This is a genomic window from Pseudotabrizicola alkalilacus, assembly GCF_003443995.1.
GTDB lineage: Bacteria > Pseudomonadota > Alphaproteobacteria > Rhodobacterales > Rhodobacteraceae > Pseudotabrizicola > Pseudotabrizicola alkalilacus.
In genome coordinates, this window is sequence record NZ_QWEY01000010.1 from 56,692 (window position 1) to 114,362 (window position 57,671).

General features: G+C 63.7%; 50 protein-coding genes and 1 tRNA gene (2 of these 51 only partly in view). 22 read left to right on the top strand and 29 right to left on the bottom strand.

What is annotated here, in order from left to right:
* From rpsI to D1012_RS16490, 3 genes are all read right to left on the bottom strand, one after another.
* Window positions 1-317: the 5' portion of a 30S ribosomal protein S9 gene (rpsI, locus tag D1012_RS16480; protein WP_118155171.1), read on the bottom strand. It extends 178 nt beyond the left edge of the window; 317 of the gene's 495 nt are visible here — the first part of the coding sequence; its start codon is at window positions 315-317; its stop codon lies beyond the left edge, outside the window.
* 2 nt (window positions 318-319) lie between these two features.
* A complete protein-coding gene (gene rplM / locus D1012_RS16485; RefSeq protein WP_118154820.1) occupies window positions 320-784 on the bottom strand; it encodes a 50S ribosomal protein L13 in 465 nt (154 codons plus the stop codon).
* 151 nt (window positions 785-935) lie between these two features.
* The gene (locus D1012_RS16490) at window positions 936-1,673 is read right to left on the bottom strand and encodes a GNAT family N-acetyltransferase (RefSeq protein WP_118154823.1); all 738 of its coding nucleotides are present in this window, start codon (window positions 1,671-1,673) and stop codon (window positions 936-938) included.
* Window positions 1,674-1,778: 105 nt separating this feature from the next.
* Between D1012_RS16490 and msrB the strand changes: the two genes are divergently transcribed.
* Complete coding sequence (msrB, locus tag D1012_RS16495; protein ID WP_118155174.1) at window positions 1,779-2,174, top strand: peptide-methionine (R)-S-oxide reductase MsrB; 396 nt, start codon at window positions 1,779-1,781, stop codon at window positions 2,172-2,174.
* 61 nt (window positions 2,175-2,235) lie between these two features.
* On the opposite strand, the gene D1012_RS16500 is transcribed toward msrB, so the two are convergent.
* Window positions 2,236-2,733 carry an outer membrane protein assembly factor BamE gene (locus tag D1012_RS16500; RefSeq protein WP_199489539.1) on the bottom strand — a complete coding sequence of 166 codons (498 nt, stop codon included), beginning with the start codon at window positions 2,731-2,733 and terminating at the stop codon, window positions 2,236-2,238.
* A gap of 232 nt (window positions 2,734-2,965) precedes the next feature.
* Here D1012_RS16500 and D1012_RS16505 point away from each other — a divergent pair, with 232 nt between their 5' ends.
* From D1012_RS16505 to D1012_RS16540, 8 genes are all read left to right on the top strand, one after another.
* Window positions 2,966-3,565, top strand: a complete 600-nt coding sequence (locus D1012_RS16505) for a YceD family protein (RefSeq protein ID WP_435530932.1) — start codon at window positions 2,966-2,968, stop codon at window positions 3,563-3,565.
* A gap of 154 nt (window positions 3,566-3,719) precedes the next feature.
* Window positions 3,720-3,926, top strand: coding sequence for a 50S ribosomal protein L32 (rpmF, locus tag D1012_RS16510; protein WP_103333526.1), 207 nt, complete (start codon window positions 3,720-3,722; stop codon window positions 3,924-3,926).
* Window positions 3,927-3,953: 27 nt separating this feature from the next.
* A complete protein-coding gene (plsX, locus tag D1012_RS16515; protein WP_118154829.1) occupies window positions 3,954-5,066 on the top strand; it encodes a phosphate acyltransferase PlsX in 1,113 nt (370 codons plus the stop codon).
* The gene (locus D1012_RS16520) at window positions 5,063-6,034 is read left to right on the top strand and encodes a beta-ketoacyl-ACP synthase III (RefSeq protein WP_118154832.1); all 972 of its coding nucleotides are present in this window, start codon (window positions 5,063-5,065) and stop codon (window positions 6,032-6,034) included. Before plsX ends, D1012_RS16520 begins: the two co-directional genes overlap by 4 nt.
* 93 nt (window positions 6,035-6,127) lie before the next feature.
* A complete protein-coding gene (gene ihfA / locus D1012_RS16525; RefSeq protein WP_118154835.1) occupies window positions 6,128-6,430 on the top strand; it encodes an integration host factor subunit alpha in 303 nt (100 codons plus the stop codon).
* 27 nt (window positions 6,431-6,457) lie between these two features.
* Entirely contained in the window at window positions 6,458-7,507 is a 1,050-nt protein-coding gene (locus D1012_RS23035; protein WP_233517157.1) for a MerR family transcriptional regulator, read from the top strand.
* A 111-nt stretch (window positions 7,508-7,618) separates the two neighbouring features.
* A tRNA-Pro gene (locus D1012_RS16535) sits at window positions 7,619-7,696 on the top strand.
* 70 nt (window positions 7,697-7,766) lie between these two features.
* On the top strand, window positions 7,767-8,843 hold the full coding sequence (locus D1012_RS16540) for a 2'-deoxycytidine 5'-triphosphate deaminase (protein ID WP_118154838.1): 1,077 nt from the start codon (window positions 7,767-7,769) through the stop codon (window positions 8,841-8,843).
* Window positions 8,844-8,976: 133 nt separating this feature from the next.
* Here the strand turns inward: D1012_RS16540 and D1012_RS16545 are convergent, their stop codons facing one another.
* The 8 genes from D1012_RS16545 to D1012_RS16580 all read right to left on the bottom strand — a co-directional run bounded on the left by D1012_RS16545 (window position 8,977) and on the right by D1012_RS16580 (window position 22,164).
* A complete protein-coding gene (locus D1012_RS16545) occupies window positions 8,977-10,602 on the bottom strand; it encodes an alpha-D-glucose phosphate-specific phosphoglucomutase (RefSeq protein WP_118154841.1) in 1,626 nt (541 codons plus the stop codon).
* Complete coding sequence (gene glgX / locus D1012_RS16550; protein WP_267897834.1) at window positions 10,599-12,725, bottom strand: glycogen debranching protein GlgX; 2,127 nt, start codon at window positions 12,723-12,725, stop codon at window positions 10,599-10,601. Before glgX ends, D1012_RS16545 begins: the two co-directional genes overlap by 4 nt.
* Window positions 12,722-14,146: a glycogen synthase GlgA gene (glgA, locus tag D1012_RS16555; RefSeq protein WP_435530933.1), complete on the bottom strand. Its 1,425-nt coding sequence runs from the start codon at window positions 14,144-14,146 to the stop codon at window positions 12,722-12,724. The genes glgX and glgA overlap by 4 nt, the downstream gene beginning before the upstream one ends.
* 89 nt (window positions 14,147-14,235) lie before the next feature.
* Window positions 14,236-15,507 carry a glucose-1-phosphate adenylyltransferase gene (glgC, locus tag D1012_RS16560; protein ID WP_118154847.1) on the bottom strand — a complete coding sequence of 424 codons (1,272 nt, stop codon included), beginning with the start codon at window positions 15,505-15,507 and terminating at the stop codon, window positions 14,236-14,238.
* A 20-nt stretch (window positions 15,508-15,527) separates the two neighbouring features.
* Window positions 15,528-17,708 (bottom strand): 1,4-alpha-glucan branching protein GlgB, encoded by a 2,181-nt coding sequence (gene glgB / locus D1012_RS16565; RefSeq protein WP_118154850.1) that lies wholly within the window; start codon window positions 17,706-17,708, stop codon window positions 15,528-15,530.
* Window positions 17,709-17,751: 43 nt separating this feature from the next.
* Window positions 17,752-20,175: a glycogen/starch/alpha-glucan phosphorylase gene (locus D1012_RS16570; protein WP_435530934.1), complete on the bottom strand. Its 2,424-nt coding sequence runs from the start codon at window positions 20,173-20,175 to the stop codon at window positions 17,752-17,754.
* 261 nt (window positions 20,176-20,436) lie between these two features.
* Window positions 20,437-20,784 carry a DUF5368 domain-containing protein gene (locus D1012_RS16575; protein ID WP_118154853.1) on the bottom strand — a complete coding sequence of 116 codons (348 nt, stop codon included), beginning with the start codon at window positions 20,782-20,784 and terminating at the stop codon, window positions 20,437-20,439.
* 12 nt (window positions 20,785-20,796) lie between these two features.
* Window positions 20,797-22,164 carry an NAD(P)/FAD-dependent oxidoreductase gene (locus D1012_RS16580; RefSeq protein ID WP_118154856.1) on the bottom strand — a complete coding sequence of 456 codons (1,368 nt, stop codon included), beginning with the start codon at window positions 22,162-22,164 and terminating at the stop codon, window positions 20,797-20,799.
* A gap of 208 nt (window positions 22,165-22,372) precedes the next feature.
* On the opposite strand from D1012_RS16580, the gene D1012_RS16585 reads away from it, so the two are divergent.
* Window positions 22,373-22,807 carry an RrF2 family transcriptional regulator gene (locus tag D1012_RS16585; protein WP_118154859.1) on the top strand — a complete coding sequence of 145 codons (435 nt, stop codon included), beginning with the start codon at window positions 22,373-22,375 and terminating at the stop codon, window positions 22,805-22,807.
* 9 nt (window positions 22,808-22,816) lie between these two features.
* On the opposite strand, the gene D1012_RS16590 is transcribed toward D1012_RS16585, so the two are convergent.
* Window positions 22,817-23,791, bottom strand: coding sequence for a DUF808 domain-containing protein (locus D1012_RS16590; RefSeq protein ID WP_118154862.1), 975 nt, complete (start codon window positions 23,789-23,791; stop codon window positions 22,817-22,819).
* A gap of 180 nt (window positions 23,792-23,971) precedes the next feature.
* On the opposite strand from D1012_RS16590, the gene gap (D1012_RS16595) reads away from it, so the two are divergent.
* The 5 genes from gap (D1012_RS16595) (at window position 23,972) to D1012_RS22865 (ending at window position 29,186) form a co-directional block, all read left to right on the top strand.
* The gene (gene gap / locus D1012_RS16595; RefSeq protein ID WP_118154866.1) at window positions 23,972-24,973 is read left to right on the top strand and encodes a type I glyceraldehyde-3-phosphate dehydrogenase; all 1,002 of its coding nucleotides are present in this window, start codon (window positions 23,972-23,974) and stop codon (window positions 24,971-24,973) included.
* Window positions 24,974-25,003: 30 nt separating this feature from the next.
* On the top strand, window positions 25,004-25,147 hold the full coding sequence (locus D1012_RS22860) for a hypothetical protein (protein WP_199489540.1): 144 nt from the start codon (window positions 25,004-25,006) through the stop codon (window positions 25,145-25,147).
* Window positions 25,148-25,236: 89 nt separating this feature from the next.
* Window positions 25,237-26,238, top strand: a complete 1,002-nt coding sequence (gene gap / locus D1012_RS16600) for a type I glyceraldehyde-3-phosphate dehydrogenase (RefSeq protein ID WP_118154869.1) — start codon at window positions 25,237-25,239, stop codon at window positions 26,236-26,238.
* A gap of 92 nt (window positions 26,239-26,330) precedes the next feature.
* Window positions 26,331-28,892: a cation:proton antiporter gene (locus tag D1012_RS16605; RefSeq protein ID WP_118154872.1), complete on the top strand. Its 2,562-nt coding sequence runs from the start codon at window positions 26,331-26,333 to the stop codon at window positions 28,890-28,892.
* A gap of 123 nt (window positions 28,893-29,015) precedes the next feature.
* Entirely contained in the window at window positions 29,016-29,186 is a 171-nt protein-coding gene (locus tag D1012_RS22865; RefSeq protein WP_199489541.1) for a hypothetical protein, read from the top strand.
* A 130-nt stretch (window positions 29,187-29,316) separates the two neighbouring features.
* On the opposite strand, the gene coaD is transcribed toward D1012_RS22865, so the two are convergent.
* From coaD to D1012_RS16620, 3 genes are all read right to left on the bottom strand, one after another.
* A complete protein-coding gene (coaD, locus tag D1012_RS16610; protein ID WP_118154875.1) occupies window positions 29,317-29,817 on the bottom strand; it encodes a pantetheine-phosphate adenylyltransferase in 501 nt (166 codons plus the stop codon).
* A gap of 147 nt (window positions 29,818-29,964) precedes the next feature.
* Window positions 29,965-30,399, bottom strand: coding sequence for a CBS domain-containing protein (locus D1012_RS16615; protein ID WP_118154878.1), 435 nt, complete (start codon window positions 30,397-30,399; stop codon window positions 29,965-29,967).
* 53 nt (window positions 30,400-30,452) lie between these two features.
* Complete coding sequence (locus D1012_RS16620) at window positions 30,453-31,373, bottom strand: LysR family transcriptional regulator (RefSeq protein WP_118155186.1); 921 nt, start codon at window positions 31,371-31,373, stop codon at window positions 30,453-30,455.
* A gap of 106 nt (window positions 31,374-31,479) precedes the next feature.
* Here D1012_RS16620 and D1012_RS16625 point away from each other — a divergent pair, with 106 nt between their 5' ends.
* Both D1012_RS16625 and D1012_RS16630 read left to right on the top strand, forming a co-directional pair.
* Window positions 31,480-32,979, top strand: a complete 1,500-nt coding sequence (locus tag D1012_RS16625; protein WP_118154881.1) for a CoA-acylating methylmalonate-semialdehyde dehydrogenase — start codon at window positions 31,480-31,482, stop codon at window positions 32,977-32,979.
* Between the two features lie 176 nt (window positions 32,980-33,155).
* Window positions 33,156-33,362, top strand: coding sequence for a YgaP family membrane protein (locus tag D1012_RS16630; protein ID WP_118154884.1), 207 nt, complete (start codon window positions 33,156-33,158; stop codon window positions 33,360-33,362).
* Here D1012_RS16630 and D1012_RS16635 read toward each other — a convergent pair whose 3' ends face one another.
* The 8 genes from D1012_RS16635 to D1012_RS16670 all read right to left on the bottom strand — a co-directional run bounded on the left by D1012_RS16635 (window position 33,363) and on the right by D1012_RS16670 (window position 46,514).
* Window positions 33,363-34,352, bottom strand: coding sequence for an Lnb N-terminal periplasmic domain-containing protein (locus tag D1012_RS16635; RefSeq protein WP_118154887.1), 990 nt, complete (start codon window positions 34,350-34,352; stop codon window positions 33,363-33,365).
* Between the two features lie 9 nt (window positions 34,353-34,361).
* Entirely contained in the window at window positions 34,362-37,226 is a 2,865-nt protein-coding gene (gene uvrA / locus D1012_RS16640; protein WP_118154890.1) for an excinuclease ABC subunit UvrA, read from the bottom strand.
* A 94-nt stretch (window positions 37,227-37,320) separates the two neighbouring features.
* The gene (locus tag D1012_RS16645) at window positions 37,321-38,481 is read right to left on the bottom strand and encodes an MFS transporter (protein ID WP_118154893.1); all 1,161 of its coding nucleotides are present in this window, start codon (window positions 38,479-38,481) and stop codon (window positions 37,321-37,323) included.
* Between the two features lie 85 nt (window positions 38,482-38,566).
* Window positions 38,567-39,964, bottom strand: a complete 1,398-nt coding sequence (gene lpdA / locus D1012_RS16650; protein WP_118154896.1) for a dihydrolipoyl dehydrogenase — start codon at window positions 39,962-39,964, stop codon at window positions 38,567-38,569.
* A gap of 75 nt (window positions 39,965-40,039) precedes the next feature.
* Window positions 40,040-40,627, bottom strand: coding sequence for a DUF924 family protein (locus D1012_RS16655; RefSeq protein WP_118154899.1), 588 nt, complete (start codon window positions 40,625-40,627; stop codon window positions 40,040-40,042).
* Between the two features lie 53 nt (window positions 40,628-40,680).
* A complete protein-coding gene (locus D1012_RS16660; RefSeq protein WP_118154902.1) occupies window positions 40,681-41,934 on the bottom strand; it encodes an MFS transporter in 1,254 nt (417 codons plus the stop codon).
* A 147-nt stretch (window positions 41,935-42,081) separates the two neighbouring features.
* Window positions 42,082-43,113 (bottom strand): tRNA preQ1(34) S-adenosylmethionine ribosyltransferase-isomerase QueA, encoded by a 1,032-nt coding sequence (gene queA, locus D1012_RS16665; RefSeq protein ID WP_118154905.1) that lies wholly within the window; start codon window positions 43,111-43,113, stop codon window positions 42,082-42,084.
* A gap of 14 nt (window positions 43,114-43,127) precedes the next feature.
* Complete coding sequence (locus D1012_RS16670; RefSeq protein ID WP_118154908.1) at window positions 43,128-46,514, bottom strand: AsmA-like C-terminal region-containing protein; 3,387 nt, start codon at window positions 46,512-46,514, stop codon at window positions 43,128-43,130.
* Between the two features lie 127 nt (window positions 46,515-46,641).
* Between D1012_RS16670 and bcp the strand changes: the two genes are divergently transcribed.
* The 4 genes from bcp to D1012_RS16690 all read left to right on the top strand — a co-directional run bounded on the left by bcp (window position 46,642) and on the right by D1012_RS16690 (window position 49,978).
* Window positions 46,642-47,115 carry a thioredoxin-dependent thiol peroxidase gene (bcp, locus tag D1012_RS16675; RefSeq protein WP_118154911.1) on the top strand — a complete coding sequence of 158 codons (474 nt, stop codon included), beginning with the start codon at window positions 46,642-46,644 and terminating at the stop codon, window positions 47,113-47,115.
* Entirely contained in the window at window positions 47,115-47,936 is an 822-nt protein-coding gene (locus D1012_RS16680) for a ferritin-like domain-containing protein (RefSeq protein WP_118154914.1), read from the top strand. The genes bcp and D1012_RS16680 overlap by 1 nt, the downstream gene beginning before the upstream one ends.
* A gap of 181 nt (window positions 47,937-48,117) precedes the next feature.
* Window positions 48,118-49,458 (top strand): M23 family metallopeptidase, encoded by a 1,341-nt coding sequence (locus D1012_RS16685; protein ID WP_118154917.1) that lies wholly within the window; start codon window positions 48,118-48,120, stop codon window positions 49,456-49,458.
* Window positions 49,448-49,978, top strand: coding sequence for a bactofilin family protein (locus D1012_RS16690; RefSeq protein WP_118154920.1), 531 nt, complete (start codon window positions 49,448-49,450; stop codon window positions 49,976-49,978). The genes D1012_RS16685 and D1012_RS16690 overlap by 11 nt, the downstream gene beginning before the upstream one ends.
* 166 nt (window positions 49,979-50,144) lie before the next feature.
* On the opposite strand, the gene D1012_RS16695 is transcribed toward D1012_RS16690, so the two are convergent.
* The 5 genes from D1012_RS16695 to D1012_RS16715 form a co-directional block, all read right to left on the bottom strand.
* Complete coding sequence (locus D1012_RS16695; RefSeq protein ID WP_118155189.1) at window positions 50,145-50,888, bottom strand: DUF2189 domain-containing protein; 744 nt, start codon at window positions 50,886-50,888, stop codon at window positions 50,145-50,147.
* Between the two features lie 132 nt (window positions 50,889-51,020).
* Window positions 51,021-52,145, bottom strand: coding sequence for a peptide chain release factor 2 (gene prfB / locus D1012_RS16700; RefSeq protein WP_118154923.1), 1,125 nt, complete (start codon window positions 52,143-52,145; stop codon window positions 51,021-51,023).
* 95 nt (window positions 52,146-52,240) lie between these two features.
* Entirely contained in the window at window positions 52,241-54,796 is a 2,556-nt protein-coding gene (locus D1012_RS16705; protein WP_118154926.1) for a penicillin-binding protein 1A, read from the bottom strand.
* A gap of 141 nt (window positions 54,797-54,937) precedes the next feature.
* Window positions 54,938-56,137 (bottom strand): N-acetylmuramoyl-L-alanine amidase, encoded by a 1,200-nt coding sequence (locus D1012_RS16710; RefSeq protein ID WP_118154928.1) that lies wholly within the window; start codon window positions 56,135-56,137, stop codon window positions 54,938-54,940.
* Window positions 56,138-56,189: 52 nt separating this feature from the next.
* The gene (locus tag D1012_RS16715; RefSeq protein WP_118154931.1) at window positions 56,190-57,353 is read right to left on the bottom strand and encodes a pyridoxal phosphate-dependent aminotransferase; all 1,164 of its coding nucleotides are present in this window, start codon (window positions 57,351-57,353) and stop codon (window positions 56,190-56,192) included.
* A 113-nt stretch (window positions 57,354-57,466) separates the two neighbouring features.
* Between D1012_RS16715 and D1012_RS16720 the strand changes: the two genes are divergently transcribed.
* On the top strand, window positions 57,467-57,671 hold the start of the coding sequence (locus D1012_RS16720; protein ID WP_118154934.1) for a DsbA family protein. Its footprint extends 533 nt past the window's final position; the window shows 205 of its 738 coding nt (coding positions 1-205); the start codon lies at window positions 57,467-57,469; its stop codon lies off the right edge, out of view.

Sequence of the window (57,671 nt, forward strand, 5' to 3'; positions counted from 1 at the left end):
AGACCGCCGCCAACCACGGTGGCCATCACGTCGAACTGGCCTTCCACGTTTGCGATGGTGAAGGGCTGCTTCAGGATCATCTGCAGAACCGGACGGGCGAAATAGGCCGCCATTTCCTTGCCGTTCACAGTGACCTTGCCGGTGCCGGGCTTGACCCAGACGCGGGCAACAGCGTTCTTCCGCTTGCCTGTCGCATAGGACCGACCCAGCGCATCACGCACAGCCACACGCGGTGCAGCAGCAGGGGCCGCCGCAACGTCAGCGGAGGTGCCGGACACGGCCGATTTCAGATCGTCGAGAGATTTGATGTCAGCCATGATCACGCGCTCCGGGTGTTCTTGGGGTTCAGCGCGCCAACGTCGAGGACGGTGGGCTGCTGAGCTTCATGCGGATGTTCCGCACCGGCATAGACGCGCAGGTTGGTCATCTGCTGGCGGCCAAGACGGTTGCGGGTGATCATACGCTCGACGGCCTTGATCACCACACGCTCGGGGTGGTTGCCTTCCAGCACCTGCCGCGCGGTGCGCTGCTTGATGCCGCCCGGATGGCCGGTGTGCCAGTAATAGATCTTGTCGGCACGCTTGTTGCCGGTCATCTGGATCTTGTCTGCATTGATGATGATGACATTGTCACCCATATCCATATGCGGGGTAAACGTCGGCTTGTTCTTGCCGCGCAGGATGTTGGCGACGATCGTGGCAAGGCGGCCCAGAACGATGCCTTCGGCATCGATCAGGATCCACTTTTTCTCGATGTCCGCCGGAGTAGCGGTAAAGGTTTTCATCGGTGGTGTCCCATGGAGGATAGGCAGGGGTTGCCCCCCGGTAACTCGGATGGCGGCTTATCGCGCATCGGGGATGCAGCGTCAAGCGGCAGGATCAATATATAAGTAATCAAAAACAATAGTTTACAAAAGTGGTATTATGGTACCCCAACTATCCGGCTGCAATCAACCGCAGCGCACGGGCGCGCGCCGGGGGGATGGCGGCGATTTCCACACCGGTCAGCACATGCAGGGTGTCCATATCGCGGTCAATGACCGCATGATCGCTGACCCAGCCCCCCATCGACAGATAGGTGCGCAGCAAAGGCGGCATCGGCGCCCCCTGCCCGGCAGCGGCCAGCGGCAGCTCGGCCAGCGCGATACGCTCGGGCGCAAGCGGTGCGGGACGCCACTGGTCCGGCGCAATACGGGGAATCAGCGCGCCAAGTGCCGCCGCATGAACAACCGGATCGGCCCCGGAAAAGCTGGAACAGCCAAACAGCAGCCCCACGCCCATCTCATCCACCATCCGCGTCATCGCAGCCCAGGCCAGCCGCAGAATGTCGGGGTCATGCTGCGCGGGGTCCAGACAGAACCGCCCCAGTTCCAGCATCGGTCCGGGAAAATGCGCCAGCCGTGACAGATCGTAGAATTGCGCGGCATAGGACTGCCCCACGGTCGCGCCGTCGAACAGCTGCACCCGGTAGCACGCCACCAGATCGCCGGTCGCCCGGTCCTGCACCAGCATATGCTGGGCAACGGCGTCAAAGGCATCGGCGTCGCGCCCATCCTGCAGCGCCCTGCCCCGTGCCGCCCGGAAGGCGACGTGCCGCAGCCGTTGCGCGGCATCGACCTCGGCCCCGGTGCGGGCGAGGCGAACCTGATACCGCCCTCGCGACAATGGGTTCATGTCGCCTCCCCTGACACTTGGCACACCTTCCGGCCCACCCTAAATACATTGGTGACCCGGCGCATTTGCGCGCAGGTCAGCCGCACAGAACCACAGGAGATGTTTATGGACAAGGTTGTCAAACCGGATTCCGAATGGCGCGAGATGCTGTCAGACCTTGCCTACAAGGTCACGCGCAAACATGGCACCGAGCGCGCCTTTAGCCATGATGATTTTCCAAAAGAGCCGGGCACGTACCGCTGTGTCTGCTGCGATGCGCCCTTGTTCGATCAGGCGACGAAGTTCGACTCCGGCACCGGCTGGCCCAGCTTTTTCGCGCCGATCAGCAGCGAGTTGGTGGGCGAATCCGAAGACAGCAGCTGGTTCATGCGCCGGACCGAAGTGCATTGTAATCGCTGCGACGCGCATCTGGGCCATGTCTTCAATGACGGCCCGGCCCCGACCGGCCTGCGCTATTGCATGAACGGCGTCGCGCTGACCTTCGAGCCAGAGACTGAGTAACAGACCGCACAAGCCTGGGCCCCCCACCCGCTGGGGGTCCGGTTGCTTGCCCAGAGGTTCTTCAGTTGTTCAGAAGCTGCCCGGCCCCGAGACGACCGAAGTTCGAGAACAGCTGGCGCAGCACGCCCATGCCCTTCACGCTGCTTTCGGTCACACGGCGTGACAGTGGCACGATCTGGCCGCGCTCCAGCCCGAAGCGTTCGACATTCTGCAGCACGCCCCCGTCGGTAAAGGTCAGGGCGACAACCTGACGGTCGATTTCCTTTGGCGCAATCGCGCCGCGCTGTTCCCAGCGGCTTTGCACGTAAAACCAACCGGTATCATTCAGCAGACCCGATGCTGAAGGCCGCCCGACCTTTGGCGCCGCAGTTTCCCGGGTGTCTTTGCCGACTTCCAGCTGGGCCAGATCTTCTTCGGCGGGGACATAGCCGTGATTGCGATAAATCGGGGCGCAGGCGGTCAGGGCTGCGGCAAGGCACAGCACCGCAACGGCCCGCAGCATGCCGCGTGGGGAAAAAGCCGCCGGCTTGCGGGCGCGCTGCGCTGTCGTCGATGCCATCCGTTGTATTCCCTACCCAGCGTCTACTGTGCAACCAGGGCCATCACTGCACCTGCGGCCTTGCCAAGCGGGGTATCGCCGCTTAGGTGCCACAGGATCAAGACCCGTCTCCTGATGCAAAGGCTTACAGAAGGACGCGGGCCGGTTCAAGAATGGAACGCGCGTGGCCTGCGTCTCATCCCGGCCCTGTGCCCTTCGTGCCTTCCCGACGTGATACAAAGGTGATCCCGCCATGAAAAAACCAAGCGCCCCTGTTTCCCCGCCCGAGGTGTCAGTGCCTGCCACCCCACCTGCCATGAGCCAGACGTTCCGCAGCGGTGCCTTGTCGATGCGCAAACCGACGCGGTTTGACCTGCAACCCGACGCGGCGACGCGCAAGGCGATTGCCGACGAGCTGGGCCTGCTGTCGGTGCCGTTCCTGCATTTCAAAGGCGAGATCCGCCCCGCACCCAACCGCGACTTTGTGCTGGAAGCAGAGCTGAAAGCGGTGGTCGCTCAGCCTTGTGTCGTGACGCTGGCCCCGGTGCGCGCCGAGATCACCGAGACGGTACTGCGGCGCTATGTCTCTGACTGGGAAGAGCCCACCGGCGACGAGGCGGAGATGCCCGAAGATGACACGGCCGAACCGATCCCCGAGGTGATTGATGTGGGACTCGTCGCATTGGAGGCGCTGGTGCTGGCGCTGCCGCTGTACCCGCGTGCAGCCGGGGCGGAACTGGGCGAAGTGGCGGCGACCCCACCGGGGGCAGAGCCTTTGCGTGATGCCGATCTGAAGCCCTTTGCTTCGCTCGCGGCCCTGAAGGACAAAATGGAGGGAGGTGCAGAAGGCTGATGCACAATCTGCTGATTGGGGCTTGCACCGCGCCCAGATAAATGTATGTTCCGCGCCTCATTCGGGGTGTGGAAACGCGCCCCCGGCGGCGCTATCCGCTAGAAGAATCGTCAAGTAAAACAGGGGCATGTCCCCACTACCCAAAGGTTGCGACATGGCTGTCCCGCAGAACCGAGTCACCAAATCCAAACGTAACATGCGTCGTGCTCACGATGCGCTGGTTGCTGGAAACCCCGCTGATTGCCCCAACTGTGGTGAGCTGAAACGCCCGCACCACGTGTGCGGCGCTTGTGGCCACTATGACGCCCGCGAAGTCGTGGCGACCACCAAAGACGTCGATCTGGACGAGGACGCGGCGTAAGCCGCGTCTGATCGGCGCACCCTGCCCATGACAAGCGGACTGCTACATCCGGCGACGGACAAGCTTGAAGGCGGGGCTGTTACAGTCATTTCGGTTGACGCCATGGGCGGCGACCGTGGGCCGGCAGCGGTTGTTGCCGGTCTTGGCTTGTCTGCCGCCAAACATGGCGACGTGCGCTTTATCCTGCATGGCGACAGTGCCACGCTGACTCCGCTGGTGGCGGCGCAACCCGGTCTGTCCGACCGGGTCACTGTCATGCATGCCGACCGCGTGGTGACCATGAATGACAAACCCAGCCAGGTGATGCGCCATGGCGAAGGCACGTCGATGTGGTCAACGATTGACGCGGTGAAATCAGGGGCGGCACAGGCCGCCGTATCCTGTGGCAACACCGGTGCCTTGATGGCGGTGTCGATGGTCCGCCTGCGCAAGATTGCCGGAGTAAACCGCCCTGCCATTGCCTGCCTGTGGCCCAGCCGGAACCCCGGCGGGTTCAACGTGATGCTCGACGTCGGTGCGGGGATCGAGGCCGAAGCCGAAGATCTTTTGCAATTCGCCGCCATGGGCGCCTCTTATGCCCGCAACGGTCTGGCGCTGTCGCGTCCGCGCGTCGGCCTGCTGAATGTCGGCACCGAAGAGCACAAGGGCCGGGCCGAGCTGAAAACCGCACATGACCGCATGGTTGAGGCAGCCGAGGCCGGCGGGTTCGAATTTGTCGGCTTTGTCGAAGGCGGCGATATTCCCGGCGACCGCGCAGATGTTATCGTCACCGACGGCTTTACCGGCAATATCGCGCTGAAAACCGGCGAAGGCACCGCCAAACTGATCTCGGATTTCCTGCGCGAGGCGTTCGGGGCCGGGCTGTTGTCGAAATTCGCGGCGCTGCTGGCGCTGAATTCGTTGAAACGCCTGCAAAAGCGCATAGATCCCAGACGGGTCAATGGCGGGGTGTTTCTGGGGCTGAACGGTACGGTGGTCAAATCGCACGGATCGGCGGATGAAACCGGCGTAGCGGCGGCCATCGGGCTGGCGATCCAGCTGGCCCGCAGCGGCTTTGTCGAGCGGCTGGCTGCGCGGGTCGCATCGACCGTCAAGAAAGTGGCAGAGGAACCTGCCGGGGAAGTCGGGGCAAGATCATGACAGTACGCGCCGTTGTTGCGGGCGTGGGCCATTACCTGCCCGCGCGCGTTGTGGCCAACGCTGATCTGGAAGCGCTGGTGGAAACCAGTGATGAATGGATTCGCTCGCGCTCTGGCATCGAACGGCGGCACTTTGCGGCTGAGGGCGAAATGACCTCGCATCTGGCCACCCATGCCGCGCGCGCCGCCCTTGCGGATGCAGGCATGGGTGCCGATGAGATCGATGCGATCATCGTTGCCACCTCGACGCCCGATCTGACCTTTCCCTCGGTCGCCACGATGGTTCAGGCCGAGTTGGGGATGACCCGCGGCTTTGGCTTTGACGTGCAGGCGGTCTGCGCCGGATTCGTCTACGCCCTCACCACCGCGAATGGCATGATCCTGTCGGGTCAGGCAAAGCGGGTGCTGGTGATCGGCGCCGAAACCTTCAGCCGGCTGATGGACTGGAACGACCGCACCACCTGCGTTTTGTTCGGCGACGGCGCGGGCGCGCTGGTGCTGGAGGCGCAGCCCGGCACCGGCGACTCGTCGGACCGGGGAATCCTTGCCAGCGACCTGCATTCGGATGGCCGCTACAAGGATCTGTTGTATGTCGATGGCGGCACCAGCACCGGCACCACCGGCCACCTGCGGATGGCAGGCAAAGAAGTGTTCCGCCATGCCGTTGAAAAGCTTGCAGAAACGGCAAATGCTTGTTTGGAAAAAGCTGGTCTGACCAGTGGTGATGTTGACTGGATCGTGCCCCATCAGGCCAATATCCGCATCATCGAAGGCACCGCCAAAAAGATGCAGCTGTCGATGGATCAGGTGGTGGTCACCGTGCAGGATCATGGCAACACCTCTGCCGCGTCCATCCCGCTTGCCCTGTCGGTCGGCAAGGCGCGTGGCCAGATCAAACAAGGCGATCTGATCGTGACCGAGGCCATCGGCGGCGGTCTGGCTTGGGGATCGGTGGTTCTTCGCTGGTGAGGGCGATTTAACTACGCCCTTCAAGTGTCTGATATTGACTCGCAAATCCGTACGTCGCATCCTCTGTATCAAAAGCCCGGGGGGGATTTGCGAATGAGCGAAAAAACACTGACCCGTATGGACCTGTCGGAAGCCGTTTTCCGCGAGGTGGGATTGAGCCGCAATGAATCAGCCCAGCTGGTCGAAGCGGTTCTGCAGCATATGTCTGATGCCCTCGCCTCGGGCGAGCAGGTCAAGATCTCGTCCTTTGGCACCTTTTCGGTGCGCGACAAATCTGCGCGCGTGGGCCGGAACCCCAAAACCGGGGATGAGGTGCCGATCAGCCCGCGCCGGGTGCTGACCTTCCGCCCGTCGCATCTGATGCGCGACCGCGTGGCAGCCGGCAAAAAGAAGTAACCGCATGACACAAGGAGAGCGCGGCGCATGAATAAATCGCCCGACGCCTTCCGCACCATTTCGGAAGTCGCTGATCTTCTGGAAACCCCGGCCCATGTGCTGCGGTTCTGGGAAAGCCGGTTTCCGCAGATCCGCCCGGTGAAACGCGCGGGGGGGCGGCGCTATTATCGCCCGGCCGACGTGGCCCTGCTGACCGGCATCAAGCGCCTGTTGCACGATGAGGGTCTGACGATTCGCGGCGTGCAGAAAATCCTGCGCGAACAAGGGGTCCGCTATGTCTCTGGCGTCTCCGATGACAGCGCCGACACGGACGAGGATGACGATCTGGCAACCGCGCTGGCCGCGGCCACCGGCGCGCCCGATCCGTCTGAAAGCCTGCCCCCGGCAGAGGCCGAGACCGCCCAGATCATCGCCCTGCAAGCCGCCCTGCGCGAGCCGGTGGCACCGCCCCCCGTGCCTGCGGCAGAAAGCGCGGAACCCGCGCCAGAGGTGGCTGAGGTCGAATCTGAGGCTGAGGCCGATGCACCTGCCGACTGGCAAGCGGACAGCGCCGCCGAGGATGCGGCAGACGTCAGCCTGCCACAGGACACGGCGCCTGTTGTTCCCGAACCGCCCCCGCCAGTGACGGTTGCGCCGGTTGTTGCTGCGCCGTCCCCTCCCACCCCCGCTGCGCCGGTGGTGACCGATCTCTTCTCCCGCGTCCCGCCACCACCTCCTCCGGCAGCCCCCGAGGCTCCGGTGGCTGAGGCCCCGATGGCGGTCTGGGCGGATGAGGCCGACGTGTCGCACGATCCGGCAAAGGGCGAGTCGCCTGAACCGTCGCCCCCGGCGGTGCTGCGCATCACCCGGATCGGCGCGGCACCCGCGCCCGGCCCGGAAGAGCCTGCCCCGGTCCCGCCTGCCCTGCCCGTCATGGCCGAGCCGCCGGTGATCACCGGCCCGACCCTTGGGCAAAGGCTGCGGGCGGTGTCGGCGGCGGATCTGGCGACGGCCGACCGGCAGCGCCTGTCGGACCTACGCGATCAGGCCATGGCCTTGCGCGCCCGCCTGTCCGGGCCTGCACGCGCTCAGGGCTGAGCGCGCGGTTTTGCAGGGTCGTCATTTTTTGACGCCCGTCGTTTTGTAGAGGGAGTCCGGTGCTTTCCTGCTTGTGCCGCCCGCGAATATCAGTATGTATCCCGGCATGTTCGGGCCGTAGCGCAGCCTGGTTAGCGCGTCCGTCTGGGGGGCGGAAGGTCGAGAGTTCGAATCTCTCCGGCCCGACCATTTCCAAAACCGCCCGCTTGGCTTTGCGCCTTGCGGGCGGTTTTCATTTCAGGCCCTTGGGGGGTGCGTCATGACAAAGACCGGGGTTCTTGCCGCGCAACAGCTGCGCCAGATGATCGCCCAAGGGGCGATTGCGGCCACACCTGCCATTCTGCCCCAACAGGTCCAGCCCGCCAGCCTTGATCTGCGGCTGGGCACCATGGCCTACCGCGTGCGCGCCTCGTTCCTTGCCGGCAAGGGCCGCCCGGTCGCCGAGCGGCTGGCCGAATTCGAGATGCACCGGATGGACATGACCGATGGCACGGTACTGGAAAAAGGCTGCGTCTATGTGATTCCACTGATGGAGGGGCTGACCCTGCCCGGCGGATTGTCGGCGGTGGCCAATGCCAAATCCTCGACCGGGCGGCTGGATCTGCTGACCCGGCTGATCACCGATGGCGGCACCGAATTTGACCGGATTCCTGATGGGTACGATGGCCCGCTTTATGCCGAGGTCTGCCCCCGGTCGTTCTCGGTGCTGGTGCGGGCCGGTCAGCGGCTGAACCAGATCCGCTTTCGTGCGGGGCAAGCGGTCCTGTCCGATGCCGATCTGGCCGCGCTGCACAAGGTCGAGCCGCTGGTCGATGGCACCCCGGTGATCTCTGAGGGCCTTGGCTTTTCGGTCGATCTGCGCCCCGCCACCGGCGATCTGGTCGGCTACCGGGCCAAACCACATACCGGCGTGGTCGATCTGGACCGGATCGGCCATTACCCCGCCGCCGAGTTCTGGGAAGAAATCCACACCACCGAGGGCCGCATCATCCTCGACCCCGGCGCATTCTACATTCTGGTGAGCCGCGAGGCGGTTACCATCCCGCCCGATTACGCGGCTGAGATGGCCCCTTACCTTGCGATGGTCGGGGAATTCCGGGTGCATTACGCCGGATTTTTCGACCCTGGCTTCGGCCATGCCGCAGCGGGCGGGGCAGGCTCGCGCGGGGTGCTGGAGGTGCGCTGCCACGAAGCGCCTTTTGTGCTGGAACACGGGCAGGTGGTGGGCCGTCTGGTCTATGAGCGCATGGCCGAACGCCCCGATGCGCTTTATGGCGAAAAGATCGCCTCGAATTATCAGGGGCAGGGCCTGAAACTGGCCAAGCAGTTTCGCTGACCCCGACGTTCTGGCGCGGCGACAGGCTGCGGACGCCTCCGGCGGGAGTATTTTGCAAGCAGCAATGACACCGAAGGCACCCTTTGCTTTGCTGCTTCTGAAATACTCCCGCCGGAGGCGTCCGTCCTTTGGCTCAGGTCACCACATCCGGCGTGGTGCGCCCGGTAAACTCCTCCAGCCGCGCAAGCGAATGGGCCGCACGGATCACCGGGGCCAGTGCCTGCTGCGGATCGTGGTCCAGCCCGTCGGGGCCGGGCGCATAGCGTTCGAGATAGACCCGCAAGGTGGCCCCCTCGGTGCCGGTGCCGGACAGGCGCATCACGATGCGGCTGCCATCCGCGAACAGGATGCGCACGCCCTGCTTTGCGCTGACAGAGGCGTCGACCGGGTCGGTATAGGCGAAGTCATCGGCGGCGGTGATGGTCATGCCCTCGACCTCGCGCCCCGGCAGGCCGGGCAGCAGATCGCGGAGTGCGGCCATCATCGCGTCAGCCTTCTCAGTAGTAATCGCCTCGAAATCATGGCGGCTGTAGTAATTGCGGCCATAGGTGGCCCAATGGTCGCCCAGGATCTCGGCCACCGATTGCTTGCGCGCGGCCAGAATGTTGAGCCACAAGAGCACCGCCCAAAGCCCGTCTTTTTCGCGCACATGGTCCGATCCGGTGCCAAAGCTCTCCTCGCCGCAGAGCGTGACCTTGCCCGCGTCGAGCAGGTTGCCAAAGAATTTCCAGCCCGTCGGCGTTTCAAACTTCGCGATCCCCAGCGCATCGGCCACCCTGTCGGCGGCGGCAGAGGTCGGCATCGAGCGCGCCACACCGGCCAGCCCGCGTGCATAGCCGGGGGCCAGATGGGCATTGGCCGCAAGCACGGCGAGGCTGTCGGAAGGGGAGACATAGATGCCACGCCCCACCACCATGTTGCGGTCGCCGTCGCCGTCGCTTGCCGCGCCAAAGTCAGGGGCGCCCTCGCCCATCATCTCGGCCATCAGCTCATGCGCCCAGGTCGGGTTCGGGTCTGGATGCATGCCGCCGAAATCCGGCAACGGTGTCGCATGGGTCACGGTGCCCTTGGGCGCGCCCAGACGGTTTTCCAGAATTTCCACCGCATAGGGGCCGGTGACCGCGCACATCGCGTCCATCCGCATCCGGAAGCCGCCCGCGAACAGCGCGCGCAGGGCGGGGAAATCGAACAGGGTTTCCATGAGTGCTGCATAATCGCTGACCGGATCCACCACATCGACGATCATGCCACCAAGGTCAGAACGCCCGACCGTGTTCAGATCGACATCCTGCGCTTCCAGCATCCGGTACCCGGTGAGTTCGGTGGTGCGCTGATACATCGCCTCGGTCACGTGTTCCGGGGCCGGGCCACCGTTGGGCATGTTGAACTTGACGCCGAAATCCTCCTCCGGCCCGCCGGGGTTGTGCGAGGCGCTCATGATGATGCCACCATCGGTCTTGTTGAGGCGGATCAGATGGCTGGCGGCGGGCGTTGACAGGATTGCGCCCTGCCCCACGATCACCCGCGCCGCGCCATTGGCAGCGGCCATCCGCAAGATGACCTGCGCGGCGCGGTCGTTAAAATAGCGCCCGTCACCGCCCAGCACAAAGGTTTTGCCTTTCGCCTCCACCACATCGAAAATCGCCTGCGTGAAGTTTTCCAGATAATGCCGCCCCATGAACACCGGCGTCTTCTTGCGCAGGCCAGAGGTGCCCGGTTTTTGTCCGGCAATCGGTTGGGTGGCGACGGTGGTGATCATGGGTGTTCTCCTTGGGCCCGCCCCTCCTCCGGGGCAGAGCGAAACATCAGGACAGACTGCGCCGGCAACTCGGCTGGCGCGGGTCCGGTGGTCAGATCGGGGCGCGTGGTGTCCAGCACCAGCGCCCATCGGGCCGAAGCGGGCAAGGTCAGCGGGACCGCGCCACCGCAGTTGAAATAGGACAGCACCGCATCGCAGCACGGATCCCCGCCTTCGGCGGCCATCCGCAGCTCGACCCCCAGCGCGCGGAACGCGGGGTCATGCCAGTCCTGCGGGGTGGGCGCGCTGCCATCGGGTTTGCGCCAGCCCACATCCGGCAGGTCATCGGCAGCCCGTTTGCGCGCGTGCAGAAACCGGCGTTGCCGCAACACCGGATGCGCCCGGCGCAGTGCGGTCAGCCGGGCGATGAAATCGGTCAGAGCGGGGTCGGGATCCGACCAGTCCAGCCAGGTCACCGCATTGTCCTGCGCATAGGCGTTGTTGTTGCCGCCCTGACTGTGACCCAGCTCATCGCCCGCCAGCAGCATCGGCACGCCTTGGCTCAGCATCAGCGTCGCCAGCAGGTTGCGCTTGCGCAAGGCCCGCGCCGCCCGCACGGCGGGGTCATCGCTTGGCCCCTCCATCCCCATGTTGTCGGCGTGATTGTCGGAATGGCCGTCGCGGTTGTCCTCACCATTGGCCCAGTTGCGCTTGACGGTAAAGCTGACCAGATCCTCCAGCGTAAAGCCGTCATGTGCGGTCAGGAAATTGACCGAACTGGTGGCAGAGCGCCCGGAGTGGTCAAAGCGCTCGGCGCTGCCCAACAGCCGCTTGGCCAGATCCGGCGTCATCCCGGCATCGCCGCGCCAGAACCGCCGCACCCCGTCGCGGAACTGGTCGTTCCATTCGTGAAACGGGTGCGGATACTGCCCCAGCTGATACCCGCCGGGGCCAATGTCCCACGGCTCGGCAATCAGCTTGACCCGGCTCAGGACCGGGTCTTGCCGGATCGCATCAAAGAACCCGCCGTTAGGGTCAAAGCCATGCAGCTCGCGCCCCAAAACGGTCGCCAGATCAAAGCGGAATCCGTCAACGTGGCAAACCTCCACCCAATAGCGCAAACTGTCCATCACCATACGCAGCACCATCGGATGCGTCAGGTTCAGCGTGTTGCCGGTGCCAGTATCATTGACATAATGCCGCCCGCCATCAGCCAACCGGTAATAACTGGCGTTGTCGAGGCCCCGGTAGCACAGCGTTGGCCCCCATTGGTCGCCCTCGGCGGTGTGGTTGTAGACCACATCGAGGATCACCTCGATCCCCGCCGAATGCAGGCGGCGCACCATGGTCTGAAACTCCCACAGCGCACCCTTGGCCATATAGCGCGGCTCGGGGGCAAAGAACGCCAGCGTGTTATAGCCCCAATGGTTGCGCAAGCCCTTTGCCACCAGAAAGCGGTCATCAGGAAAGGCCTGCACCGGCAGCAGCTCCACCGCCGTCACCCCCAGCTTTTGCAGATGCGCGATCACCGGGTCACTCGCGAGCGCCAGATAGCTGCCGCGCAGGGGTCTATCTACCCCCGGGTGTAGTTGCGTCAGCGCCTTGACATGCGCCTCATAGATCACCGTCTCACAGCGCGGGATGCGCGGCGGTGTGTCATTGCCCCAGGTGAACGACGTGTCGGTCACCACCGCCTTTGGCACCGCAAAAGCGCTGTCCCGCGTGTCAAACGACAGATCACCGCGGCTGGAGCCGATCTTGTAGCCCATCACCGCATCCGACCAGCGCAGCCGCCCCTCCAGCGCACGGGCGTAGGGGTCCAAGAGCAGCTTGTGCGGGTTGAACCGATGGCCCTGCTCGGGCGCATAAGGCCCATGGGCGCGGAAGCCGTAAACCGTGCCCGGCGTGAGACCGCCGACATGCATGTGCCAGATGTCGCCATCCCGCTCGCGGAACGGCAGCCGCACCATCTCCTTGCGCCCGTCTGCGGAAAACAGGCACAGCTCGATCAGATCGGCATGAGCCGAAAACACGGCGAAGTTGACACCATCGCCGTCAAGGCTCGCCCCCATCGGCCAGGGCCGCCCCGGCCCGACCGCATGGCCCGGCAAGCGCGCGGGCAAGGGCGTCAGCCCCGGTGTCATGCGCGCAGGCTTTCGTACAGCGCGGCATATGCCGCCGCCGAAGTTTCCCAGCCCACCGGATGTGCCATCGCGTTCTTTTGCAGCCGCGCCCACAGCTTTGGCTGGCCGTACACCTCCACCAGCTTGGTCAGGGCCTGACCAAAGGCCAGCGCATCGGTCGGGTGAAACACCACCCCCGTCGCCACACCGGCCGCCAGAGTCGCCGGTGAGACGCCGATCACCGTATCCGCCAGCCCGCCAGTCGCCGCCACCACCGGCAGCGTACCAAAGCGCAAGCCATACATCTGAGTCAGACCGCACGGCTCGAACCGCGACGGCACCAGCACGGCATCGGCCCCGGCAAACAGCCGGTGGCTCAGGGCCTCGTCATAACCGATCCGCACCGCCACCCGGCCCGGATGCGCCTGCGCCAGAGCGCGCATCGCCGCCTCCAGCCCCGGATCGCCGGAGCCGAGCACGATCAGACCACCACCCGCCGCGACAAAATTGGGCACCACCTGCGGCAGCAGATCAATGCCCTTCTGGTCGGTCAACCGGCTGACCACGATGGCCAGCGGCCCCGGCACCTCGACCCCGAATTCCGCGCACAGCGCCGCGCGCGCCTGCGCCTTGCCCGCCGGCGCCTTGGCACTGTAGGGCAGCGGCCCAGCCTCGGGCGACCACAGCTCGGTGTCCACCCCGTTCAGAATGCCCGACACACGAGCGCTGCGCGCCGCGACCACGCCCTGCAGCCCCATCCCGAACTCGGGCCGCATCAACTCGGCCGCATAGGTGGGCGAGACAGTGGTGATCCAGTCCGCCGTCACCAGCCCGGCCTTGAGGCTCGACAACCCGCCGTAATACTCCAGCCCGTCAGGATAAAACTGCTCGCCCGGCAGCCGCAAATCGTTGATCAGGTTGACGGGTGCCCACCCCTGAAAGGCGATGTTGTGAATGGTGATCACTGATTTCACCGCCCCCGCGCCATGATAGGCGAGATAGGCCGGCGCAAACCCGGCCTGCCAGTCATGCGCGTGCAGCACATCGGGCCGCCAGCCCGCAATCCCCTCACGCGCGACCCGTGCGGCCACCCAGGACAACGCGGCAAAGCGCTGCGGGTTGTCCCACCAGTCCCCCCCCGGACCGCTATAGGGGCCGCCCTCACGGTCATAGAGATGCGGCGCATCGAGGAGCAGCAGGTCAATCCCCTCGGCCTGCCCCGCATAAACCGTGCCATGGCCGCCAAACAGCCCCGGCTCTTCCCAGACCGGGGTCATCTGCGCCAGCACCGGGCGCAAGGCGCGGTAGGCCGGGATCAGCACCCGCATGTCCCATTCGACGGCGGCCAGTGCGGCGGGCAAAGCGCCGACCACATCGGCCAGACCCCCGGTTTTGACAAAGGGCACACATTCCGACGCGACAGACAGAACCCGACCCTTCATTCTTCGCCCCTTCATCTTGGCTCAAATACTCTCGGGAGGGGTCCGGGGAGGGCAGACAGCCCTCCCCGGGGTCAGCCACCCACGCCACATCAACCCAGCTTTCGTGCCCGCATATCCAGCATATCCTGCGTGATCAACACGATACCCGCCTCGGTCCGGCGGAACCACTTTGCATCCTCTTCCGGGTCTTGCCCGACAACAAGCCCCTCTGGGATGATCACCCCGCGGTCAATCACGCAATTGCGCAGCTCCACCTTGCGGTTGACACAGACCTGCGGCAGCGCCACGACGTGATCCAGCGTGCTCCAGGAATGGGTACGGCAGCCTGTGAACAGCAGCGAGTTGCGCACCTCTGACCCCGAGACGATGCAATCGCCTGACACCAGCGACGAAATCGCCGTACCGCGCCGGCCTTCGGTGTCATGGATGAACTTGGCCGGCGGCGAGATCTCGGCATAGGTCCAGATCGGCCAGCTGTTGTCATACAGATCCAGCTTGGGCACAAAATCGGTCAGATCAATATTGGCCTGCCAGAACGCATCAATCGTGCCGACATCGCGCCAATAGGGCTCATCCTCCAGCCCCGCCGTCACGCAGCTGTCGGCAAATTTATGCGCCACCGCTTTGCCGTTCTTCACGATCTGCGGAATGATGTCATTGCCGAAATCATGGCTGGAATTGCTGTCTTCGGCATCGCGGATCAACAGATCACGCAACAGATCCCAGTTGAAGACATAGATCCCCATCGACGCCAGCGCATTGTCAGGATCGCCCGGAATCGATGGCGGGTCTTTGGGCTTTTCCAGAAACTCGGTAATGTTCATCTGGTCATCGACATGCATCACGCCGAACGCCGTCGCCTCCATCCGGGGCACGGTCAGACAGCCGATGGTCACATCCGCGCCAGAGGAGACGTGCTGCTGCAGCATCACTTCATAGTCCATCTTGTAGATATGGTCCCCGGCCAGAATGATCACATACCTGACCTTGTAATCATCCACGATATCAATGTTTTGCGTGACCGCATCGGCGGTTCCCAGATACCATTTCGTCTCATCCACGCGCTGACTGGCAGGCAGGATATCCAGATATTCATTCCGCTCGGCTCGAAAAAATCCCCAGCCACGCTGCATGTGCCGGATCAGGCTGTGCGCCTTGTATTGCGTGGCAATCGCCATCTTGCGGATGCCCGAGTTCAGAGCGTTGGACAGGGCAAAGTCGATGATCCGGGTCTTGCCGCCGAAATAGACCGCCGGTTTGGCGCGGCGGTCGGTCAGTTCCTTCAGGCGGCTTCCCCGTCCGCCAGCCAATACAAAAGCCATGGCCTGTGACGAGAGCCGTGTGTTTGGTTTTGCCTTCATGATCCCTCCCTCGTCCTGCGCTACGCAAGACCCCCCTGTTTCAGATAGACTGCCGACAGCGGCGGCAATGTGACAACCGCCGACCACGGCCTGCCGTGGCACGGCACCTCCTCTGCCGTGACACCACCCAGATTGCCGCGATTGCCCCCGCCATAAACAACCGCATCAGTGTTCAGAAGTTCCGCCCAATCGCCCCCCGCTGGCAGACCGACTCGGTAGCGCCGGTCCACCGGGGTCATGTTGACCAGTGCCACCACCATCGGATCACTGGCTTTGCCTTTGCGGACCCAGGCATAAACGCTGGCCTCGGCATCATTGCTTTCGATCCACTCAAACCCCTCGGGGCGGGTGTCGTTGACATGCAGCGCAGGCGTGTCGCGGTAGACCCGATTCAGGTCACGCACCAGCGCCTGAATGCCGGAATGCGCTGGGATTTCAAGCTGATGCCAGTCGAGGCTCTGATTATGGTTCCACTCCGCCCCTTGGGCAAACTCCTGTCCCATGAACAGCAGCTTCTTGCCGGGATGCGCCCACATGAACCCGTAATAGGCGCGCAGATTGGCGAACTTCTCCTCACCATCCCCCGGCATCTTGCCCAGCATCGAGCCTTTGCCATGCACCACCTCATCATGGCTGATCGGCAGGATGTAGTTTTCCGACCACGCGTAATGCAGGCCAAAGGTCATCTGATGGTGGTGAAACTTGCGGTGAACAGGGTCTTTTTCCATGTAGGACAGGGTGTCGTTCATCCAGCCCATGTTCCATTTGAACCCAAACCCAAGTCCGCCATGATTGACCGGGCGGCTGACCCCCGGAAAGGCGGTCGACTCCTCGGCCACCGTCATCACGCCGGGGCTCTCGCCATAGGCCACGATGTTCATGCGTTTGAGCATCGCAATGGCCTCGTAATTCTCGCGCCCGCCATCGCGGTTGGGCACCCATTCGCCCGCCTTGCGGCTGTAATCGCGGTAGAGCATCGACGCGACCGCATCGACGCGCAACCCGTCGATATGGAATTCCTCCAGCCAATACAGCGCGTTAGAGACCAGAAAGTTCTGCACCTCATTGCGCCCGTAATTGTAGATCAGCGTGTTCCAGTCGTTGTGAAACCCCTCACGCGGGTCGGCGTGTTCATACAGCGGTGTGCCGTCAAACTGGCCCAGCCCATGCGCATCGGTCGGGAAATGCCCCGGCACCCAGTCGAGCAAGACGCCAAGCCCCTTGCGGTGCGCCGCGTCGATAAAGGCGCGGAACTCCGGCGGGGTGCCGTGGCGGATGGTGGGGGCAAACAGGCCCACCGGCTGATAGCCCCAGGAGCCGTCAAACGGGTATTCGCTCACGGGGAGCAATTCGATATGGGTGAAGCCCATATCGACTGCATAATCAACAAGTTGCTCGGCGAGTTCAATGTAGCTGAGCATGCGGTCCCCCGGCGCGCGCCGCCAGGAGCCCAGATGCACCTCATAAACCGAGATCGGCGCGTCGACATTTTGCTTGGCGTGCCGCGTTTCCATCCAGTGCGCATCATGGAAGTCGCCGGAGATTGTCCTGACAACAGAGGCATTTGCAGGCGGATGTTCAGAGCCGAAGCCAACCGGATCAGCCTTGAGCGGCAGCATCTGGCCGCCCGGACCGCGCAGCTCGTATTTATATGTCGCACCCTCGCCCAGACCGGGCACAAAGGTTTCCCATACGCCGGTCGCACCGCGACGGCGCATCGGGTGGCGGCGGCCGTCCCAGATGTTGAAATCGCCCACCACCGAGACGCGTTCGGCATTCGGGGCCCAGACCGCGAAATGCGTGCCCTCAACCCCCTCATGCGTGATCACATGCGCGCCCAGCACCTGCCACAACCGCTTGTGCGTGCCTTCGCCCAGCAGGTATTCATCCAGCTCGCCCAGCACCGGGCCAAAGCGGAACGGATCGTCAAATTCCCAGGTGGTGTCATGCCCCGTCGCGCGCAGTCGATACGCGGCTTTGCGCGGCAGGGTTGCGATGAAAATCCCCTGCCCCCAATGACTTGCCTCAACTTCCTGACCTGATTTCCCGGTCAGCAGCCACAGCCGTTCCGCCCCCGGCACAAAGGCGGTCACCACCCATTTGCCGCCGCGCTTATGCGGGCCCAGCACCGAAAACGGGTCACCGTGACGCCCCTCGGCAATGGCCCAGGCCACGTCTTCGTCGATCGTGATATCGGCCATGCTGGCTCCTCCCAAAGTCAGCGCGCCCGGTCCGGCCCCGGCGCTACAGCGCCGAGGTCACGTTCCAGACGTCTTTCATATAACTGCGGATGGTGCGGTCCGAGGAAAAGAAACCCGACCGTGCCGTGTTCAGTGCCGCCATTTTCACCCAGTTGTCGCGATCCGCATAAGCGGTATCGACCCGCGACTGCGCCTCATCATAGGCGTCGAAGTCACTGGCCACGAGGAAATAATCGTGATGCCAGACCCGGTGGACCAGATCATGGTAGCGGCCCTTGTCATCGGGGCTGAACCGGCCTTCGGCGATCATCTGCAGCACATCCTGTAGCGTCTGGCTGGCCTCAATCGCCTTGCGGGCGTGGTCGGGGTCTTTCCGCCGCACCATCGCCTCGGCGGTGGTCATGCCGAACAGGAAGAAGTTGTCGTCGCCAACCTCTTGCAAAATCTCGACATTCGCGCCATCGAGCGTGCCGATGGTGGGTGCGCCGTTGATCATGAACTTCATGTTGCCGGTGCCCGACGCCTCTTTGCCGGCGGTCGAGATCTGTTCCGACAGATCCGCAGCCGGGATCAGCCGTTCGGCCATTGAGACGTTGTAATTGGCCGGATAGACGATTTTCAACAGATCGCCGCTGATGGGATCGTTGTTGATAACCTCGGCCACATCATTGATAAGACGGATGATTTCCTTTGCCACCGCATAGCCCGGTGCCGCCTTGCCGCCAAAGATCTTGACCCGCGGCACCCAGTTGGCATTCGGGTTCTGCTTGATCGCTTCCCAATGGCCGATGGTCTGCAGGATGTTCAGGAGTTGCCGTTTGTACTCGTGGATCCGCTTGATCTGCACGTCAAACAGCGCATCCGGGTTCACCACGATGCCCTCATGGCTGGCCAGCCAGTCCGACAGCGCCACCTTGTTCGCGCGCTTTGCCGCATCAAATTCGGTTCGGAACGCTTTGGTTTCAATCGGTTTTTCCAGACCCTTCAACAGATCCAGATCCGCCTCCCAGCCTGATCCGATGGTCTCGGTGATCAGGCCCGACAGCGGCTTGTTGCACATCTTCAGCCAGCGGCGCGGCGTCACGCCGTTGGTCTGGTTCACGATCCGGTCGGGGTGCAGCGCGTGCAACTCCGGGAACAGGTTTTTCTTGATCAGGTCGGAATGCAGCGCCGAGACGCCGTTGACCTTATGCGCCATGATGAAGGCCAGCTCGCCCATCCGCACCTCGTGGTGCTTGACGATGCCGACGTAATGCGGGCGCGCGTGGTTGTCTTCCTTGTGCCAATGGTCGATCTGCTCGACGATCTGCATGTGGCGCGGCAGAACATTGCCAAAGGTATAGGTGGCCCAGCGTTCCAGCGCTTCGGGCAGCAGGGTGTGGTTGGTATAGCCAAGACAGGCCCGCGCCACCGGCAGCGCCTGATCGAACGGCATGTCGTGGTCATCGACCAGCAGCCGGATCAGCTCTGGCCCGGCAATCGCCGGGTGGGTGTCGTTCATCTGGATCGCAACATGATCGGGCAGTTTGCGCAGATCGGAATGCGAGGTGAGGAAACGGCGCAGAATGTCCTGCAACGCGGCAGAGGTCAGGAAAAACTCCTGCTTCAGGCGCAGTTCCTTGCCCTGATAGGTGGTGTCATCGGGATAGAGCACGCGCGACAGGGTGCGCGCCAGTGTCTCCGGCTCGGCAGCGGCGGCGTAATCGCCCCGGTTGAACCGGTCGAGGTCGAACATCGTGGTGGGCAGCGCCCCCCACAGCCGCAGCGTGTTGGCCCATTTGCCCTGCCAGCCGACCACCGGCGTGTCATGCGCCGAGGCGACGACCGTTTCGCCCGGCACCCAGACATCGCGGCCGCCCTGCTGTTCGATATGGCCCTTGAACGGGATCACATAGGCCGCCTCGGGCCGCGCGAACTCCCACGGATGGTCCTGCTTGAGCCAGTCCTCGGGGGTTTCGACCTGCCGCCCGCCTTCAAACCGCTGGCGGAACAGACCATGTTCGTAGCGGATGCCGTAGCCATAGGCCGGGCAGCCCAGCGTGGCCATCGACTCCATGAAACAGGCCGCCAGCCGCCCCAACCCGCCGTTGCCGAGGGCGGCATCCGGCTCATCCTCGATGATGGCGCGGAAATCCTGGCCAAAGCTGGCCATCACCTCTTCGGCCTGATCGCGCAGGCCAAGGTTGACAGTCGCATCCTCCAGCAGACGTCCGATCAGGAATTCCATCGACAGGTAGTAGACCCGCTTGTGATCGGTGCCCCAGGTCTTGCGGGTCGAAGCAAACCACGGCTCCATGATCTGATCGCGGATCGCAAAAGACAGCGCCATGCGCCAGTCATAGGTGCTGGCGTGATCGGCGTCCTTGCCCAGCGTAAAGGCCAGATGCCGCAGAACATTCGCTTTCAACGTGGTCGGATTGGGGCTGAGATCGTTCACATCGGGTTCCACGGTTTGGGGTTGCGGCACATCCGCCTCAGGCTAGTCGCGTGGCGGTCAGGGTCAAGCACCCGCACCTTTGCCACGCCTTCCCCCTTGGCGTCATGTCACGAAGCCTGATCCAACAGTTACCGCAATCGCCCCGCAAACGCACGGAATTAAATCTGTTATTTATCTGATACTTAAATCTTTCAAAGCGCTTTGAATGATCCGGCTTTGTGCCGCCCGTCCCTGAATGCGCGCCGCGAGGTCAGAACCGTCACGGCGCGCGTGCTGCCCAATCTGCAGGCATCAGTCCTGTTTGCGCAGCAAAGACTGTGCGGTGTAGACCAGTATCGCAAGGCCGATTGCCCCCGCTGCCGCGACCGCCAGCAGCACCAGCACATCAACCGGCCCGCCAATATCGCGGAACCCGGACGAGGTGATGCCCTGTACGAACAGCACGGCGGCAATCGCCCCGAATGGCATCGACAGCTGCGCCAGCAGAAACTTGCGCATCGACATGTGCCGGTCGCGCAGCAGCACAAACACATAGGCCACCGTCACCACAACGGCGACACCGGTCATGAGCCAGAACAGCCCGCGCCCGAACATCTCTTCCCAGACCGCGATCAGGGTCTCCAGTGTCAGGTGTTTCATCTTGTCCCCTCCTCAGGCTTTACCGCGCAGCATGGCGTTATAGGTTGGCTTCAATGCGGTTTCCTTCATCAGCCAGCTGATCCACAGCTCTTCCAGCGGCGCGATGACGCCGGGAAAGGACGGCACCAGATTGTCCTGATAATCGAACTCGATCAACATCGCGCGACCGATCCGGGTGATCATCGGGCAAGAGGTGTAGCCGTTGAACACCTCGGTCCCCTCTTTGCCCTGCAACGCGGCCACGAGGTGATCTTCGACCACCGGAATGTGCCATTTGACCGACGCCGCAGTTTTCCCCTTGGGCACCCCGTTGATATCACCGATGCCAAAAACGTTGGGATAGCGCAGATGGCGCAGGGTGGATTGATCCACTTCGATCCAGCCCTGCCCCACCCATTTGTCGGCCCAGGACAGGCCCGACTCCTGCACCACCTTTGGCGCGGTCATCGGCGGGATCACGTTGATGAAATCATAGGCGATGGTCTGCTCGGTCGCAGGGGTATCGGTGATGGCACCATCCTTGATCGCCTGACTGGCAGGAATGGTAAAGGTTGCGGTTCTTGCCGTCGGATCAATGCCCTTGAGCACATGGTCATAGCGCACATCAACGCCGCGGTCGCGGAACAGCAGTTTGAGCTTTTCATTGACGATCGGCACCGAAAACAGTGCCTTGTTATGCGCGGCATAGATCACCTGACTTTTGTCGCGCGTGCCTTTGCGGCGCAGATAATCGTCCGTAATGAAGGCATATTTCAGCGGCGCACCCGCACATTTCATCTCGGTCGCCGGGCGGCTGAACAGGGCGGTGCCGCCGGTGTCGGTAAAGGCATCCATGGCGCGCCAGGTGGCTTCGGCATAATCCGGCCCAGCATAGACCGCGCCGATCCCGTCCTTGCCGACCTGCGCCAGATCAAAGCCTTGGACCCCACCCCAGTTCAGCGTCAGTCCTGCCGCGACGATCAGGTAATCATAGTCCAGCTTTGTGCCACCCGCTGTGGTCACGGTCTGCGCCACCGGGTCGATATTGGCGGCGTATTCTTCGACCCAGTTGACCGACCGGGGCAGCCAGCCGCCGGTTGATGATACCGAATAGCCCGCCGGTTTCAGCCCTGCCGCGATCAGCGTGAACCCCGGCTGATACCAGTGATCCTTGCGGCCATCGACGATGGTGATCGTGGCTCCTTCCAGCCGTTCGGCCAGACGATTGGCGATACCGGTGCCACCAGCCCCCGCCCCGACAATCACGATCTTTGCCGCCGTGCGCACCGCCTGCGCCCGGACCGGAGCGCCAAGGCCGGCAAGGGCAACCCCCCCCGCAGCCGCCGCCAGAAAGTCGCGCCGTGATGGCAATGCTGCGCGTAAATACGGTGATTCGGACATGGTGACTCCCCCTTAAATCCATTCACATAAATGAATGTATTTTCATCAGGGAAACTTGATCTGGATCAATCGGCAGGCACGGGCAGCCAAATACGAACCGCTGATACAGGTTTATTTACGTCAGATCCTGTCGATCTGATCTGGATCAACCTCGCGGCCAGTCTACCTGCGCATGCTGCCCACAGACCCAAACACCCGAGGCCCAGCGATGCGACTCACCACCCGAACCAATCTCGCCATGCGGACCCTGATGTTCTGCGCGGCAAATCCTGACCAGATCGTGCGCAAGCGCGAGGTGGCCCTGGCCTGCAACGCCAGCGAAAACCATCTGGCGCAGGTGATTCACCTGTTGGCGCAGCAGGGCTATCTGCGCACCGTGCGCGGGCGTGCCGGTGGCCTGATGCTGGGACGCAGCCCGGACCGGATCTCGGTCGGTGAGGTGTTCCGCCAGTTCGAGGCCGGGTTGCCCTTTGCCGAGTGCTTTGCGGGCGAAGAGTGCAACTGCCCGCTTGTCGGGTCGTGCCGTCTGAAATCCGCGCTGACATCTGCGCTGGATGCGTTTTACGGCAAGCTTGATACGATAACGGTCGCCGATCTGATGCGCGACAACACCGATTTGAACAGCCTGCTGAAAGTCGCCTGAGCGGCTTGGTCAGTGGGCGGGTGTCTTTTTCCTGCCCGTGACCGCCGACCACAGCGGCCCGATCAGACGGGTGGCGACAGGGATCAGCACCAGCCCCAAGGCCAGCCCGAAGATGCCGTCCATCACCGCCTTGGCGATCCATTCCACCGCCGCCGTCGCCTGCGGCACCAGATGCCCGGCGACAGCCGCCCAATCGTGGATATGGTGGCCCAGCCAGCCAAACCCCAGCTCTTCCATGCCGTGAATCACGATTGACCCGCCGACCCAAAGCATCGCCAGCGTGCCGACGACCGACAGCACCGCCAGCAGTTTAGGCATCAAGGCCACCAGCCCGCGCCCGGTGCTGCGCCCTGCGCCCGTGCGGCCTGTGGCCGCCATATGCAGGCCGACATCATCCATTTTCACAATCAGCGCCACTGCGCCGTACACCACCACCGTAATCAGACTACCAACAATCGCCAGCGTGATCGCCTCCATCCACACCGCGCCTTGCGGGATCGCGGCAAGCGCAATGGTCATGATCTCGGCGGACAGGATGAAATCGGTCTTGATCGCGCCTGCGATCTTTTCTTCCTCCAGATGCAGCGGGTCGCCGGTGGACAGATCCGCCTCGACCACGGCATCGGCATGGGGAAACAGCGCGTGAAATACCTTTTCCGCGCCCTCAAAGCACAGATAGGCCCCGCCCAGCATCAACAGCGGCGTGATCGCCTGCGGCAGGAACGCGTCCAGCGCCAGCAGGCCCGGCAACAGGATCACCAGCTTGTTTTTCAGCGACCCCAGCGCAATGCGCCAGATGATCGGCAATTCACGGTCGGCGGAAAAGCCGGTAACATATTTCGGCGTCACGGCGGCATCGTCGATCACCACTCCCGCCGCCTTGGCCCCCGCCTTGGCCGCCGCAGCAGCGATGTCATCGACCGAAGCCGCCGCCACCTTGGCAATCGCGGCCACATCATCCAGCAAAGCCAGCAAACCGCTCATTCTGTCACCCCATGATGCGCCCGATGCTTTTACCTGACGCCCAGGACAAAGGCAAAGCCCGCCGGCCGTTAGCGCAAACAGCGCAGGTTTGCGCTAACATCATGATAATGTGTCGCTTTTCCTCTAGGCAGACGCCAGCGTGAATTGTATCGGACTGCAACCTTCAGGCAGGAGAGACGCATGACCATCACCGTCGGCATCAATGGCTTTGGCCGCATCGGGCGCTGCACGCTGGCGCATATCGCGGAATCGAACCGCAATGATGTGCAGGTGGTTGCAATCAATGCCACCGGGCCGATTGAAACCAATGCCCATCTGCTGAAATACGACTCGGTGCATGGCCGCTTTCCCGGGGTGATCAAGGTCAATGGCACCACGCTGGATCTGGGCCGCGGTCCGATCCGGGTGCAAAGCACCTATGAGCCGTCGGAGCTGGACTGGGACGGGGTGGATGTGGTGCTGGAATGCACCGGCAAGTTCAACGACCGCGACCGCGCCGCCGTGCATCTGACGCGCGGGGCCAAGCGGGTGCTGGTCAGCGCCCCGGCCAAACGCGCCGACATGACGGTGGTGTACGGCGTCAACCATCGCGCCCTGACCCCGGATCATCATGTGGTGTCGAACGGGTCTTGCACGACCAACTGCCTTGCCCCGCTGGCCAAGGTGCTGAATGACGCCATCGGCATCGAATCCGGCATCATGACCACGATCCACAGCTATACCGGCGATCAGCCCACGCTGGACCGCCGCCACAAGGATCTGTACCGCGCCCGTGCCGCCGCCATGGCGATGATCCCCACCACCACCGGCGCTGCAAAAGCTCTGGGCGAGGTGCTGCCCGAACTGGCCGGAAAGCTCGACGGCACCTCGCTGCGGGTGCCCACGCCCAATGTCAGCGCCGTGGATCTGACCTTTATCGCCACCAAGTCCGTGACGGTGGACGAGGTGAACCAGGTCGTGCGCGAGGCCTGCGGTGGATACATGGGCATGGTCATGTCTTATGATCCCGAGCCAAAGGTTTCTATCGACTTCAATCACACGCCGCATTCGTCTATCTTTGCCCCTGACCAGACCCGCGTGGTGGGGCGTTCTGTCCGCGTTCTGGCATGGTATGACAACGAATGGGGCTTTTCCTGCCGGATGGCCGATGTGGCCGGCGTGATGGGACGGCTGCTGCAATAACGGGGGGCGCGTGCCCCCGATGGGGACAACGTGACCGACCGGATTGCCCTGAGCCTTGGCATGATCATCGTGGCGGCGATTGGCGCTGACCTGGTGTTGAACGACGCCCGCGCGATGATGTTTCTTTTGGTGAAATTCACGGAAATGATCGAATGGCTGGCATTCTGGCGCTGATCGCGGCAGTCTGGCGTTGATTTTTGCCGCTGACTGGTGATGTTAGCGCTAAACGTGACATCCGAGTCGCTTTTCCAAAGGAGATTGCCATGACGGTCAAGGTTGCCATCAACGGATTCGGGCGCATCGGGCGCAATGTGCTGCGTGCGATCATCGAATCGGGCCGCACCGATATCGAGGTCGTTGCGATCAATGATCTGGGCCCGGTTGAAACCAACGCGCATCTGCTGCGCTTTGACTCGGTCCACGGCCGCTTTCCCGGCACCGTAACCACCGGCGAAGACTGGATCGACGCGGGTCGAGGCAAGATTCGCGTCACCGCCCTGCGCAATCCCGCCGATCTGCCATGGTCTGATGTCGATGTGGTGATGGAATGCACCGGCATCTTTACCAGCAAGGAAAAGTGCCAGGCGCATCTGGAAAACGGCGCCAAACGGGTGCTGATCTCGGCCCCTGGTGACGGCGCGGACAAGACCATCGTTTATGGTGTGAACCATGACACGCTGACCAAAGACGATCTGATCGTCTCGAACGCATCTTGCACCACCAACTGCCTGTCGCCTGTCGCCTATGTGCTGAACGAGGTGATCGGCATTGAAAAAGGCATGATGACCACGATCCACAGCTACACCGGCGACCAGCCGACGCTGGATACCATGCACAAGGATCTGTACCGGGGCCGCGCCGCCGCCCTGTCGATGATCCCGACCAGCACCGGGGCGGCCAAGGCGGTCGGTCTGGTCCTGCCAGAGCTGAAGGGCCGCATGGATGGTTTCGCCATCCGCGTGCCGACCCCGAATGTCAGCGTGGTGGACCTGAAGTTCATCGCCAAGCGCGAAACCTCGGTGGCCGAGATCAATGCCGCGATCAAATCGGCGGCGGATGGCAAGCTCAAGGGCATTCTGGGCTATACCGAGTTCAAGAATGTCTCGTCCGACTTCAACCACGACCCGCATTCTTCGGTGTTCCATATGGACCAGACCAAGGTGATGGATGGCACGTTCTGCTCGATCCTGACCTGGTATGACAACGAATGGGGCTTCTCGAACCGGATGGCCGATACCGCTGTCGCAATGGGCAAACTGATCTAAGGATCACTCCCTCGCGCACATGTTTCGGGCCGGTCACGTTTCGTGACCGGCCCTTCCTTTTTCTCGGGTGACCAAAGGGTTATCATCGCGGCATGGATCTGATCGTTTTCCTCGCCATCCTATCTGGCCTGTTTCTGGCCATCGCCCTGTCCGAGCCGCTTGCGGCCCGGTTGCGCCTGCCTGTCACCGTGATCCTGGCCGCGATCGGCATTGGCATCGGCGCGGCGGCGGCGTGGTTTTTCCGCACCGACGTCACCGATGCGCTGAACCCGCTGGCGCTGGCAATTCTGACGCTGCCGATCTCGTCCGATCTGTTCATCTACATCTTTCTGCCGGTGCTGATCTTTCAGGTTTCGCTGACCCTGAACCTGCGCCGCTTGCTGGATGACTGGGTGCCGGTGCTGGTGCTGGCGGTGGTGGCTGTGGTGGTGGCGACCTTTGTGATCGGCATGGCGCTGAAACCCTTTACCCCGCTGCCGCTGATCGCCTGTCTGCTGATCGGTGCGATTGTCTCGACCACCGATCCGTCGGCCGTGGTCAGCATTTTCCGCGCCACCCCCGCGCCGCAACGGCTGGCCCGGATCGTGGAGGGCGAAAGCCTGCTGAACGACGCCGCCGCCATCGCGCTGACCTCGGTGTTTCTGGTGGCCGTCGCCGCCCGCGATGCCGAGCCGAATATCGGGCTGGCGATGCTGGGCCTGCCCTGGCTGATCGTGGCCGGGGCGGCGGTCGGCTGGCTGGTCGGCAGGCTGGCGGTACAGGTGATGGGCTGGATGAACCCCTGGCCACTGGCGCAGGTGTCGATCAGCTTTGCCACGCCGTTTGTCACCTTTCTGTTCACCGATCAGGTGATCGGGGCCTCGGGCGTGGTGGCGGTGGTGACGGCGGGGATGACCGTCAACTTTTCCGCCCCCGGCCGGATCTCGCCACCCGCGCTAGCGCAGCTGCGCGATGCCTGGGCGCTGATCGCCTATTGGGCCGGCGGGCTGATCTTTGTGCTGGCGGCGCTGCTGGTGCCGCGCATCCTTGCCGATATACGCCCTGCCGATGTCGGGCTGATCTTTGTCACGGTTGTTGCTGCCTTGGTTGCGCGGGCCATCGTGCTGTACGGCATCCTGCCGCTGCTGACCGCCGCGCGCCTGTCGCCACAAGTGGATTCACCCTACCGCATCGCGATCCTGTGGGGGGGGTTGCGCGGCGCGGTGACACTGGCTCTGGCGTTGGCGGTCACCGAAAATCCGGCGATTTTTGTCGAAACCAAGCGGCAGGTCGGGATCATCGCCACCGGCTTTGTTCTGTTTACCCTGCTGGTACAGGGCACCACTCTGCGCTGGGTCATTTCCCTGCTGGGTCTTGACCGGCTGTCCCCGCTGGACCGCGCGCTATCGGATCAGGTGGTGGCGGTCTCGTTGCAAGAGGTGCGCGAAACCGTATCAGAAACCGCGCGTGAGATGGACCTGACCCCCGCCATCGTCCGCGATGAGGCCGTGCGCTTTGGCGAGCGGCTGAACATGGCGGTCGAACGCGCGGATGAGGCGCGCGATATTCTGGAAAAAGACCGGGTGACACTGGGCCTGCTGGCGCTTGCCGGGCATGAGCGCGATCTGATTCTGGAGGCGTTTCAGGAAAACCTGATGTCGCCGCGTCTGGCCGACCGGATGCTGGCCGACGCCGACCGCCTGATCGAAGCCACGCTGACCGAAGGCCGCTCCGGCTATCGCGCGCAGGCCCGCCGGTCGCTGATGGCCAGCCGCACCCTGCGCGCGGCGGAATGGCTGCACAACCGCTTCCGCCTGAAACAACCACTGGCCCGGCTGACCGAAGACCGGTTCGAGGCGCTGGTTGCGCATCGCCAGATGCTGCGGGCGCTCACCGGTTTTATCGAGGGCCGGATCATGCGCATTCACTCACGCCGGGTGGCGGGCCTGCTGCATGATCTGATCAAACGCCGCATTGAAGATACCAACCGCGAGATGGAGGGGCTGCGCACCCAGTTCCCCGGCTATGCCGAAGAGCTGGAACGCCGCCTGATCCGCCGTCTGGTGCTGCAACGTGAAGAAGCAGAATACGATCAGATGACCGCTGACGGTCTGATCGGGCCAGAACTGCGGCTGTCGCTGCGCGACCAGACCGCAGGGGAACGTGCCGCGCTTGCCACACGCCCCCGGCTGGACTTGCGGCTGCAACGCAGCGACATCGTGCGCAGCTTTCCGCTGTTCTCGGATCTGGACCCCGAGTCGCTGTCGCAACTCGCCAGGCAGATGAAGACGGTCTACGCCAAACCCGGCGACATTCTGATGCGCAAGGATGACAAGCCGGATCGCGTCTGGTTCATCGCCTCTGGCGCGGTCGAGGCGGAGCAGGCCAGCAGCCGCTTTCTTCTGGGCCGGGGTGAAATGTTCGGCCAGTTGTCGCTGTTGTTGCGCCGTTCACGCCGGGCGCGGGTGACGGCGATCAGCCACACGACCCTGCTCACACTAGAGGAATCGCGGTTTCTGGATCTGCTGCGCCGCGCGCCGCAGCTGTGCACCGCCGTGCAGGCCAGTGCCGAAAAGCGTGGCGTGGCGCTGGATGCCAGCCAGCTGCCGCAAAGCGGCGCACCTGCGGTGGTGAAATCCGGCTGGCTGCGCCGGGGAATCAGTGCCGCGAAATAGCCATGCAGCGCCTGCATGGCGCCGCGCCATTTCTGCGGGTTGTTAGCGCTACCCTTCGGCCCCATTTCACGGACAGGCGGCAAGGAACATCCGGTTCACCGCCTTTGTGAAAGGAGAGACATGATGATCTCTGTCTATGAAATGATCCGCGACGCCGCAGTGACCTATGCGCGCTATCGCAAAACCCTCAACGAGATTGCAAACCTGCCGCTTGATGTGGCGCTCGACCTTGGGATCTATCCCGGCGATGCCCCGCGCATTGCCCGCCGCGCTGTTTACGGTCAGGCCGCCTGAACCCGATCAGCAATGGCCCGCCCCTTCTGGGGAGGGGTATTGGGCCTCGGGCAGGGATCAGCCGGCGACCTCGCCCGACCATTCGCAAAGGGGGGCATCTGCCCCCCTTTTTGGGTGCCGGATCAGACCGTTACAACCGGGTGCCAAACCTGCGGCGCAGCGCGGCATCGACCGGGGGTGTCACGAATTTCGACACATCCCCCCCCAGCCGCGCAATCTCTTTCACCAGTTTTGACGCAATCGCCTGCCGACGGGCATCGGCCATCAGAAACACCGTCTCGATACTGGCATCCAACGCGCGGTTCATGCCAACCATCTGAAATTCATATTCAAAATCCGCCACCGCCCGCAGGCCCCGCACAATAACCGTGGCCCCGACATCGCGGGCGCAGTCGATCAGCAGATTTTCAAACGGATGCACGACAATCTCGCCACCAGTGCGGGCGGTGATGGCGGCGCATTCCGCCTCGACCATCGACACCCGGTCCTCTAGGCTGAACAGCGGCCCCTTGTCGCGGTTGATCGCCACCCCGATCACCAGTCGGTCAACCAGCGCCATTGCACGCTGGATGATATCGACATGTCCCAACGTAACGGGATCGAATGTGCCGGGATAAAGGCCGATGCGCATGAGATCCCCCGTTTCCAAACTCCGGGCACGCAACAATATTAGGCAGCGGATTGCAAGCACGAAAGCGTTGCGGGGGGCAACCGCACGCCACCACTCCGGGCATTCGTCGCCAACCGCGACACCGCCCGAAGGGCAGCCGAGCGCCGGTCAGAACCCTTTGATCATGCCTTCCAGCGCATCTTTTTCGGCGGCCAGCTGCATCAGCCGCGCCTTGACCACATCGCCGATCGAGATCAGGCCAACCATCTCATCACCCTCGACCACCGGCATATGGCGGAACCGGCCCGTGGTCATCCGTTCCAGCACCGAATCCGCGCTTTCTCCGCATTTGCAGCATTGCACCACCTTGGTCATGATCGCCTCGACCGGGGCGATCAGGCAGACGTTGCCGTTGCGCGCCACCTCGGCCACGATATCGCGCTCTGACACGATCCCCAGAATGGTCTTGCCATCGTTCGACACCACAACCGTGCCGATTTTGCGCGTGGCCAGGATCTCGGCCACATGGCTCACATCGGCACCCGGTGGCACGGTGATCACGTCATTGCTGGCTTTCAGTTTCAGAATTTGCTGAACAATCATCCTTGTCCTCCCTTGACCCGGCAATCAAAGCGTCCGCCCGCTGCCGCGTTCTGTCAAGCGTCCTGTGGGTCTGCCTGCGCACAGGTCCGGGATTCCAGACGCTGCACCTCACGCCGGATGCCCTGCGCCAGCCGGTCGGCAAAGCGCGACAGCCGTGCCGAATGGGCGTCGCCCTCATGCCGGATCAGCCAGAACGCGCGGGTCAGCGACAGCGATCCGGTCAGCACCTTGACCAGCTCCGGCGCAAACGGCAGCGCGAAATCATGCGCAACCCCGACGCCAGCTCCGGCGCGCAACAGGTTCAGCTGCACCGACACCGAATTCGACGCCATCGGCGGCGTGTTCGCCCCCAGCGGGCCCAGATAATCCAGCTCTTTGTCAAAGATCATGTCGGCAATATAGCCCACCACCCGGTGCGCTTTCAGATCGGCCAGCCCGCGCAGTGGCGGGGCATGGGCCAGATAGTCGGGGTGCGCCACCAGATGCAGGCGGTAATCGGTCAGCTTCTGCACCGTCAGCCGCCCGGCCTGCGGTCGGCTGACGCCAATCGCCAGATCCGCCTCGCGCCGCGACAGGTTGAACACGCGCGGCAGCGCCACGATCTGCACCTCCAGCGCCGGATTCTCGTCGCAGATCGCCCGGATCACCTGCGGCAAAATGTAGTTCGCGCAGCCATCGGGCGCGCCCAGCCGGATCTGCCCCGACAGCCCGGTGCCACCACCGCCCCGCAGCGCCTCTTCCGCGCCGGTCAGCGCTGCCTCGGCCGCCTCGGCATGCGGCACCAGCTTTGCACCTTCCTCAGTGAGTGCGTAGCCCTGCGGCGATTTCAGGAACAATCGCGCCCCCGCGCCCTCCTCCAGCCGCGCCACCCGCCGCCCCACCGTCGCCGGGTCCAGGCCCAGCCGTTTGCCCGCCCCCGACAGCGTCTCGGTACGCGCCACGGCCAGAAACACCCGCAGATCATCCCAGTCCATGATTTCGGCCCAGCCCTTGCATTTCCGCAAAACCTTTTTGGGATATTGCCGCTTTATCCGACTTTTCCGCAAGACTATAGTGACACCAACCCAAAGGGAGGTTCCTATGAAAGAGATCGGTCACTGGATCAATGGCAAGCATGTTGCCGGCACGTCAGGCCGCTTTGCCGATGTGTTCAACCCCGCCATCGGCGAGGTGCAGGCCCGCGTGGCACTTGCCAGCCCGGAAGAGCTGAACGCCGCCACCACCGATGCTGCCCGCGCGCAGGTCAAATGGGGCGCCACCAACCCGCAGCGCCGCGCGCGGGTGATCATGAAATTCGTCGACCTTCTGAACCGCGACATGGACAAGCTGGCCGAGGCGCTGTCGTCGGAACATGGCAAGACCATTCCCGATGCCAAGGGCGATATCCAGCGCGGGCTGGAGGTGATGGAATTCTGCATCGGCGCGCCGCATCTGCTGAAGGGGGAGTTCACCGACAGCGCAGGCCCCGGCATCGACATGTATTCCATGCGCCAACCCATTGGCGTTGCAGCCGGAATCACGCCGTTCAACTTCCCCGCCATGATCCCGATGTGGAAAATGGGCCCCGCCTTGGCCTGTGGCAACGCCTTCATCCTGAAACCTTCCGAGCGCGCGCCGTCGGTGCCCTTGATGTTGGCCGAACTGATGCAGGAGGCGGGTCTGCCAGATGGCGTGCTGCAGGTGATCAACGGCGACAAGACGGCGGTTGATGCGATCCTCGACAACCCGGAAATCGCCGGCGTCGGCTTTGTCGGCTCGACCCCGATTGCCGAGTATATCTACGGTCGTGGCTGCGCCAATGGCAAACGGGTGCAGTGCTTTGGCGGTGCCAAGAACCACATGATCATCATGCCCGACGCCGATCTGGATCAGGCCGCCGATGCGCTGATCGGGGCTGGCTATGGTGCTGCAGGCGAACGCTGCATGGCGATTTCGGTCGCGGTGCCGGTGGGCGATGAGACCGCCGACCGCCTGATCGAAAAGCTGATCCCCCGGATCGAAAAGCTGAAGGTCGGCCCCTATACCGCTGGCAATGATGTGGATTATGGCCCAGTGGTCACCGCCGCCGCCAAGGCCAATATCCTGAAATTGGTCGAGTCCGGTATCGCACAGGGCGCGAAACTGGTGGTCGATGGCCGCAACTTCAACCTGCAAGGCTATGAAGACGGCTTCTTCGTCGGCCCGCATCTGTTCGACCATGTCACCACCGAAATGGACATCTACCGCAAGGAAATCTTCGGCCCGGTGCTGTCGACCGTGCGCGCCAAATCCTATGAGGAAGCCATCGGTTATGCGATGGACCACGAATACGGCAACGGCATCGCGCTCTACACCCGCGACGGCGACACCGCCCGCGATTTCGCCAACCGGATCAACGTGGGCATGATCGGCATCAACGTGCCGATCCCGGTCCCGCTGGCCTATCACACCTTTGGCGGCTGGAAGAAATCGTCCTTCGGCGACCTGAACCAGCATGGCCCGGATGCCTTCCGCTTCTACACCCGGACCAAGACCATCACCTCCCGCTGGCCCTCGGGGATCAAGGAAGGCGCGAGCCTGAACTTCCGCCAGATGGACTGACCCTGCCCTTTACGGCCATTGCGGCGCCCCCTCACCGGGGCGCCGTTTGCATGTGTGGGCCTTGCGACACCTTGGCGCACGATCAGTTGCGTCAGATCAATTAACATAGATGAATATGTATATATGATGTATAGAAGATAAACGCCCGACCCGAGGGGCAGCAAAAGGACATCACCATGCTCAAAACCAATGTTGGCGGCATCGACCGCATTCTGCGCATCGTCGTCGGACTGGCCCTGATCGCAGGGTTTTTCCTGATGCCAGAGGCTGGCTATCGCTGGTTGTTCCTGCTGGGGATCATTCCGCTGGCGACCGGGTTGATGCAAACCTGCCCACTCTATTCAATATTTGGGCTAAACACCTGCCCGATCAAGAAAACCTGATCAGGGCGTCCAGGCGCTGCGGAGCAGGTCCGAATAGCTTTGACTCGAGGGGGCATGCATGCCCGCCTTGGGCAGCTTTGCCCGCTCCAGCACCTGCTCCAGCGGGACATCGGGCCGCACCACGCCCAACTCGTGCAGAAACCCTGGCAGATGGCCCGAGGCCAGCACCCGCCAATCCAGTGCCAGACCGGGCGCGATGCCCTTGACCAACCGGAACGGAACTGTGGTGCAATTGGCCAACAGCGTGTGATACCACTCCGGTTCCGCCGCCAATTCATTGGCGCGGTTGACGAAATTGAAAAACAGCTGTTTGCGCGCAGCCGCATCCAGCGTCACCGGGAACAGCGACACCTGCTCACCGCGTGCATCGGTGCGCAGATGAACGATGTCGCGCTCATCCGCCGCAATCATCACCAGCTCATAGCGCCGGAAAAACCCGCCAAGGGCTGAAAACACCTCGCCTTCCTCGCGGCGGATCTCACCGGAGAACACGATCCGCTGCCCATCCGCAAAGCCGAAGCTGACCAGAACATGCGCGATCAGCGGGCTGTCCCACACGGACGTGAACATATCGAGTGAGGTGATGCGATCGGCATCAACAACCCGCGTCTCCCAGCTTTCTATTGCGTTATCAGGGTCTTGCCAGCGAAAGTTGCGCACGTTTCTCAAGGTGACGCGGTCGCCATCAAACTCTGCCGTGACGCCGTGGCGCACGTCCTTGGCCCAGATCCGGTCATCGCGGGGATCTTGCATCACCCACCACAGCGCAGCCATCGCGGCGAGAGCCGCCATCCCCGACCACAGCAGCCCCCAGCGTCGCTGCCACGCCGCCCAGCCAAACCCGGCGCCAAGCGTCAAAAGCGCGCCATGCAGCGCCAGACCCAGCGCGCCATGCGCATGAAAAGACACGGCCAGCCAGACCCAGACCAGCAACATCACCGCAGCTTTCAGCTGAAAACCGCGCCCGAACAGCCGAAGCGCCTTCTTCACATCAGACCTCTACTCAGCCGCGTGACGCCGCGGTTTCAGCATGTCTTTCAGGTAGCGCCCGGTATGGCTCGCCTCAACCTGCGCCACATCTTCCGGCGTGCCTTCGGCGACGATCAGACCGCCACCATCCCCGCCCTCGGGGCCGATGTCGATGATCCAGTCGGCGGTTTTGATCACATCAAGGTTGTGTTCAATCACTACCACCGTATTGCCCTGCTCGACCAATTCATGCAGCACTTCCAACAGCTTGCGCACATCTTCGAAGTGCAGGCCGGTGGTCGGCTCGTCCAGGATATACAGCGTGCGTCCGGTCGCCCGGCGCGACAGTTCCTTTGACAGCTTCACCCGCTGCGCCTCGCCGCCCGACAGCGTGGTCGCCTGCTGGCCGACCTTGATATAGCCAAGCCCTACCTGACACAGCGCATCCATCTTGTCGCGGATGCTCGGCACCGCCTGAAAAAAGCCCTGCGCCTCTTCACACGTCATATCAAGAACATCGGATATGCTCTTGTCCTTGAACTTTATTTCCAGAGTCTCGCGGTTATAGCGCTTGCCCTTGCAGGTCTCACAGGTCACGTAAACATCCGGCAGGAAGTTCATCTCGATCTTGAGCACTCCGTCGCCCTGACAGGCCTCACAGCGCCCGCCCTTGACGTTGAACGAGAACCGCCCCGGCTGATAGCCGCGCGCTTTCGACTCCGGCAATCCGGCAAACCAGTCACGGATCGGGCCAAAGGCCCCGGTATAGGTGGCGGGGTTGGAGCGCGGCGTGCGACCAATCGCGCGCTGGTCGATGTCGATCACCTTGTCCAGATGCTCGAACCCGGTGATCGTTTCGCAAGGCGCGGGCGTCTCACGCGCGCCGTTCAGCTTGCCTGCGGCAGTCTTGAACAGCGTCTCGATGGTCAGCGTCGATTTACCGCCGCCTGACACGCCTGTGACGCAAACAAACTTGCCCAAAGGGAAGGTCACGGTGACATTTTGCAGGTTGTTGCCGGTCGCCCCCACCACGGTCAGCTTTTTGCCGCTGCCCTTGCGCCGCACCTTCGGCACCGCAATCTCGCGCGTGCCCGACAGATACTGCCCGGTCAGGCTGGCCGGGTCGGCCGCCACCTGCGCCGGTGTGCCATGTGCGATCACCCGGCCGCCATGCACCCCGGCCCCCGGCCCGATGTCGAACACATAATCCGCCTCGCGGATCGCATCCTCGTCATGCTCCACCACCAGCACGGTATTGCCCTGATCGCGCAGGTTTTTCAGCGTGGTGAGCAAGCGGTCATTGTCGCGCTGGTGCAGCCCGATGCTGGGTTCGTCCAACACATACAGCACGCCGGTCAGCCCCGATCCGATCTGGCTCGCCAGCCGGATCCGCTGCGATTCCCCCCCGGAAAGCGTGCCCGCATTGCGCGACAGCGTCAGGTAGTTCAGCCCGACATTGACAAGGAATCCAAGACGTTCGCGGATTTCCTTCAGGATCGCTTTCGCAATCTCGTTCTTCTGCCCGGTCAGTGCGTCTGGTACGGTCGAGATCCAGGCATGCGCCTCGCTGATCGACATGCGGACCACCTGACCCACATGCAATCCGCCGATCCTTACCGCCAAAGCCTCCGGCCGCAGGCGATAGCCGCCACAGGCCCCGCAATCGCGGTTGTTCTGAAACCGCTCCATATCCTCGCGCGACCATGCGCTATCGGTCTCCTTGTAGCGACGCTCCATATTCGGGATCACGCCTTCGAACACCCGGCGCACCTTGTAGACCCGGCCGCCCTCGTCATAGGAAAAGTCGATTTCCTCCCCATGCGAGCCATGCATGAACAGCTGCTGCACATGCGCGGGCAGATCTTTCCATTTCTTCTTTTTATCAAACTCATAATGCCGGGCCAGAGCATCAATGGTCTGGGTAAAGTAAGGCGATTTCGACTTTGACCATGGCGCAATCGCGCCCTGCATCAGGGTCAAACCCTGATCCGGCACCACGAGGCGCTCATCAAAGAACAGCTCCACCCCCAGCCCGTCACAGACCGGGCAGGCCCCGAACGGCGCGTTGAACGAAAACAAGCGCGGCTCGATCTCGGCAATGGTAAAGCCAGAAACCGGGCAGGCGAATTTCTCGGAAAACGTGGTCCGCTCGCCCTCCGCCCCCTCTTCCGCAGGCGCGGTTTCCACCACGGCGATGCCATCGGCCAGGTTGAGCGCGGTGCGGAACGAGTCTGCCAGCCGGGTCTCCAGCCCCTCGCGCACCACGATCCTGTCTACCACCACGTCGATGTTGTGGCGGAACTTCTTGTCCAAAGTGGGCGGCTCTTCCAGCTCGTAGAACGCGCCGTTGACCTTGACACGCTGAAAGCCCTGCTTGCGCAGATCGAGGAACTCTTTCTTGTACTCACCCTTGCGGTCGCGGATGATCGGCGCCAGCAGATAGGCGCGGCTGCCCTCTGGCATCGCCATCACCGCATCCACCATATCCTGCACCTGCATCGCCGTGATCGGCAGGCCGGTGGCGGGGGAATAGGGCGTGCCGACGCGGGCGAACAGCAGGCGCAGATAGTCGTAAATCTCGGTCACCGTGCCAACGGTCGAGCGCGGGTTCTTGCTGGTGGTCTTCTGCTCGATGGAAATCGCAGGCGACAGGCCCGAGATATGGTCAACATCCGGCTTTCCCATCATGTCCAGAAACTGCCGGGCATAGGCCGACAGCGACTCGACATAGCGGCGCTGGCCTTCGGCATAGATCGTGTCAAACGCGAGGCTGGATTTACCCGACCCCGACAGCCCGGTGATCACCACCAGCTGATCGCGCGGAATATCCACATCAATGTTCTTGAGATTGTGTTCGCGCGCGCCGCGCACCTCGATGAACTTCTGCTCAGCCATGACCTACCCCGCAATACCGAGACACAGATAGGGGCTTTCGCCCGAGTCTCCAAGATCAAATTAAGAACAGATTAAGAACATACACAAAAGCCGCTCAGATCAGCCCCGCCCGCCGCCGCGCCTGCACCGCATGCAGCACAATGCCGAGCGCGCAGGCCAGCCCGGCCACCAGCGCCAACCCCCAGGGCCCGGCCCCCAACAAAAGGGCCGCCAGCACCGGCGTGCCCGTGGTCGTGCCCAGATTGCCCAGCTGCGCAATTGCCCCCGCCGCCTGCGCCCGGTCCTCCGGCGTGGCGTTCAGCTCGGGAATCGACGCAAAGCTCGCGCCCTGCACAATCCCCAGCGCCGCCGTGACCCAGAGCGCGCCCAGCACCATCCCCGTGCCCTGCCCCCAGAACAGCGCCAGCAGCACAAACCCCGGCACCGCCGCCAGATAGCCGCATTGCACCAGCCGCACCGCCGACATCCGGCCCAAAAGCCAGACCCCCAGTGTCAGCGACAGCGCAATCGAGATCAGCGGCATCCCCGCCGCCGCCAGCGCCCGCTGCGCCAGCGGTACATCGGGCGGCACCAGCGTCAGCACCGCAACATACAGGAATGTATAGCAAAAGAACCCCAGAGCGGGCGCAGACAACCGGGGCGAGGCATAGATCCGCAAATGCTGGTCCAGCAAACCTGGCCGCGCGATCTGCGGCGCAACCGGATCACGTGGCAACAACAGCGCAAGGCAAACCGCCATCGCCGCCATCCACACCGCATGCGCCACAAACACCCCAGCCGCGCCATAGGCGGCCAGCAAGGGCGGTGCCAGCAGCGCCAGCACCGCATAAGTCACCCCGAAAAAGCTCGACCACAGCGTCATCGCCAAGCCACGAAACCGCTCTGCCGCCAGCCCGGCAATCACCGTCGGGCCGACCACCACAATCGCCAGATGCGACACGCCCTCGACCACCCGGCTGGCGATCATCGCGGGGTATGACAGGCCGAGCGACTGCAGCGCACTCATCGCAGCCCCCATCAGCAGCGCCGCCACAATGGCGCGACGCGGCCCGATCCGCGCAACGAACAGCCCCGCCGTGGTGCCAAACACCAAGCCAACCATGCCAACGATGGACACGATCAACCCCAGCGCCACCGCCGAGGCCCCGGCATACTGATCCCCAAGCACGCCAAACAGCACCGAAATCTTGCCAAACTGCGCCGCAGCCCCAAGCCCGGCACACCAGATGGCCAGCACCGTCACAACAGCCCGCATGCCCGGCCCTTCATCTGTACAATTATCCTCACGCGGCAAGAGAGGGGCCGTGGCCCCCCCTGATTTTTCGCAGAAAAATCGTGCCTTACATATGCAGTGTGCGACCGTAGGCGTCCAGCACCGCCTCATGCATCATCTCCGACAGGGTCGGATGCGGGAAGACCGTGTTCATCAGGTCTTCCTCGGTCGTTTCCAACTGGCGACCGATCACATAGCCCTGGATCAGTTCGGTCACTTCCGCGCCGATCATATGCGCGCCCAGCAATTCGCCGGTTTTCGCATCGAACACCGTCTTGATCATGCCCTCGGATTCCCCCAGCGCAATCGCCTTGCCATTGCCGATAAACGGGAAGCGACCGACCTTGACGGTGTGGCCTGCCTCTTTCGCCTTCGCCTCGGTCATGCCGACCGATGCGACCTGCGGGTAGCAATAGGTGCAGCCGGCAATGCTGCCCGGCTTGATCGGATGCGGATGGCCGCCCGCGATCAGTTCGGCCACCATCACGCCCTCATGGCTGGCCTTGTGCGCCAGCCAAGGCGCACCCGCGATGTCACCAATGGCGAACAGGCCCGGCACGCCGGTGCGGCAGAATTCATCCGTCACCACATGGGTGCGGTCGATCTTCACCCCCAAAGCCTCCAGCCCGAGGTTTTCGACATTGCCGACGATGCCGACGGCCGAGATCACGGTGTCAAACTCATGCGTCTCGACCTTGCCACCCACCTCGATATGCGCGGTCACGCCCACACCCGGCTTGCGGTCCAGCTTCTTCACGGCCGCCTTTTCCATGATCTTCATCCCTTGCTTGACGAAGGATTTCTTGGCAAAGGCCGAGATCTCGGCATCTTCCACCGGCAGGATACGGTCCATCACCTCAACCACCGTGGTGTCAGACCCCAGCGTGTTGAAGAAGCTGGCAAATTCAATGCCAATCGCGCCCGAGCCGATCACCAGCAGCTTTTTCGGCATCCGCTTGGCCACCAGCGCATGCTTGTAAGACCAGACCAGATCGCCATCCGCCTCCAGCCCCGGCAGTTCGCGGGCCCGCGCGCCGGTGGCGAGGATGATGTTCTTGGCGGTCAGCTCTTCGCTGCCCTTGTCGGTCTTCACCGACACCACCCCGGCTTTGGGCAGCGTCGCCGCGCCCATGAACACGGTCACCTTGTTCTTTTTCATCAGATGGCCGATGCCGCCCGAGAGCTGCTTGGCCACAGCGCGGGACCGCGCCACCACGGCGGGCAGGTCGTAACCAATGCCATCCGCTTTCAGGCCAAATTCCTTGGCACGCTCCATCAGGTGAAACACCTCAGCGCTGCGCAGCATGGCCTTGGTCGGGATACAGCCCCAGTTCAGACAGATACCGCCCAGATGCTCGCGTTCGACGATCGCGACCTTCTGGCCCAACTGGCTGGCACGGATCGCCGCCACATAGCCACCGGGGCCCGCGCCCACCACGATCACATCAAAGCTCTGAGCTGCCATTCGTCCCTCCCTGGAAAAAGTGGTTTACCCTTAAACTATTCCTGAAAACCAAGCAACGGACCTGACGCCTGGGGCCTATGCGTCTGGTGCATGGCTCACGCGCAGCTGATTGACGATGGCCATATAGCCACCCTCAACCAGAAACGCCGCCTCCTCCGGGGTGCTTTCGCGACCCAAAGCCGCGTTGCGGAACGGAAAACGGCCAAAGCGGGCGATGATTTCTCGATGGGCGCGGGCGTGCAGCAAAAGCTCGGCGTCGCCCTCCATCCGCGTGGCCATCAGCGACACCGCCAGATCCTGATCGGCCATATCCTCGGAGTGTTCCAAGGGCATGTAAAAGAACTGCCGTTCCGGCACCGGGGCCAGCAGATCCCAGCTTTCATCGAGCGCACGACGGGCGGCAGCGCGCGCCCGGATGTCATTTGCAAAGGCCTCCGGCTTGCCGCGATGGATGTTGCGCGAAAACTGATCGGCCACGATCAGATAGGCCAGCGTGCCGACCACGCCATCGACCCAATGCTCCAGCCCGCCCTCATGCAGCGCGTCCCACAACGCGCCAAAGCGCACGGCGCAGGCATCGTCGATTTCTTCGCCGCCAGCGTACCAGCCCTCAGGGCCGATCTCGCCCAGCCAGAAATCCAGAACCTCGATCGGATCAGACATGCAGCCCCCTTTGCCTTTGTCTCAGCCTGACAGGGCATGCCCCGAAAAGCAAATCAGTTCCGCCCGTTGCCTTGGCGCGCATCCTCGGCCTCGACCAGTGCCGCGGTCTCGACCGCGATGATCGACGCGGTCGGTGACACCGGCGTATAGCCCGAGGTCACCATCGGCGTTTCGCGACGCTGGGTCATCCGCCAGCCAGCATAGATCGCCAAAACAGCGAACAGAATGCCCATGAACAAAAAGAACCCGGAGGAGCCGATTTCCTCCATCATCCAGCCGGTGATGACCGGGCCGGAAATCGCCCCCAGCCCGTTGATGAACATCAGACCAGCCGAGGCAGCCGCCATATCGGTCTTGTCCAAATAATCGTTCACATAGGCCAGCAGCAGCGAATAAAGCGGGTTCGACACCCCGCCGCAGACCGCGCCGATGCCGACCAGAACCCAGAACGGCGGATCAAAGATCACCGGAATCATCAGCACCACCGCGCCAAACACCGCCAGCCACAGCACCACGATGCGCCGGTCAATCCGGTCCGACAGCCAGCCGATCGGATATTGCAGCACCAGCCCGCCGACATAGATCGCCGCGACAAAGATCGTCAGATCGGCAATGCTCAGGCCCGCCTGCGTGCCCCAGACTGCCGCCATCCCGAATTGCGCCGAGAACACGCCGCCCAGCAGGAACATGCCGACACAGCCCAGAGGCGAGGCCGCATACAGCCGCCGGAACGACAGCGGCTTGGTCGATTCAAATGCCGGGGCCTGACTGACCGACAGCAAAATCGGGGTAAAGGCCAGCGACACCAGCACCGACGGGATGACAAACAGGATATAGCCCGAGGCATCGCCGACATTCAGCAGCAGCTGCGCCGCAATGATGCCGATCATCTGCACGATCAGATACAGCGACAGCGCCTGCCCCCGGTTTTCATTGGTGGAGGCGTTGTTCAGCCAGCTTTCGGTGGCGATATACACGCCCGAGAACGAAAACCCGATCACCACCCGCAGCGCCGCCCAGACCATCCAGTCGGGGGCTGCCGCATACAGGATCAGAACCGCCGAGATCATCGACCCCAGCGCCGCAAACACCCGCACGTGGCCGACGCGGCGAATCATCGACGGCGCCAGACGGCTGCCGAACAGAAAGCCCACGAAATAGGCCGACATCACCAGTGACATCTGAAAGGTCGAGAAATTCTCGATCCCGCCCCGGATGCCCAGCAAGGTGCCCTGCATGCCGTTGCCCAGCATCAACAGGCCAAGTCCCAGCAGCAGCGCCCAGGTATTGCGCAGAACGGTCAGCATGGTGCAGGCATCCTTTGGTCAGTCCGGTCACTCTAGGCGCACGGCGTAAAAAAGTCATGTCGGAGTCGCCCACCCCGCCCGGAACGCGGCCTTTGCGACGCCAGCCGCCAGAAGGCAAGCGACTTTCCCGTGTGCCGCCCTTAGCCGCTACGGGATCAGCAGCGACGCATCGCCATAGCTGAAAAACCGATACTCCCGCGCGACGGCATGGGCATAGATCCGGTCCATCCGGTCCTTGCCCATCAGGGCCGAGACCAGCATCAGCAGCGTGGATTTTGGCAGATGAAAATTGGTCATCAGCGCATCGGTGGCGTGAAAGGTGAAGCCGGGATAGATGAAAATATCCGTCGGCCCCTCCCATGGCTCCACCCTCCCGGTGCGCGCCGCCGTCTCGATCAGGCGCAGCGCGGTGGTGCCGACCGGAATCACCCGCCCGCCCGCCGCCTTTGTCGCGTTGATCTGCGCCGCCGCCTCCGGCGTCACCTGGCCCCATTCGGCATGCATCTTGTGCGTTGCCACATCCTCGACCTTGACCGGCAGGAACGTGCCTGCGCCGACATGCAGCGTCACTTCGGTGAACTGCACGCCCTTGGCGCGCAACGCCTCCAGCAGTTCCGCATCGAAATGCAGGCTGGCTGTCGGGGCCGCCACCGCGCCCTTGTGACGGGCAAAGACGGTCTGGTAATCGTCGTCATCCTGCGCGTCGGGGGCGCGTTTGGCGGCGATATAGGGCGGCAGCGGCATTGCCCCGGCCTGCGCCAGAGCGGCGTCAAAATCCTCGCCCGCCAGATTGAACAGCAGCCGCAGGTCGGTGTCGGATTTCTCGGCCACCGTGGCCGACAGATCGGGGGAAAACACGATCTCCTCCCCCACCATCACCTTGCGCAGCGGCTTTGCCATCGCGCGCCAGCCGGTAGCCGCAGGCTCCATCAGCGTGATCTCGATCTTTGCCACCGCGTCACCGCGCCGGCGCTGCCCGGTCAGCCGGGCGGGAATGACGCGGGTGTTGTTCAGCACAAGCCGGTCGCCGGCCCGCAACAGCCCCAGCAGATCGCTCACCTGCAGATCAGAAATCGCCTCCCCCTCTGCCAGCAGCAGCCGCGCGGCGGTGCGGGGGCGCGCGGGACGGGTGGCGATCAGCGTCTCGGGCAGATCAAAATCGAAATCAGACAGTTTCATCACGGGCCTTATCGTCAGTTGGTCTGGCGCAGCACAGGCGCAGGGCGGCGGAAAATCTCGCGGAACATGCCCGGCGTCAGGATCGACAGCGGGTTGACGCTGACCTGCGGCGCATCCGCCGTGCCCTGCAAGGCGTAGTTAAAGCCGAACACCCCCTCGCCCCGCCGCGTCAGCAAGGCCCCGATGCCATTGACCAGATAGATCGGCGACACAACCCCCTGCAAGGCCAGCCGCTTGGTTTTGATGCCGTACAGCCCGGCCAGCGACACCCCCAGACTGGCCCCCATGGCAGAGCTGCGTGTGACCTCGATGGCATCGGGGGTGATGATGAAATCGGCCTCGGCCTCGCTGAAAAAGATGCCTTCGCCGTTCAGCTGCTCCAACAGCCCCACGACCGAGATTGCCGACAAGAGTTCGGCCAGCACATTGGCCCCGCGCACCCGCAGCCGCGTCATCTCGGCCCGGCCGTCATAGACCCCCTTTTGCGCGCGTGGCGTCAGCCGCAGATCCAGCGTGCCCCCCCGGGCCGAGGCAAAGATCCCCGCCGCCCGCAGCGCCGCCCCGGCATCCGCCGATTGCAACCGCACCGCAAGGCCATGCCGCGACGGAACGGCAGTGCCATTGACCGCCGCCGCACCGTTGATGCTGGCGCGAAAGCTGCCGTTCAGCCCGCCGCGCTGCGAAAAATCGCCGCGAAACCCGGTCAGCGCAATACCATCGCTGACAATCAGCCGGTCAAGGCTCAGCGACAAGGCGCCTTGGGTCTGGCCGCTGCCGTCCGCTCCGGCGGGCCGGTCAAAGCGGCGCAGGTCCACCGTACCGCCGGTCACCGCCACATCGGGCGCGCGCCCTGCGCCGCGCCCGGTCAGGGTTACGCCGCCGGTCAGCCAGCCGTTCAGACGGACCGAGCCAAAGCGCGCGGTCTGCAACCCGCCGCCCTGCGCCAGTGTGATCGCGCCCTCTGCCTCCAGCCCGCCACCACGCACTGCCAGCCGGGAGATTTGCGGCACCGGACCCAGCACCGCCTCCACCTCCAGCTGCCCGGCCGACCGAGCACCTTTGGTCCAGCCGACCGCCGGCAGGGTCAGCCCGATGCCGGCCAGATCCGAGGTCAGCCGCAACCGCCCCGGCGATCCCTGCTCCAGATCAATCGTGACCTCGGCCTGCCCCGCACCGCTGACCATGCCCGCAGGCAGGCCCAGACCGAACTCGGCCACCGTGTCCGGGGACAGGGTGACAGAGCCTGCCACCCGGCTTTTGCCCCGCTGATCCGCGCCAAAGCCTTGGGTAAAGGCCACATCAAACGGCACCTTGCCGATCCGCCCCGGCCCGCTGATCTGCAAGCCCGTCGGGTCGGCTGTCAGGATCAGTCCCTCGGCGGTGATGGTCTTGCCCGGCACCAGCGCGTCCGATGACAGGCCCAGGATCTGACCGCGCACCGCATAGGCCACGTCTTTCAGCTCCACCCGCCGCGCCAAGGGCAGCGACAGCTGCGTGTCCATCACCGCGCGGCCCTGCCCCAGATCCGGCGTGCGCCCGGCCTTTGTCATGAAGCCAAACGGCGGCAGATCCAGCAGCGACAGCGCAGCGGTCAGCGAGCTTTCGGTGCGCAACCGGATCTCGGCACGCGCAGGTTTGGCCAGCACGTCCGGCACCGAAAACACCGATCCCGCGACATCAATCTCACCGCCCAAGGGTGCCTCCACCGTGCCGCCATCCAGCACCACGGTATAGGCGGTGCCCTCAATCGATGAGCGCCCCCGCCCGTTGCGGATCGGCGGCAAGGTGCGCAGAAACCGCACCTCGGCCCCGTCGAATTCATAGCCAAGCGCCAGTCGCGGGTCTTGCCCCGGTGTCACCCGCAGCGCGGCTTTTACGTTGGTCAGCAGGCCCTGCGCCACATTCTGCCCCACCCAATTGCGGGTGCCCGGCACCGCACTTTTCGGCCAGATCTGCAACAGCCGGTCATGCGCGATCGCATCCAGCGTCAGATCCAGCGCCACCTGCCAGCCCGTGGCCAGCGCCTCTACCGCGCCCGACAGTGCCAGCCGCCGCCCGGTTTCCTCGATCAGCGCGACCTGCCCGATTTCCAACCGGAACGGGTCCAGCGTCAGCCGCGCATCCATCGCGCCGCCGGAAAAGCGCAACGGCTGGTCAAACAACCCCTCCGGGTCGATCTGCGCCTCGGAGATCTGCACCTGCCCCAGAAACCCGGCGGGCAGGCGACGGCCCAAAGGCCCGGTCAAAATCTTGCCCGCATCACCCAGCAGATAGGAGTGCCCCGCCGCCTTCAGCCGCAAGGTCGGCCCCTCGACCGACAGGTCGCCCAGCACCACCCGGCCCCGCGCCGGATCATAGCTCAGCGACACCGCAGCCCCGTCAAAGCCGATTGGCGGCGTGGCGGCATCAGGCTGCAGGGCCCCCGCCCCCAGCGACATCTGCGCGCTCAGCGCGGTCAGGCCGTCATTGTTCAGCTCGGCCGAAATCCGGCCCGAAATCGGGGCGTCCAGCACACCGAGCCAGCCCAGCACCGGGGTCTGCGCCGCGATGTCTGCCGCCGCCACCCCCTCGACCGCAGCCGTGACCCGCAGCAGCGTCTGCCCCTTGGGCCGGATCAGCGTGACCAGCGCCTGCGCCGGTTCGCCGCTATCAGAGGCCAGCGACAACCCGACTTCGGCGGCCAATACATCCGGGCGGTTCTGCAGCGTGATCCGGCCATCGCCCACTGTCCAGGTCCGCCGCAACCGTTGGTCAATCAGCGTCAGGCTAGCGGCTTCGGCCTCGATCCGGTCCAGCCGCGACAACAATGGCGCCTCCAGCGCCCGGTCGATCTGCGCAAACAGATCGCTCAACCCGTTGATCGGTGGAGCGGTGCCCGAGGCCCCGATGCTCAGATCAAAGCTGCCATCCTCGCGCCGGTTCAGCGTCACTGCGCCGCCGATGATGCGCAATGAGGCCGGGCGCAGACTGCGCTCCCGCACAAAGGCCCCCGCGTCAAAGCTCATCCGCAGATCAGGCAGCGCCAGCAAGGTGCTGCCCTGACCTTGCAGCAGGCGCAGATCCTCCAGCCGCAGACGCGGGGTCCAGTCCGGGTCCAGTGCGACCTCAATCGCGCCCACCGACACCGCGGCCCCCGGCAGCACATCCTGCAACGCGGCATTGGCGCGGGTCTCGACCTCGGCCACGCTCCATTCCGGCAGGCGGATCGGCTTGCCGGTCAACGCCAACACCCCCAGCACCGACACCGCCGCCAGCACCACCAGCACAATGAGCAGCACCAGACCGGCCTTGCCCGCGCGACGCAGACGCGGGCGGCGCGCAGCCGGTTGAGGGGGCCGGGGGCTATCGGCCCCCTGCTCCTCTGCCCTGTCCGGGTTGCCCTGCGCTGACAGGTCCGTCATCGCGCCTGTGCCCTTTTGACCAATCGCTGCCCCTTATGCCCATTTGTCACTTGGGCTTGCCTTTATCTTCGCGGATCGGCAACTAAAACGCAAAGGGTCGTGACCCCAAAGGCAAGGAGCCGCTGAAATGACCACCCAGATCCCCGAGACCGGAACCATCTCCCCCGATTTCACGCTGCCGCGCGATGGCGGCGAGACGGCTACGCTGTCCGCCTTCCGCCCCGGCAAGGTGGTGCTGTACTTCTACCCAAAGGATGACACCCCCGGCTGCACGCTGGAAGCGCAGGATTTCACCGCCCGCGCGGCAGAGTTTGCCGCCGCAGGCACCACGGTGATCGGCATCAGTAAAGACAGCGTGAAAGCGCATGATAAATTCTGCAAAAAGCACGGGCTGCAGATCATTCTGGCCAGCGACGAGGACGGCCAGACCTGCGAAGATTACGGCGTCTGGGCCGAGAAAAGCATGTATGGCAAGACCTATATGGGCATCACCCGCGCGACATTCCTGATCGACGCCGAGGGCAAGATCGCCCGCATCTGGCCCAAGGTCAGCGTAAAGGGCCATGCCGATGAGGTGCTGGCGGCAGCGCAGGCGCTGTGATGAAAAGCCTTGCCGAACGTGCGGTCGAGGTGCTGACCACCGCTGACGGGCGCGCCAAATGCGCGCTGTCGCGGGCACATGCCGCCGAGTGGATGGCCGCGCGTGCCGCAGGCACCCCGCTGCCGGTCGGCAAGGCCACCCCGCCCGATGCCCCCGCCCGCCCCGACCAGCCCGAGCTGCTGGACCCGCGCGACGTACCACGCCGACGCCCCGGCTCGCCCACCGGCCGAATCGCGCTGTTGCATGCGGTGGCGCATATCGAACTGAACGCGGTCGATCTGCACTGGGATATCATCGCCCGTTTTACCGATCACCCGATGCCGCTGGGGTTTTATGATGACTGGGTGAAAGCCGCCGATGAAGAATCCAAGCATTTCAACCTGATGTGCGACTGTCTTGAAGCCCTTGGCAGCCACTACGGCGCCATGCCCGCCCATGCCGGCATGTGGCGCGCGGCATCAGACACCGCCAGCGATCTGCATGGCCGTCTGGCCGTGGTGCCGATGGTGCTGGAGGCGCGCGGGCTCGATGTCACGCCCGGCATGATTGATCTGTTCCGCAAGGCCGGTGAGGCCGGGCCGGTGGCCGCGCTGGAGGTGATCTATGCCGAAGAGGTCGGCCATGTCGCCTATGGCTCGAAATGGTTCAACTGGCTCTGCGGGCGCGAAGGATCTGATCCGAAAGAGGTGTTTCACCGGCTGGTGCGGCACTATTTCCACGGCTCACTCAAGCCACCCTTCAACGAAGAAAAACGCGCCGACGCGGGTCTGCCGCCCGATTTCTACTGGCCACTGGCCGACAGCATCCCAAACCGAACCTGACGCACCCGTCAAAATAGGCGGGAACTCGCCGATTCCCCCAGTAAACCGGCAGGTTTGCGGCAGCCCACGGTCAAATTTGTTGCGATACAGTAAAGCGCTGGCTAATCAGAAGGCGCTTGCCCCCCGCACGGGAGGAGCGGGCACTCGCCCTTCCCGTAGGTCACGAACGGAAACGCCACCAGTGCTCACGCGACTAACCTATCGCATCAATCTTGGACTTGAGCGGTATTTTCCCGAACAACGTCTGTTTCTGAAATCCGACACCGAAACCCGGTTCATCCGTCTTCGCCCGACCACGCAGGCCGTGGCCGTCGCGGGTGGTGCTTTGGCGCTAGGCTGGACCATCCTGGCCACCGCGATCATCCTGATGGATTCGATCAGCGCCGGGTCAGGCCGCGATCAGGCTCTGCGCCAGCAAACCCTGTATGAACAACGCCTGAACGCGCTGAGCCAGGACCGCGACGCCCGCGCCGATGAGGCGGCTGGCGCGCAGGAACGCTTTAACCTCGCGCTGCAACAGGTGGCCGAGATGCAGGCCCGGCTGCTCGCCTCCGAAGACAGCCGCCGCGAGCTGGAAACCGGGATCGACGTGATCCAGAACACCCTGCGCCGCACCATCAAGGAACGCGACGCTGCCCGTGAACAGGCGCAGGCCGCCGGGGTCGCACAGGTTGCCGAAAACGGAGCCACCAAATCCGATGCCGGTCGCGCCAAGGATGCGATGGCCACGGTTGATATTCTGGCCGATGCGCTGTCCGCCACCGCACAGCAACGTGATCTGATGGAGGGTGCCGCCGCCAAATCCGCCGAGCGGGTCGAAACCGTGCTCGCCGAGAAAAAGGCGCTGCAAACCCGCAACAACGAGATTTTCGCCAAACTGGAAGAGGCGGTTTCTGTCTCGATGGAACCACTCGACAAGATGTTCCGCGCCGCCGGCATGTCGCCCGACGACATGCTCAGCCAGGTCCGGCGCGGCTACGCCGGTCAGGGCGGTCCGCTGACACCGCTGACGCTCTCGACCAAAAGCGCCGAGTCAAACGGCGACGAACGCCGCGCCAATGCCATCCTGCAAGGGCTGGACCGGATGAACCTGTACCGTCTGGCGGCGTTCAAGGCCCCGTTTGCGATGCCGGTCAAAGGCAACTTCCGCTGGACCAGCGGCTTTGGCACCCGCAACGACCCCAAAGGCATGGGCCGCCGGATGCACGAAGGCACCGATATGGCCGGTCCATATGGCATGCCGATTCTGTCCACCGGCGATGGCGTGGTCACCCATGCCGGCTGGTCTTCGGGCTATGGCCGTCTGGTCAAGATCAAGCACGAATTCGGAATCGAAACGCGCTACGCTCACATGTCAGCGATCAAGGTAAAGGTGGGCGATAGGGTATCGCGCGGCGAGCAGATCGGTGATATGGGCAACTCAGGTCGGTCCACCGGGACCCACCTGCATTACGAAATCCGCATCGGCGGCAGAGCCGTGAATCCGATGACCTTCATAAAGGCAGCGAACCATGTTTTCTAAGAGCCGAATCAATGAACCCGGGCCAAAGTCTGACGACAAGTCGAAGGCCCCCGAAACTCAGGCCTCGAAACCGAACATGGACTTCACGCCGTCGGCCCCCAAGGGCAAAGTTTCTGCATCTGTGCTGTCTTCTGACCTGACCATCGTGGGCAACCTGCGCACCACCGGCGACATCCAGGTCGAAGGCACTGTTGAGGGTGATATCCGCGCCCATCTGCTGACCGTGGGCGAAAGCGCCACGATCCGCGGCGAAATCGTCGCCGATGACATCGTGGTCAATGGCCGCGTCATCGGCCGCGTCCGCGGGCTCAAGGTCCGCCTCACCGCCACCGCGCGGGTCGAAGGCGACATCATCCACAAGACCATCGCGATCGAATCCGGCGCCCATTTCGAAGGCTCGGTTCAGCGTCAGGAAGACCCCCTTGCGCAGGGCCGCATCTCGGCCCCGGTGCCGCAGGCGCAACTGGCCCCGCCCATGGGCGCCACCGCCCCGGCACAAAAGCCCGGCGACGGCGTCTGACGCACACCCTTCCGGTTACAGACAAAAGCGCGCCCCGACCGGCGCGCTTTTTCTTTGGCACCATCGCCGGTCGGCGAAAGACCACAGCTCCGCAGCGCTTCCCTCCCCCCTTGTGGGGTCGGGGCATGCCCCCGACGGAGAGGGAGGGGGGCGGCGCTTCAGCCGCTCACATGCCGTCAAACACCAGTGCGCGGCGATACAGGTGCCAGGTCGCATGGCCCAGCACCGGCAGCACCACGAACAACCCCAGAAACCCCAGCGCCATGCCCGCAAACAACAGCACGGCAATGCCCAGCCCCCAGATCAGCATCGTGCCGGGGCTGGTGGTCACAACCGAAACGCTGGTGATCATCGCGGTGATGAAATCCACCTCGCGGTCCAGCAGATAGGGCAGGCTCACCACCGTCAGCGCAAACAGCGTGCCCGCAAACGCCGCCCCCACCACGGTGCCCACCACCAGCATCATCATCCCTTCGACGGTCTGGAACACGGCAAAACTGCTGGAGATATTGGTCATCGTGGCATTGCCCAGAAACACCGCAAAGATCATGTGGCCCAGAAAGTTCCAGAACAGGAAAAACACCACCACCACGGCCGCCATCGACGGGATCTGACGATCTTTCTGCGAAAAGATCACCCCCGCTACCCCGGCCAGGTTCAGCGCCTCGCCAGCCTCCAGCCGCCGCGACACTTCATAAAATCCGCAGGCGATGAACGGGCCCAGGATGGGGAAACCGGCCCCGGCGATGATTGTCCACCACACCTGCCCCTTGGCCAGCAGCGCATAGCTGATCAGCCAGCCCGCCGCGACATAGACTGATGAGAACAGCAGCCCATACAGCGGGGCTGCCAGAAAATCGCGCCAGCCCGCCGCCAATGCGGCGCGCAGGTCTGACAGATCCAGTTCCATGATGTCACTGGCCGGGTTTGCCCCTGCCCTTGCCTCGCTCACGTCCATAAGTCCTCCCGCTTTGCGGCAAGGGTATGCGGAAACGCCGTGCGGCTCAAAGATGTATCTCAGTGCCGCAATTGCAAAGCGCGGTCAGTCGGCATTCGCCTCGGCACGGCTTTTACCTGCCACGTCCAGTGCCAGCGTCGCCGCCATGAACTGATCCAGATCGCCATCCAGCACGCCGCCGGTGTCAGAGGTTTCCACCCCGGTCCGCAGGTCTTTCACCATCTGATAGGGCTGCAACACATAAGACCGGATCTGGTTGCCCCAGCCCGCCTCGCCCTTGTTGTCATAGGCGGCGTTGATCGCGGCGTTCCGCTTGTCCAGCTCCATCTGATACAGCCGCGATTTCAGCGCGTTCATCGCGATTTCGCGGTTCTGGTGCTGCGACTTCATGCTGGAGGTCACGACGATATTGGTCGGCAAGTGGGTGATCCGCACCGCCGAGTCGGTGGTGTTGACGTGCTGCCCCCCGGCCCCGGACGAGCGATAGGTGTCGATGCGGATTTCGTTGTCGGGCACGATGATCTCGATATTGTCGTCGATCACCGGGTAGACCCAGACCGAGGAAAACGAGGTGTGCCGCCGCGCCGCCGAGTCATAAGGGCTGATCCGCACCAGACGATGCACACCCGATTCCGATTTCAGCCAGCCATAGGCATTGTGCCCGGTGATCTTGTACGACACCGACCGGATGCCCGCCTCTTCGCCCGCGGTTTCCGACTGCAGCTCGACCTTGTAGCCCTTTTTCTCGGCCCAGCGGACATACATCCGCGCCAGCATGGACGCCCAGTCGCAGGACTCGGTGCCACCCGCGCCAGCGTTCACCTCCAGGAAGGTGTCGTTGCTGTCGGCCTCGCCATCCAGCAGCGCCTCCAGCTCTTTGGCGGCGGCCAGTTTGGTCAGGTCGCGCAAGGCATTTTCCGCCTCGGTCACGATCTCGGCGTCGCCTTCGGCTTCGCCCATCTCGATCAGCTCGACATTGTCGCGCAGGCCCGAGGAAATCAGGTCATAGGTCGAGATCGACTCCATCAGCCCCTGACGCTCTTTCATCAGCTTTTGCGCCTTGGCCGGATCGTTCCACAGGTTGGGGTCTTCAATCATCGCATTGAATTCTTCCAACCGGTGCGGAGCGGTTTCCCGGTCCATCCGCTGCGCCAGAAGCTTCAGCGATTTCTCGATGGCGGTCACATTGTTCTGCGTCTCGGCGCGCATGGGTCTTTATCCTTCGGGCTGATGCCCGGCACATAGCGAAAACGGCGGGACGCGGCAAGGGTGCGCCCCTGCCCCGTCCCGCCGCTGCGCAAGGGTTAATACAATCCGCCCGAACTGAGCGTGCCGAAATCGGCCTTGGCGGGCACAGATTTGCGCTCGCCCGTCGCCGTGGTCACCGTGGCAGAGCTGCCGCCGCGGTCAGTCTCGCCATAGGCGAACAGCGGCAGGTTGCCCCCCATCTGGAAGCCACCATCCACCATCGCGCCCAGACCAAAGATCGGCTCTTCGCCCTCGCGGAAGTATTCCGCCACCACATTGTCACCCGTCGCCCCATCAGCCAGCCGCGCGCCGCTGAAGCGGTCGATGTTGATGAAATAGCCCCCCGGCGGCACCTTGAACTTGGCCCCGCCATATTTCTTGATGGCGGTGCGCATGAACTGCTCGAACACCGGGCCACAAAAGCCGCCGCCTGAGGCTCCGTTCATCGTACGCGGCTGATCGTAACCGATATAGCAACCGGCCACGATGTTTGACGTATAGCCCACGAACCACACGTCCTTGTTGTCGTTGGTGGTCCCGGTCTTGCCCGCCACCGGCACCGGCAGATTGATGCCGCGCGCCGTGCCGCGTTTGACCACGCCCTCCATCATGCTGGTCAGCTGATAGGCGGTGATCGCATCCATCACCCGCTCGCGCTTTGAGGTGATCTGCAACCCGGCACCGGGGTTCAGGCTGGCCAGCTGGCAATCTTCGCAAACCCGCTGGTCATGGCGATAGACGGTGCGGCCAAAGCGGTCCTGCACCCGGTCCACCAAGGTGGGTTCCACCCGCTCGCCACCATTGGCAAACATCGCATAGGCCGCCACCATCTTGAACAGCGTGGTTTCCTGTGACCCCAGCGAGTTTGCCAGGAACGTCGGCATCCGGTCATAGACGCCAAACCGCTCGGCATAACCGGCCACTGTGTCCATCCCGATCTCTTCGGCAATCCGCACCGTCATCAGGTTGCGCGACTGCTCGATCCCGGTGCGGATCGTTGTGGGGCCGTAAAACCGGTTCGACGCATTCTTGGGTCGCCACAGCCCCTGCGGCGTGTTCACCTCGATCGGCGCATCGACAACGATTGTTGCGGGGGTAAAGCCGGAATCCAGCGCCGCCGCATAGACGAAAGGCTTGAAGCTTGACCCCGGCTGCCGCGCGGCCTGCGTCGCACGGTTGAACACCGACTCCTGATAGGAAAACCCGCCCTGCATGGCCAGCACGCGCCCGGTGAACACGTCCATCGCCATGAACCCGCCCTGCACCTCAGGCACCTGCCGCAGGGACCAGCGCACAAAGCTGCCGTCATCATCCTTGGTCACCGCGCGCACCAGCACGACATCGCCGACCGCAACCAGATCGCTGGCGCGCTTGGCCTGCGGCCCCAACCGCCCGTTTTCCTGCCGTTTGCGCGCCCAGGTCACATCCTCGGCGGGGATGAAATGACCCTCGCCGTCTTCGGGCTGACCCTCGATCCCGATCCGGGCCGAGCGGTCGCCGGTCTCCAGCACCACCGCCGGGAACCAGCCGTCAATGTCGCGCGGCACGTCAACATCGGCCAAGGCCGCGCGCCAGCTGTCTTCCGAGGTGAGCTGCTCGGGCGCAATGGTTTTGCGGGTGCCGCGCCAGACGCCCTGGCTCCGGTCGTACCGCTCCAGCCCCCGGCGCAGCGCGCGGGCGGCCTCTTCCTGCAACTCCGGGTCGGCGGTGGCGCGGATCGACAGACCGCCGCCAAAGAATTCCTCTTCGCCAAACGTACCCGACAACTGTCGCCGGATCTCATCGGTGAAATAATCGCGTGGCGGCAAGGCATCGCGGAACGCGGTAAAATCCCCGTTCTGCACCGATTTCAGCGGCAATTGCCGCTCGGACTCATAGGTCGTCTTGTCGATATAGCCGTTCTGCCACATCTCGCGCAGCACGTAGTTGCGCCGCTCGGTCACCCGCTCTTTCGCCGTCACCGGATGATAGCGGCCCGGAGCCTGAGGCATTGCCGCCAGCATCGCCGCCTCATGCGGGGCCAGATCGGTGAGCGGCTTGTTGAAATAGGTCTGCGACGCGGCTGCCACGCCATAGCTGTTCTGCCCAAGGAAGATCTCGTTCATGTAGAGCTCAAGGATCTTGTCCTTGCTCAGCGTCTCTTCCAGCCGGCTGGCCAGGATCAGCTCCTTGATCTTGCGCTCGCCGGTCTTGTCGCTGGACAACAGAAAGTTCTTCATCACCTGCTGGGTGATGGTCGAGGCCCCGCGCAGGTTTTCGCCCCGGCTGACCACCGCATCGCGCAAGGCAGAAGCCATGCCGGTCACGTCATAGCCGCCGTGGGTGTAAAAGTTCTTGTCCTCGGCGCTGATAAACGCCTGCTTGACCAGATCGGGAATTTCCTCGACCGGCACAAACAGCCGCCGTTCCTTGGCAAATTCGTCGATGATCTGCCCTTCGCCCGAATAGATTCGGCTGATGGTGGGCGGTGTGTATTGTGCCAGACGCTCATGACTCGGTAAGTCACGGGAATACATATAGAAAATCGCCCCGACCGACAGGGCCGCAAACAGCACCCCCATGGTGATCAGGGTGAAAATTCCACCGAAAAATGAGCCTATGAAGCGGACCAACCGACAACTCCCGTATCTTGTCCGCGCCTTATACATACCTGCACGGTCCCGGTCAAAACGAACCCCCCGGCACAGGCGCCGCCTCGCGCAATCGTCACCCGCGCGTGGATGCGTGCAAACCGGGCTGCTGCTCCACGCGCCTCAGCGCTGCAGCGCCGACAGGGCCGCATCCTCGGCAGCCCAGGCCTTCAGCCCGTCGCGCAGCGCCAGGGCCATCTTTGCCCGCCACTCCGGGTCAATCAGCCGCGCCAGATCCCGGGCCGAAGACATGAACCCCAGTTCGACCAGCACCGACGGAATATCGGGCGATTTCAGCACCGAAAACCCCGCTGTCTGGCGCGGGTGGCGGTGCATCCGCAGCCCTTCCGCCTTGATCGCGCTCTCCAGCGCCAGCGCCAGCCGCTCGATCCGCGGCCCGGTCTCGGTGCGCGCCATATCCATCAGGATCGTCGCCACCAGATCATCCTGCGCCGTCAGATCGACGCCCGACAAAAGGTCGGCACGGTCATGCCGCTCCGCCAACGCCTGTGAGGCCGCATCAGAGGCGTCTTCCGACAGCGTGTAGATCGTCGCCCCCACCGCCTCACCCTCGGCAATCGCATCGGCATGCAGCGAGACAAACACATGCGCGCCCGCAGCCCGTGCGATGGAAATGCGCGACTCCAGCGGCACGAACTCATCTTCCTCCCGCGTCAGGATCACCAGAAACCCGCCGTCGCGCAGCAACAGATCCTTCAGCTCGCGGGCAAAGGTCAGCATCAGCCCGGCCTCGGAATAGCCGTCGCGCTCTGCCCCGGGATCAATGCCGCCGTGGCCGGGGTCCAGCACCACCACCACCGGCCCGGTGCCGCGCGGCACCGGCTTTGGCAGGTCGGCGATCTCTGGCAGCGCCCAGCCCTCGGGCTCCGGCTGCGCCGCCGCCGCCGCAAACGCCTCTGCCCCGGCAGGCGCAAGATGCAGCCGCACCTTTGCCGCCGCCTCGCCGGTCACCATATCGGCCCGCGCCACCAGATAGGGTCCGGTCAGCTCCAGCACCAGCCGCGACCAGCCCTGCCGCACCACCCCGGCGCGCAGACCCGCCACCGCGTCACTGTCCTGCTCGACCGAACCAAGCCCGCTCCAGTCCACCTCGCGCACATCCAGCACCAGACGCGGCGGCTGATCCAGCACCCGCACCCGCCAGGGTACCGGCTGGCTCAGCACCAGCTCCACATCAATGCCGCCGCTCTTGTCCGCCACCCGGGACTGTTCCGGCACCAGCCGCGCCAGCGCCGACAGCTCCTGCGCCACCGCAAGAGCCGGCATCAGCACCAGACCCAGAACCAGCACCCACAGCCTCATCACCACGCCCCACTCATTTTCTGTCTGAAAATATCCCCGCCGGAGGCGCACATCAGCCCCGCGCGATCCCGCCCGGACGCGAGGCCATGAAGCCCTGCAACCGCGCCAGCCCCTCAATAATATCCCCCGTCGCCCGCGCATAGGATAACCGCAGGCTTTGCCGCCCGCGCACCGGGTCAAAATCCAGCCCCGGTGTCACCGCCACCCCGGCCTCATGCAGGATCTCGCGGGCAAAGCCCAGCGAGTCCTCGGTCAGCGCTGAGACATCGGCATAGACGTAAAATGCCCCGTCCGGCGGCGCGATCCGGGTGAACCCGGCCAGCGGCAGCCCTTCCAGCATCAGCCGGCGGTTTGTCGCATAGGTGGCCCGGTTGACCTCCAGCTCGTCCACGCAGTCCAGCGCCGCCAGTGCCACGATCTGGCTGGCATGGGGCGGGCAGATGAACATGTTCTGCGCCAGCCGTTCGATGGTGCGCACGTGATCCGGCGGAACCACCATCCAGCCCACCCGCCAGCCGGTCATGCTGAAATACTTGGAGAACGAATTGATCACGTAAGCCTCATCGGTGATCTCCAGCGCCGACACCGCCCGCGCGCCGTAATGCAGCCCGTGGTAAATCTCGTCCGAGACAAAGGAGATCCCCCGCGCCGCGCTGTGGTCGATCAGGGCTTTCAGCGCCCCTTGGTCCAGCATCGTGCCGGTCGGGTTGCCGGGCGAGGCGACGATCAGCCCCGACATCTCCACGCCCTCCAGATCGGCGGGCACCGGCTGCAGCCGGTTCTCGGCCCGTGTCGGTATCCCCACCGGCTGCAAGGACAGCGCCCGCAGGATCTGACGATAGCTCGGATAGCCCGGCTCCCCCAGCCCGACCCGGTCCCCGGCGTCAAACAGCGCGGTGAAGGCCAAAAGGAACGCGGCGGAGGAGCCAGAGGTCACCACCACGCGCGCGGGGTCCAGATCCACCCCGTACCAGCGCTGATAAAGCTGCGCGATTCCCGCCCGCAGCTCAGGCAGCCCCAGCGCCACGGTATAGCCCAAAGACCCTGCCGCCATCGCCTGCGCCAAAGCCGCCCGCGCCGCCGCCGGGGCCGGGGTGCCGGGCTGACCCACTTCCATATGGATGATCCGGCGGCCCGCAGCCTCCAGTGTGCGTGCTTCTTCCATCACATCCATCACAATAAAGGGATGAACCGCGCCCCGACTTGAACTCTTCATGCCCGCCCCTCTATGGTTTGCCCGAAGTGTCCCGGTTCGCGGGGCAAGGTCAAGCCCGACCCCAAAGAAACGCCTGCGCCGCACCTTCGCCGCACCCTTATCAGAGACGATCCATGATCCTGAGAACCCTGATCGGCATCACCGCCATGATGATGACCTCCACCGTCGCCCTTGCCGAGATGACCGAAACCGAGCGCGAGGCGTTCCGGGCCGAGGTGCGCGAATTCCTGCTCGAAGAGCCAGAAGTGCTGGTCGAGGCGATGGAGGTGCTGCAAAGCCGTCAGGATCAAAGCGCGGCACAGCGCGATCTGGCGATGT

Excerpts from the sequence above, each read along its gene's own strand:
- rplM (WP_118154820.1), bottom strand. The coding sequence starts at position 784 with ATGAAAACCTTTACCGCTACTCCGGCGGACATCGAGAAAAAGTGGATC.
- D1012_RS16490 (WP_118154823.1), bottom strand. The coding sequence starts at position 1,673 with ATGAACCCATTGTCGCGAGGGCGGTATCAGGTTCGCCTCGCCCGCACC.
- msrB (WP_118155174.1), top strand. The coding sequence starts at position 1,779 with ATGGACAAGGTTGTCAAACCGGATTCCGAATGGCGCGAGATGCTGTCA.
- D1012_RS16500 (WP_199489539.1), bottom strand. The coding sequence starts at position 2,733 with ATGGCATCGACGACAGCGCAGCGCGCCCGCAAGCCGGCGGCTTTTTCC.
- D1012_RS16505 (WP_435530932.1), top strand. The coding sequence starts at position 2,966 with ATGAAAAAACCAAGCGCCCCTGTTTCCCCGCCCGAGGTGTCAGTGCCT.
- rpmF (WP_103333526.1), top strand. The coding sequence starts at position 3,720 with ATGGCTGTCCCGCAGAACCGAGTCACCAAATCCAAACGTAACATGCGT.
- plsX (WP_118154829.1), top strand. The coding sequence starts at position 3,954 with ATGACAAGCGGACTGCTACATCCGGCGACGGACAAGCTTGAAGGCGGG.
- D1012_RS16520 (WP_118154832.1), top strand. The coding sequence starts at position 5,063 with ATGACAGTACGCGCCGTTGTTGCGGGCGTGGGCCATTACCTGCCCGCG.
- ihfA (WP_118154835.1), top strand. The coding sequence starts at position 6,128 with ATGAGCGAAAAAACACTGACCCGTATGGACCTGTCGGAAGCCGTTTTC.
- D1012_RS23035 (WP_233517157.1), top strand. The coding sequence starts at position 6,458 with ATGAATAAATCGCCCGACGCCTTCCGCACCATTTCGGAAGTCGCTGAT.
- D1012_RS16540 (WP_118154838.1), top strand. The coding sequence starts at position 7,767 with ATGACAAAGACCGGGGTTCTTGCCGCGCAACAGCTGCGCCAGATGATC.
- D1012_RS16545 (WP_118154841.1), bottom strand. The coding sequence starts at position 10,602 with ATGATCACCACCGTCGCCACCCAACCGATTGCCGGACAAAAACCGGGC.
- glgX (WP_267897834.1), bottom strand. The coding sequence starts at position 12,725 with ATGACACCGGGGCTGACGCCCTTGCCCGCGCGCTTGCCGGGCCATGCG.
- glgA (WP_435530933.1), bottom strand. The coding sequence starts at position 14,146 with ATGAAGGGTCGGGTTCTGTCTGTCGCGTCGGAATGTGTGCCCTTTGTC.
- glgC (WP_118154847.1), bottom strand. The coding sequence starts at position 15,507 with ATGAAGGCAAAACCAAACACACGGCTCTCGTCACAGGCCATGGCTTTT.
- glgB (WP_118154850.1), bottom strand. The coding sequence starts at position 17,708 with ATGGCCGATATCACGATCGACGAAGACGTGGCCTGGGCCATTGCCGAG.
- D1012_RS16575 (WP_118154853.1), bottom strand. The coding sequence starts at position 20,784 with ATGAAACACCTGACACTGGAGACCCTGATCGCGGTCTGGGAAGAGATG.
- D1012_RS16580 (WP_118154856.1), bottom strand. The coding sequence starts at position 22,164 with ATGTCCGAATCACCGTATTTACGCGCAGCATTGCCATCACGGCGCGAC.
- D1012_RS16585 (WP_118154859.1), top strand. The coding sequence starts at position 22,373 with ATGCGACTCACCACCCGAACCAATCTCGCCATGCGGACCCTGATGTTC.
- D1012_RS16590 (WP_118154862.1), bottom strand. The coding sequence starts at position 23,791 with ATGAGCGGTTTGCTGGCTTTGCTGGATGATGTGGCCGCGATTGCCAAG.
- gap (WP_118154866.1), top strand. The coding sequence starts at position 23,972 with ATGACCATCACCGTCGGCATCAATGGCTTTGGCCGCATCGGGCGCTGC.
- gap (WP_118154869.1), top strand. The coding sequence starts at position 25,237 with ATGACGGTCAAGGTTGCCATCAACGGATTCGGGCGCATCGGGCGCAAT.
- D1012_RS16605 (WP_118154872.1), top strand. The coding sequence starts at position 26,331 with ATGGATCTGATCGTTTTCCTCGCCATCCTATCTGGCCTGTTTCTGGCC.
- D1012_RS22865 (WP_199489541.1), top strand. The coding sequence starts at position 29,016 with ATGATCTCTGTCTATGAAATGATCCGCGACGCCGCAGTGACCTATGCG.
- coaD (WP_118154875.1), bottom strand. The coding sequence starts at position 29,817 with ATGCGCATCGGCCTTTATCCCGGCACATTCGATCCCGTTACGTTGGGA.
- D1012_RS16615 (WP_118154878.1), bottom strand. The coding sequence starts at position 30,399 with ATGATTGTTCAGCAAATTCTGAAACTGAAAGCCAGCAATGACGTGATC.
- D1012_RS16620 (WP_118155186.1), bottom strand. The coding sequence starts at position 31,373 with ATGGACTGGGATGATCTGCGGGTGTTTCTGGCCGTGGCGCGTACCGAG.
- D1012_RS16625 (WP_118154881.1), top strand. The coding sequence starts at position 31,480 with ATGAAAGAGATCGGTCACTGGATCAATGGCAAGCATGTTGCCGGCACG.
- D1012_RS16630 (WP_118154884.1), top strand. The coding sequence starts at position 33,156 with ATGCTCAAAACCAATGTTGGCGGCATCGACCGCATTCTGCGCATCGTC.
- uvrA (WP_118154890.1), bottom strand. The coding sequence starts at position 37,226 with ATGGCTGAGCAGAAGTTCATCGAGGTGCGCGGCGCGCGCGAACACAAT.
- D1012_RS16645 (WP_118154893.1), bottom strand. The coding sequence starts at position 38,481 with ATGCGGGCTGTTGTGACGGTGCTGGCCATCTGGTGTGCCGGGCTTGGG.
- lpdA (WP_118154896.1), bottom strand. The coding sequence starts at position 39,964 with ATGGCAGCTCAGAGCTTTGATGTGATCGTGGTGGGCGCGGGCCCCGGT.
- D1012_RS16655 (WP_118154899.1), bottom strand. The coding sequence starts at position 40,627 with ATGTCTGATCCGATCGAGGTTCTGGATTTCTGGCTGGGCGAGATCGGC.
- D1012_RS16660 (WP_118154902.1), bottom strand. The coding sequence starts at position 41,934 with ATGCTGACCGTTCTGCGCAATACCTGGGCGCTGCTGCTGGGACTTGGC.
- queA (WP_118154905.1), bottom strand. The coding sequence starts at position 43,113 with ATGAAACTGTCTGATTTCGATTTTGATCTGCCCGAGACGCTGATCGCC.
- D1012_RS16670 (WP_118154908.1), bottom strand. The coding sequence starts at position 46,514 with ATGACGGACCTGTCAGCGCAGGGCAACCCGGACAGGGCAGAGGAGCAG.
- bcp (WP_118154911.1), top strand. The coding sequence starts at position 46,642 with ATGACCACCCAGATCCCCGAGACCGGAACCATCTCCCCCGATTTCACG.
- D1012_RS16680 (WP_118154914.1), top strand. The coding sequence starts at position 47,115 with ATGAAAAGCCTTGCCGAACGTGCGGTCGAGGTGCTGACCACCGCTGAC.
- D1012_RS16690 (WP_118154920.1), top strand. The coding sequence starts at position 49,448 with ATGTTTTCTAAGAGCCGAATCAATGAACCCGGGCCAAAGTCTGACGAC.
- D1012_RS16695 (WP_118155189.1), bottom strand. The coding sequence starts at position 50,888 with ATGGAACTGGATCTGTCAGACCTGCGCGCCGCATTGGCGGCGGGCTGG.
- prfB (WP_118154923.1), bottom strand. The coding sequence starts at position 52,145 with ATGCGCGCCGAGACGCAGAACAATGTGACCGCCATCGAGAAATCGCTG.
- D1012_RS16710 (WP_118154928.1), bottom strand. The coding sequence starts at position 56,137 with ATGAGGCTGTGGGTGCTGGTTCTGGGTCTGGTGCTGATGCCGGCTCTT.
- D1012_RS16715 (WP_118154931.1), bottom strand. The coding sequence starts at position 57,353 with ATGAAGAGTTCAAGTCGGGGCGCGGTTCATCCCTTTATTGTGATGGAT.